Below are 55521 nucleotides of genomic sequence, written 5' to 3'. Positions count from 1 at the left end.
TGTCACAAGGAAGGAGGTGGTGGTCCGCAAGTCCGGCGAACACAACCGCCGGAAGATCGTCTAGGGCAGACGTCAAGCATCACCCGACGCCAACCTGTCAATCATCAGCTGAGACTCGACACTGATCACAGAGCGAACGGCTCGTAGGCCAGTGCTCGGTCTACGACCCTCTCAGCCGTTAGCTGCGGATCGAAGTCCCAGAAGATGTAGTCACTGATGTGTGGGCAGCCGAGTCCGCATTTCAGCGCTGCGATGAGCTGGTCGGCTTCCGTCTCGTCGGCGTAGTCGGTGTCCATGAGCCGTTGCACGAGCAGGATGCCTTCCTCTCGCCTCATGGTCCGCGGTGTCGTCATGCCGCCTCGCTGCCGGGCTTCTGCCCGTGTTCGAGGTAGACCGGTGCGGCTTCGTTCCGGGCCTCTGCGGCTGCGCGGATGCGTCGGGCCAGTCGCGGGATCGTACGCTCGGTGATCTGCTCCGGAGAGACAAACGCGAAGCTCTTCAGCTCCCCCGGCTGCAAGGCGATCGCTCCCAGGTCGTTCTGCGTGAGCTGACCGCCGTCGAACAGGTACAGCACCTTGTCGCCCTCGGCCTCGTTGGGGGCCCAGTCGACCGCGAGCAGGCGCCCGATGGGCGGGGTGATCCCCAGCTCCTCCTGGACCTCGCGGATGGCGGCGTGCAACGGGGACTCGCCGGTCTCGACGTACCCCCCGGGGATCTCCCAGTAGTCCTTGTAGGAGGGCTCCACCATGAGGACCCGCCCGGCGGCATCAAAGAAGGGCGCACCCGCTGCCATGCGCGGGTGCGCCATCTTCGCTTCGTGTGCGTTCGGCGCCATGCAGCCGAGGATACCCAGGTCAGACCACGCGCAGCCTGTCGGCCAGGTCCGCCAGGTTCCGGCTCGGCCGGCCGCGCTGCCCTCGCACCCAGGTAAGCACCAGTTCCCGCGCCAGGTAGTGGCTTCGCACCTGCTCCGGTGCCCAGCTTTCTGCTTCGAGGACCTTGGCGAGCGCGTCGTCCATGGGCGCTGAGGGCCCGAGCTACTTCGAGGTTGTGTCGCGTACGGCGTTCCGTGGGCAGACCCGTCGTATCGATCTGCGGGCCAAGGTCGATCGCAACCTGCATGTCGCGGTGAATGGCGACGTTCGTCGGCCCGAAGGCGGTCCAGACATGATTGCCGTCGGTGCCGAGTCGGTCGTGCCCGTTTCGCCTCGTCCAGGAACGTCCGCCCGCTGGCCGCCGAGCAACACCGTGTGGTGCCGTGGCTGCCTGCCCAGGTTCAGGCGGTCCGTGCAGCACTCCCCCAGCGCTACAGGCCCATGGTGGACGTGGGCGCCGGGTGCGGGCTCCGCCAAGGCGAGATCGTGGGACTGGCCGAGGATGCGCTCGACTTCGACGGCGGCATCATTCGGGTGGTCCGGCAGGTGAAGTTGATCAGGGGCAAGGCCATGTTCGCTCCTCCGAAGTGCAACAAGGAACGGGATGTACCTTTGCCGCCGTCGGTGGCTGAGGTCCTGCGGGCTCACATGGACGCCTTCAAGCCGGTCGAATCACCTTGCCCTGGCGCAAGCCGGACGGCCCTAAGGTGTCGGCCCGCCTCCTGTTCACGAACACCGCGAGCGGACTTGTCTGGCGCAGCAACTTCAAGATCCAGGAGTGGAAGCCCGCGATTGCGGCTGCGGGCCTGATCGCGGAGGCCGGAGCGGACGGCAAGTACGAGTCCGCTCGTGAGCACGGCGTGCACGCGCTGAGACACTTCTACGCCTCGGTGCTGCTGGACGCCGGCGAGAGCATCAAGGCCGTGAGCGAGTACCTGGGCTACTCCGACCCAGGGTTGACGCCGCGGGTGTACTCGCACCTGATGCCGAGCAGCCAGGAACGCACCCGCAAAGCTGTGGATGCCGTACTTCTCGCGGACCCGTCACGAACGGTCTAAGGGCGTCCAGGGGTCGCGGACTCGGATGTCAGCTTTGCTGATCAGGTCTACAGGATCAAACCGTCCGCTACGGTTCGCAGACGCCGAGTTACGATTACCTTCGGGGATCTCAGTGCAGAAACAGCTCATCGCAGCTTGCGCCGTCATAGTTGCCGTCCTCACGGGCTGTACGACGGGCGACTCCAGCGACAGCCGCAACAACGACGCGACACCAGCCGACGTCACGCCATCAGTCGCCAACTTCGTCGGCCGGTCTAAGGGAGACACACAAGCCGCCCTCAGCGGCTCGGGCACTACCTTCGGCTTCCAGGACGCACAGTCGAACCTCCGTAGCGATCACGCCTACGACTCCTGGATCGTGTGCAAGCAGGACGACGACACTGGACCGGTGTGGTTCACCGTGGCAGCCAGCCGGGAGGCGTGTGGGCTGCCGGCATCGTCGCCAAGCGGACCGGGTGTGAACCCGACCTCATCGTCACCTGAAGCCGTGGAAACGTCCTCCGACGAGGACTCTCGTTACGCAACCGCGGTGAAGGCACAAGTGCCGAGGTTGAAGCCCGTCTCCGACGACAACCTTGGCGTTCAGGGGCGGCTGGCGTGCACTTTGCTTGACGCTGGCGATAGCCCGAAGTCGGTGGTGGAGACCATGCAAGCTGCGTATCCGGACAACGCAGGCCGAATCATGGTCGTCGAAGCTCCTCCGGCCTTCTGCCCGCAGCACACCGCCGAGGTGAAACGAGCCCTTGACTAGCGGCCCACGGCCCAGAGACGGCCCAGTGGCCCATATACGGCCCCCTATCCAGGGGAAACGCGCTGGTAGTTGGCTTATCGCTGCCCAACTACTGCCAGCTCTCCCGGGCTAGGCATGGCTGTACCAGTGTCTCAGATCCAATCGGGTGGCCCCGCTGTGCGGGTGTGACGGTCCCGGTGCGGGCGGTGAGCTGTGAAGTTCTGCTGACGAACGGTCGGGTTTCCTGGTCGGGCCTTGTCCCGCCCCGTGGCCTGCCGTAACCACATGAGCCATGAACCTTTTCGGCCGCAACTCCTTCCAGCGGCGCGCGCAGCCGTCTCCCGCCCCCGTGACGACCGCCGCCCCGGTGGCCAGAGCCACCGCCGTACTGCCCGATCCCGAGCTGGCGGACCTCAGCGGCGAGTGGCTGATCGACCCCGCGCACAGCAGGATCGGGTTCTCCGTACGGCACGCGATGGTGACGACGGTGCGGGGGGCCTTCACGGAGTACGAGAGCCGTCTGTACTTCGACGGGCGTGACCCGGCCCGCTCCCGTGCCGACCTGGTGCTGTACACCGCCAGCGTCGACACCGGTGTCGAGCAGCGCGACGCCCACCTGCTCGGCCGCCAGTTCCTGGACTCGGCGACGTACCCGCGGATGACCTTCACGAGCACCGCCGTGCGGCTTGCCGGCGAGGGCGTCTACATCATGACCGGCGACCTCACCATCAAGGACACCGCCCGCCCCGTCGATCTGGAGCTCACCTACATCGGCCATGTGACCGACGCGTTCGGTGACGAGCGGGTCGGCTTCGACGGCACCACCACCATCAACCGCTCCGACTGGGGTCTGTCCTATGACGCCAGGCTGGCCCAGGGCGGCTCCATGGTGAGCGAGAAGGTCCGCCTCCAGTTCGACATCGCCGCCATCCGCACCACGACCTGAGGGACCGGTGGTACGCGACGGGCCCCCGTCCCTGCAGCAGGAACGGGGGCCCGTACGCCGTACGGCGCGAGACTCACGTCTTACGCGGAGCCGACGAACAGCACCATCAGGAGCCAGACCACAGGGGCCGTCGGCAAGAGGGAGTCCAGGCGGTCCATGATGCCGCCGTGACCGGGGAGCAGGGCGCCCATGTCCTTGATCCCCAGGTCTCGCTTGATCATGGACTCGCCGAGGTCGCCCAGCGTGGCGCTGGCCGCGACCGAGAGGCCCAGCAGCAGGCCCTGCCACCAGCTGCCGTGGTCGATCAGGAACTGCATGCACAGCGCGCCCGCCACCATCGCGAACAGCACCGCGCCGAGCAGGCCCTCGCGCGTCTTGCCGGGGCTGATGCGCGGGGCCAGCTTGTGCCGGCCGAACCGCCAGCCCACCGCGTACGCGCCGGTGTCGCTGACGACGGTGAGGAGGAGGAACGTCAGGACACGCCACGGCCCGTCGTTCGCCGTCAGCATCATGGCGACGAACGTGGCCAGGAACGGCACGTAGAAGGCGGCGAAGACGCCCGCCGTGACGTCCTTGAGATAGCCCTCCGGCGACTCCGTCATGCGCCAGACCAGGGTCGCCAGGGCCGTGAGGGCCATGGCGACCCACGCACCCTCGGCGCCGCGGACGTACCCGGCGACGACCATCGCCGCACCGCCGACCGCGAGCGGCACCAGCGGCGCCTTGATGCCCTTGCGCTCCCGCAGCCTGCTGGTCAGCTCCCACAGGCCGACGACCACGGCGACCGCGATGACGCCGACGAACGCGGGCTTCCAGACGAACAGGGAGGCGACGATGACCACCCCGAGCCCGACGCCGACCCCTATGGCCGCGCTCAGGTCACGGCCCGCGCTCTTCTTCTGCGGCGCTGGCGCCGGCTGGTGGGCCTCGGGCATGGGCTCCGGATTCTGGTTCTCGGCCGGGACTGTCCGGGTAGGCGCGGGCTCGGAGCGGAACTCGTCCTGGAACAGGGAGCCGCTCACCCGAGCGGCCCCCCGGTCGTCGGCTCCGCCCTGGGCGGATTCGTCGGGCACGATGGGCATGGGGCGAGTGTGCTGCGCCTCAGGCGCATCGTACGCGGGACCCGCCGGGGCGGCCCCCTGGACAGGCCCACCCTCGGTGGGCCCCCAGTAGCGGGCCTGCCCCGCCGGTGGCGGCGCCCCCCAGGAAGAGTCGCTCATCAGACTTCGAGCAGCTCCGCTTCCTTGTGCTTGAGGAGCTCGTCGACCTGGGCGACGTACTTCGCCGTGGTGTCGTCCAGCTCCTTCTCCGCACGGCGGCCCTCGTCCTCGCCGACCTCGCCGTCCTTGATCAGCTTGTCGATGGCGTCCTTGGCCTTGCGGCGCACCGAGCGGATCGAGACCTTCGCGTCCTCGCCCTTGCCCTTGGCGACCTTGATGTACTCGCGGCGGCGCTCCTCGGTCAGCTCGGGGAACACCACCCGGATGATGTTGCCGTCGTTGCTGGGGTTGACGCCCAGGTCGGAGTCCCGGATCGCCTGCTCGATGTTGCGCAGCGCGCTCTTGTCGAACGGCGTCACGACCGCCATGCGCGGCTCCGGCACGGAGAACGAGGCCAGCTGGTTGATCGGCGTCGGGGCACCGTAGTAGTCGGCCACGATCTTGTTGAACATCGCCGGGTGCGCACGGCCGGTGCGGATCGCGGCGAAGTCCTCCTTGGCGACCACGACGGCCTTCTCCATCTTCTCCTCGGCCTCGAGGAGGGTCTCTTCGATCACCACTTGCTCCTGCGTGTCTTGAGTAAGGCCCGGCTGCGGTTCCTGAAGTCGGTCGGCGGCCGGCTGCGTCGCGTCTTCTTCCTGCACGGTTCCCGACCGGCAGGACATTGTCCATCCCCCGGCCGAGGTCCGGCCCCTTTACGGGGCCGCGCACCACCGGCCGGGTTGATCCGGGGTCAGTCCCGGCTGCCCTGTTCACCCACCAGGGTGCCGATCTTCTCACCCTTGACGGCGCGGGCGATATTGCCCTCCGCGAGAAGCTCGAAGACGAGGATCGGGAGCTTGTTGTCGCGGCACAGCGTGACGGCGGTGGCGTCGGCGACCTTGAGGTCGCGGGTGATGACCTCGCCGTAGCCGAGGGCGTCGAACTTGACGGCGTCCGGGTTGGTCTTGGGGTCGGAGTCGTAGACCCCGTCCACGCCGTTCTTGCCCATGAGCAGCGCCTCGGCGTCGATCTCCAGGGCGCGCTGGGCGGCGGTGGTGTCCGTGGAGAAGTACGGCATGCCCATACCGGCGCCGAAGATGACCACGCGGCCCTTCTCCAGGTGGCGCACGGCGCGCAGCGGGATGTACGGCTCGGCGACCTGGCCCATGGTGATGGCGGTCTGCACCCGGCTGTCGATGCCCTCCTTCTCCAGGAAGTCCTGGAGGGCGAGGCAGTTCATCACGGTGCCGAGCATGCCCATGTAGTCGGAGCGGGCGCGGTCCATGCCGCGCTGCTGGAGTTCGGCGCCGCGGAAGAAGTTGCCGCCGCCGATGACGACCGCGATCTCGGCGCCGTCCCGAACGACGGCCGCGATCTCGCGGGCGATCTTGTGCACCACGTCCGGGTCCACGCCCAGGCCCCCGCCACCGGAGAAGGCCTCTCCGGACAGCTTCAGCAGATACCGGCCGCGTACTTTGCCGTCGTCGCTCTTCTGGGCCTTGGTGGTCATGGGGATCCCGCCTCTTTCACGTGTTGCACATACGAAGAAGACCATTGCCGGTGGGGTCGCTTTTCGCTCCCATGCGCGGCAATGGCCTCCTCGTCAGATCTGCTGCCGTCCGCCCCACGCCGGGGTGTGGCGGTGTGCGCGGACGACTGCTTACGACCCTATCGGGATTCCTCCCGGGATTGTTCCCGGAATGTCTCCGTGGGTCGTGCGTCGATCGCGGTACGGACTCAGATGCCGACCTTGATGCGCGAGAAGCGCTTCAGGGTGACACCGGCCTCGTCCAGCACCTTCTGGACCGACTTCTTGTTGTCGAGCGCGTACGGCTGGCCGAGCAGCGTGGCGTCCTTGAAGAAGCCGTTGAGACGACCCTCGACGATCTTGGCGATCGCGGCCTCGGGCTTGCCCTCGGCGCGGGTGGTCTCCTCGGCGATACGACGCTCGGACTCGACGACGTCGGCCGGCACCTCGTCCTTGGAGAGGTACTTCGGCGCGAAGGCGGCGATGTGCTGGGCGACGCCCTTGGCGACCTCGGTGTTCGGCTTGTCCAGCTCGACCAGGACACCGATCTGCGGGGGCAGGTCGGGCATGGTGCGGTGCATGTAGGCGAGCACGAAACCGTCGGAGAACTGCGCGAAGCGGTCCAGGACGATCTTCTCGCCGAGGTTGGCGTTGGCCTCGTCCACGAACGCCTGGACGGTCTTGCCGGCCTCGATCTCGGAGGCGAGCAGGGCCTCCAGGTCGGCCGGGGAGGTCTTGGCGACGTGCTCGGCGATGGCGTGGGCCACGGCCTGGAACTTCTCGCCCTTGGCGACGAAGTCCGTCTCGCACTTCAGCTCGACGAGGACGCCGGAGGAGTTGTCGTCGGCGATGATGGAGACCACGGCGCCGTTCTCGGCGGAGCGGCCCTCGCGCTTGGCGACGCCCTTCTGGCCCTTGATGCGCAGCGCCTCGACGGCCTTCTCGACGTTGCCCTCGGCCTCGTCCAGCGCCTTCTTGCAGTCCATCATGCCGGCGCCGGTGAGCTCACGGAGCTTCTTGACGTCGGCGGCGGTGTAGTTCGCCATGAGTCTGTGAGTCTTTCTCGAAGTCTGGGAGATCTTGGGATCCGCACGGTTCGCGATCCACATGTAGTCGCGGACCGCGTACGTCGTACCGACCTACGGGTGAACAGCGGGGGCGGACTTTTTGTCACCGCCCCCGCCGTCGAACGCTGACGGACCGGCGTCAGGCCTGCTCGCCCTCGGCGGCCTGCTCGCCCTCGGCCGGAGCGGCCTCGGCAACCGGAGCGGCCTCGGCGGCCGGAGCCTCGGCGGCCGGAGCCTCCGCAGCCGGAGCAGCCTCGGCGGCCGGCGCCTCGTCCTTCTTCTCACCCTCGAGCAGGTCGCGCTCCCACTCGGCGAGCGGCTCGCCCGCGGCCTTCTCGCCCTTGTCACCGGTGGCGACACGGGAGCGGGAGATGAGGCCCTCGGCGACCGCGTCGGCGATCACGCGGGTGAGCAGGGTGACGGAGCGGATCGCGTCGTCGTTGCCCGGGATCTTGTAGTCGACCTCGTCGGGGTCGCAGTTGGTGTCGAGGATCGCGACGACCGGGATGTTCAGCTTCCGGGCCTCACCAACGGCGATGTGCTCCTTCTTGGTGTCCACGATCCAGACGGCGCTCGGCACCTTCTGCATCTCGCGGATACCACCGAGGGTCTTCTCCAGCTTGGCCTTCTCGCGCGAGAGCACGAGAAGCTCCTTCTTGGTCAGACCGGACGCGGCGACGTCCTCGAAGTCGATCTGCTCGAGCTCCTTCAGGCGCTGCAGACGCTTGTAGACGGTCGAGAAGTTGGTGAGCATGCCGCCCAGCCAGCGCTGGTTGACGTAGGGCATGCCGACGCGGGTGGCCTGCTCGGCGATGGCCTCCTGCGCCTGCTTCTTGGTGCCGACGAACATGACCGTGCCGCCGTGGGCGACGGTCTCCTTGACGAACTCGTAGGCGCGGTCGATGTACGACAGCGACTGGAGCAGGTCGATGATGTAGATGCCGTTGCGCTCGGTGAAGATGAAGCGCTTCATCTTCGGGTTCCAGCGACGGGTCTGGTGACCGAAGTGGACGCCGCTCTCCAGCAGCTCCCGCATCGTGACGACGGCCATGGCCGTTTCTCCTTGTTGTTCTCGGTTATGCCGCGTCCGCCGGACGGCGGCCGCGCCTGACGCCCGCGATGCGCCTTGCCACGAAGGACCGAGGGGCGCTGACCGGGACCGTTGCCGGCCGCCGTGTCGGGGCGTGCGAAGTCGACCCGGTGACCCGGATCGCCAGAAGAAGTGTACGGGACCGCCGGGGCACCGGGTGACGCCGTTGTCCACAACCGGGCAGTGGTCCACAGACTCCGGCCATGACCGGTGGGATGCGGGACGGTTGTCGCATGCGACGAGCGATGCGATACGTGTCTGTGTGGGCGGTCCTGTTGCTGGGCCTGCCGGTGGCCGTGCTCACCCCGCTGGCCTGGGCGGCTCCCCCTCCCCCGGCGCCCGCCCCGCCCCCTGCGTCCCCGGTCCCGGCGGTCGCGCGCAGCTGGCCGGTGGGCGTGCACCCGTTGGTGTTACGCGGCTGGGAGCCCCCGGCGACGGTGTACGGCCCCGGCCACCGCGGCGTGGACCTGTCGGCGCCGGCCGGTTCTCCGGTACGCGCGGTCGCCCCGGGCCGGGTGTCCTTCGCAGGCCGGGTGGCGGGGAGCGGGGTGGTCTCGGTCGATCTGACGGGCACGGATCTTCGTACGACGTACGAACCGGTGAGTCCCTCGGTACGGAGAGGGGACGAGGTGAGGGCCGGGGAGGTGGTGGGCACGGTGGAGCCGACGGGCTCCCACTGCGCCGCCGCCTGCGTGCACTGGGGCCTGCGCCGGGGGAAGACCTATCTGAACCCGCTGTCCTTGCTGCCGCCCTGGCTGCTGCACCGCGGGCCACCGAGACTCCTGCCGGTGCTGGGGGTACCACTGCCGGGGTAGCCGAGCCGTTGTCCGGCTGCGGCCCGGTGGGGGCTGATCGCGCAGTTCCCCGCGCCCCTTCGGGGGCGCTTGTGCTGCTGCGCCCGCCCGGCGACAGCCGGGGTCAGCCCTTCACACCCCGCAGCACCATCGCCACTGCCGCATCCGTCACCACAGAGGGATCCTCGGCGGCACCGAGCTCGATGCGCCGCACCGCCGCATCCACGACCCCCTGCAGCAACATCGCCGCCAGCCGAGGCTGTGCATGCCCCATCTCGCCGAGCGCCTCGGCGATCATCGCGACCAGCCCCCCGTGCGCCGCCCGGATCTTCTCCCGCGCCCCGGCATCCAGCTCACTCGCGGAGATGGCGACGACCGCCCGGTGCCGCCGGTCCCCGACCAACGCCAGCTGCTGCCGTACATACGCCTCGACCTTGCCCTCGGCGGACTCGGCCCGCTGCATCGCGGCAGCCACCTCGGCCGCCCACAACGGAAAGTCGACCTGGCACAGCTCCTCGACCACGGCCGCCCGCGACCGGAAGTACTCGTACACGGATGACCGCGCCAACCCCGTCCGCTCGGCCAGCGCGGGAAAGGTCAGCGCTTCGGTCCCGCCCTCGGACAGCAGGGACCGAGCCGCGTCCAGCAGGGCGGCTCGCTGCATCGACCGGTGCTCGGCCACGGAGGCCGCTCGAATCCTTGGCACGTCAACCACTTTACGGACGACCCCACCCGAACGGGAGCCTCAACGCCCGAAGCTCGCCAGCTTGGCCCGCAGCTGCAGCACCGACTTGGTATGGATCTGACTGACCCGGCTCTCGGTGACTCCGAGCACATTGCCGATCTCGGCGAGGGTGAGCCCCTCGTAGTAGTACAGCGTGACCACGGTCTTCTCCCGCTCGGGCAGCGTGTTGATCGCCCGCGCGAGAAACCTCCGCAGTTCCCGGTCCTCGGCCACCTCGACCGGATTGTCCGCGGCGGTGTCCTCAAGCGTGTCCATGAGGCTGAGCCGGTCCCCGCCCTCGCTGCCGACGTGCAGCAGCTCCTCCAGCGCGACCACGTTGGCCAGCGACAGCTGGCTGAACACGGCATGCAGCTCATCGACCTCCATGCCCAGTTCCGCGGCGACCTCGCCCTCGCTCGGGGTGCGCCGCAGCCGGGCCTCCAGGGTGGCGTAGGCCCGCTCCACGTTCCGCGCCTTCTGCCGCACCGACCGCGGGATCCAGTCCAGCGCCCGCAGCTCGTCGATCATCGCGCCCCGGATCCGGGTGATCGCGTACGTCTCGAACTTGATCTCCCGGTCGATGTCGAACTTCTCGATCGCGTCGATCAGCCCGAAGACACCCGAGGAGACGAAGTCGGCCTGCTCCACATTGGGCGGCAGTCCGACGCTCACGCGTCCCGCGACGTATTTCACGAGCGGCGAGTAGTGCAGGATCAACTGCTCCCGCAGCCGTTCGTCCCCCGTCGCCTTGTACGACCGCCACAGCTCGTCGAGCGTCGAGGGAGCGGGCGGCCGCACGCTGCCACCGTCGCGGGCGGCTGGGGGGATCGCCGCCCGGTCGGACCCGGAGGTGTGCTGGGGCATTCGTCGCCTTGTGCCGTTCTGCCGTGAAGTGCTGTGAAGTGCTGTGAAGTGGGAGAGGGTGGGATTGGCTGGGGGTGAGGTGGGCTGCCAGGGTGAGCTGTCGGTCTGGTGTCGAGTTGGCGGGATCTGGGTGCCGCCTTCGTGAGCGTAGCGTGACTGAGCTGTCGCGGTGTGCGAACAACGAGGCACCACCCGCGCGCGGGGCGCTCCCGCCGGTCTCGCGCGCGCCTGGCGCAGCTCGCTCTGTGTGACCGGCCGGAGCGCCAACTCCGGGAAACTTCAAGGGCGTCGGGAGTTCCCCCGGACGGCCGAACACGCTCGGTCAGCACGGACCGTGACCCGCGCGGACCGACATCACCGCCTGGCGTGTCAACTTCCAGCCGTCGCCGTGTCGTTCGACGTAACCAAGTGCTCGGAGTTCGTACAACCTCGCGATCGCCTCGTCCCGCGTGGTCGGCGTGCCGAGCGCGATCTCCTCGACGGTGGCCGCGCGGTTGCCGGGCAGGGCGGCGAGGACGGCCCGCACGGCGGGGTCCAGCAGGTCACGCGGGAGAATGGGGCCCCGGCGGGCCGGTGCCAGTTCGCCCATGTCACCCACGAGTTCCACGACTTCCGCGGCATCGGTGACCAGGGTGGCCTCTCCGCGCAGCAGTTCGTGCACGCCGGCGGAGAGTGCGCTGGTGACGGGGCCGGGCACGCCCATGGTGAACCGTCCGAGGCGCGCCGCGGCCCGCGCGGTGGCCAGCGAGCCGCTGCGGGCGGCGGCCTCCACGACCACGGTGCCTCTGGTCAGCGCGGCGATGACGCGGTTGCGCAGGATGAACCGGCTCGGCGTCGGATGATCCCCCGGCGGCAACTCGCCGAGCACCAGACCCTGTTCCGCGATCCGGCCGATCAGGGCGGCGTGGCCGCGGGGGTAGGGCCGGTCGACGCCACAGGCCAGGACGGCGGCGGTGGCTCCGCGGGCGGCGAGGGCGCCCCGGTGGGCGGCGCCGTCGATGCCGTACGCGCCGCCCGAGATCACGACCCAGCCGCGCTCGGCGAGCCCTGCGGCGAGGGTGGCGGCCATATGGGTGCCGTACTCGGTGCAGGCGCGTGCCCCCACCACGGCCACCGATCTGAGCGCCCACATCCGCAGACTGGGCCGGCCGCGCACCCACAGCCCGATGGGCCGGGCATCCCCGAGATCGTCGAGCTGCCGGGGCCACTCCGTGTCGTGGGGCCCCACGAACCGCGCCCCGGCGGCCCGCGCCACCGCGAGATCCCGCTCCGGCTCGGCCCGCCGGGCCCGCGCGACCAGGGCGGCCCACCGCACGTCACTCACCCCCGGCAAGGCCCGCATCCCCGCCCGCAGCCGCCGTACCACCTCCCCCACTCCGAACTCCCGGACCCACCGCCCGCCCGCCTCATCCCCCGGCTCCACGACCCGGCTGAGGAAGACCCGCCCGAGCAGCTCGGCTCCCGGGCCCTCGTCCGTGGTCATGTCAGTGCCCCGATGGCCATCGGCACCCCTCGGGGGACTCCGGTGCGCAGTTGCAGGGCCAGGGCGACGTCGGTCGCGTCCGGACGGTCGTGCCCGACGAGGTCGGCGACGGTCCAGGCGACGCGCAGGACACGGTCGATGCCGCGGGCGGTCAGCACGCCCCGTTCGAGGTTGCGCTCGGCCTCGTCCATCGCACCGGCGACGGGGTGGTAGCGGCTGCGCAGTTCCCGCCCCGGCACCTCGCTGTTGGTGCGCCACGGGGTTCCGGCCAGACGGGCCGCCGTACGCTCGCGGGCCTGCCGCACCCGCTCGGCGACGGTCGCCGTGGACTCGCCCCGGGCGTCGGGTTCGGTGAGCTGGGCGCGCGTGACGGGGTCGACCTCGACCCGCAGGTCCACCCGGTCCAGCAGGGGACCGGAGAGCCGGGACTGGTAGCGGCGGATCGCCGACGGCGGGCACTCGCACAGGGAGTCGCGTTGCGAGAAGCGTCCGCAGGGGCAGGGGTTGGCCGCCAGCACCATGAGAAAGCGTGCCGGGAACCGGACGACGCCCGCGCTGCGTGCGATCACCACGTGCCCGGACTCCAGCGGCTGCCGCAGGGCGTCGAGGGTCTGGCTGTGGAACTCGGGCGCCTCGTCCAGGAACAGCACGCCACGGTGGGCGAGGGAGACCGCACCGGGCCGGGCGATGCCGGGGCCTCCGCCGACGAGTGACTGCATCGTGGCCGAGTGGTGCGGGGCACAGTAGGGAGCGACGTCGATGAGCGGCTTGCCCGGCGGCAGCAGCCCGGCCACCGAGTGCACCGCCGTGACCTCCAGTGACTCCCCCCTGGTGAGCCGGGGAAGGACCGCGGGCAGCCGCTCGGCGAGCATGGTCTTGCCCGCGCCGGGCGGCCCCTCCAGGAACAGGTGGTGTCCGCCGGCGGCGGCCACTTCCACGGCCGTGCGGGCCGAGGTCTGGCCGACGACGTCCGCCAGGTCGTGATCATGGTCGTGCTGAGCGGCGCCGACGCTGTGCATGCCGGTGGCCGCACCCGTGCCGGGCATGCGCAGCCCGGCCAGCAGGGGGTCGGGGCGCCCCTGCTCGTCCGGTTCCTCGTCGGGGACGGGCTCGTCGGTGAGGACCGCGACGAGCTGCCGCAGACTGCGGACGCCGAGCACCGAGACTCCGGGGACCAGCGAGGCCTCGGCGGCTGCGCACTCGGGCACGACCACTTGTTCGTAGCCCGCGTCGGCCGCGGCGAGGACGGCCGGCAGGATGCCGCGGACCGGGCGGACCCGGCCGTCCAGGCCCAGCTCCCCGATCATGACGATGTCCGCGAGGACGCGCGGATCGATCCGTTCGGCGGCGCCGAGCACCGCGCAGGCGACGGCGAGATCGAAGCCGGAACCGGCTTTGGGCACCGACGCGGGACTGAGTCCGACGGTGAGCTTCTTCTGCGGCCACTCGCCGCCCGAGTTCACCACCGCCGCCCTGACCCGGTCGCGGCTTTCCGTCAGGCTCTTGTCCGGGAGGCCGACCAGGGTGAAGGCGGCGACGCCGGGTTCCAGGTCGGCCTGGACCTCGACGACGACTCCGTCGACGCCGACCAGGGCCACGGAGCAGGTGCGGGCGAATCCCATTCAGGCCACCCCCCGCGCGTGCTCGACGGACGGGGCGCCCCGTTGCGGCAGCAGGACGCCGATCAGGTCGATGCGGACACCGCCCGGCGGGGCTCCTCCGTGGGCCTGGATCCAGTGTTCGGCCAGCTCGCGCAGCCTGGCCCCCTTCTCAGGGGTCACTGCGGCCATCGGGTGTTCATAGCCGCCGCCCCTGCGGGTCTTGACCTCGCAGACGACCAGGACATCTCCGTCCCTGGCCACGATGTCGATCTCGCCGGACCTGCCGGAACGCCAGTTGCGCCGCAGGACCGTCATTCCGCCCTCGGCCAGCCGCCGGGCGGCCAGGTCCTCGCCGTACTTGCCGAGTCCGTTGCGTGCCTTGCTCATGTCGGCACCACCTCCGGCGCCAACGGTCACGCATCCCACCGAAAGATGTTGATCTTGGTGGACTACCCGGCGGTTGTGGAAAACTCCGTCACCTGCGCGAGCAAGGCGGATCACCCGCCCGGCAGCTCCAGGTCGCTCTTGTTCAGCTCCTCGATGTTCACGTCCTTGAACGTGAGGACCCGGACCTGCTTCACGAAGCGGGCCGGCCGGTACATGTCCCAGACCCAGGCATCGGCCATCGACACCTCGAAGAACACCTCGCCCTGGACCGAGTGCACCTGCATCTCGTAGTCGTTGGTGAGATAGAAGCGCCGCTCGGTCTCGATCACGTATTTGAACAGACCGACGACATCTCGGTACTCCCGGTAGAGCTTCAGCTCCATCTCGGTCTCGTACTTCTCGAGGTCCTCGGCGCTCATGGCATGTTCCCCTTCAGCCGTGCGATCCCCCCATTGTGCGCCAGTCCGACGGGCCCTCAGACGATTTCCGGGTCGAGGGTCACAGGTCTGGCCGGGGGACCCTCGTCGAGCAGCGTGCGCAGCAGCTCGGCGAGTCTGGTCGGATACACCGTCTCATGTGCCCGGGTCAGTTCCTGGCACGTCCACCAGCGTGCTCCGGCGACACTGCGCCGCTCCAGTTCCGTGAGCCCCTGCGCCGCGGTGGCCGTCTGCGTCGTACGGGCCAGGTAGTACCACTCGTCCTGGTCCCAGCGGCGGCCCGCGAACGGGAAGGAGCATCTGCGCCGCCACAGCACCGGGCCGAGGTCGACGTCGGTGATGCCGGTCTCCTCGGCGAGTTCCCTGAGCGCGGCCTCCTCGTGCGTCTCGGCGCCCTCCAGACCGCCACCAGGGGTGAACCACCAGTCGTCGGCCTTGTCGTCCGGCTCATGGCCGTGGAGGAGGAGGATGCGGTCCTGGGGGTCCAGCAGGACCACTCGGGCCACCTTGCGCAGGTTGCCCTCGCAGGCGTCCTCGCCCGTCCGCGTGGGCTCAGCGGACACCGGCCGTCTCCGGGCGGGCGGCACGGGCACGGGAGCGGCTCATGCGCCCCGCGATCGGGCCGTAGGCACCGCCGACCAGGACCAGGACGGCGCCGGCGACGATCAGCAGCTCGATGGTGCCGAGCGGGCCGGGCTTCGAGAGGGCACCGAGCGCCCCGAAACCGGTGGGGCGCTTGAGCGGGCCCTTCCAGGGCCATACGACGGCGTCCACCCGGGCGGTCACGGCGTCCCGGGAGACCGTGCCCTTGGCGGCGTCGGTGAGGTGGGCCGTGGAGTCCAGGGAGCCCTGGCGCTCGTCGCCGAGGAGGAACAGGCGGCCCTGGGGGACGGTCACCGTCGGGATGTTCTTGGTCTCGGCGAGGCTGCCCTTGGGCAGATAGGGCTCGTCGATCTGCTTGCCGTTGACGGTCAGCTTGCCGTCGGTGCAGCAGGAGACGGTGTCGCCGCCGACCGCGACCACGCGCTTGACCACCTTGGAGCCCGCGATCCAGTTCTTGTCCTCGAAGACGACGACGTCACCGCGCTTGACCTCGCTGCCGTCGACCTTCTGCGCCAGCACCCGGTCGCCTGCGTCGATCGTGGGGGTCATAGAGCTGGTGGGCACGGTGTACGGCCGGTAACTCACCGCTGCCCAGCCGAACCCGCCGAGGAACAGCACCAGCCCCAGCGCCACGGCGACTCCGGACAAGCGCTGTCCGAGCCCCTGCCTGCTCTCACCAGTCATGGACCCGGACCCTACCCGGCGGTACCCGGGCTTGCCCACCCACCCGGGTGACTTCGGCGGGCGGGCCGTTCGCCGGGGCGTCCGGTCCGGCCGCTCAGTCGCGCCCGGCCTTCACCGCCCTGCGGCGCCGCCACACCGCCAGCGGCAGCACCGCCGCGATCGCCACGCCCTGCGGGGCCACCGTCAGGGCGGCGGACGCCGAGGTGTCCTGCCCGATGCCGGGCTGGTCGAAGGTGTCCGGGATCGGCAGGGTGCCCCAGCGGTTGATCGGCCAGGCCTTGACGATCGCGCGGCCCACGACCTTGCCGACGGGAACCATGCCGTGGTTCTTGTCGGACTGGTTGTAGCGGGAGTCCTTGGAGTTCTGGCGGTGGTCGCCCATCACCCAGATGTAGCCCTTGGGGACCTTCACCTTGAACTGGCCACCGATCTGGTCGTCGGTGCACGGCGTGTTGCCGGCGTAGACGTACGGCTCGTTCAGCGCCTTGCCGTTGACCAGCAGCGGGCCGGTGCCCTTGCACTGGACGGTGTCGCCGCCGACGCCGACCACGCGCTTGATGAGGTCCTTCTCGTTGGCGGACGGCATCAGGCCGATCCAGCTGAGGACCCTCTGCACCGGGTTCGGGGTCGGCGTCGGCTCGCCCGCCAGCCAGTCGTCCGGGTCGTGGAAGACGACGACCTCGCCGCGCTCGGGCTCGGAGCCGAACCAGGGGGTGAGCTTGTCGACCAGGACGCGGTCACCCACCTGCAGGGTGTTCTGCATCGAGGCGGACGGGATCGAGAACGCCTGCACCAGGAACGTCTTGATCAGCAGTGCCAGGACCAGCGCGATGACGACGAGGATCGGCAGCTCCTTCCAGAAGGAGCGCGGCTGCTTCTTCGGCCGGCCGGCCGCCCCGTCCGCACCCGAGCCCTCGGTGCTGGGCCGCTGCCCGTGCTCCGGCGTGCCCTCGCCGCCCGCCGGTTCATTCTCTGAGGTCATGGCGCCGTCCGGTGCGGGGGCGTTCGCTTCCACGGGGTGCCCGCGGTGCTCCTCGCCGTCGTGCCCCGACCGTGCGCCAACCGCCACATCCCCCACGCCAACTCCTTACTCTGTGCCGCCGCCTGCCCCACATACGACGCAGGCCCACTACTCCCATAACGAGCGGGAGTTCCGCAGGGGTCGGGAGTTGGGTCATTCCGTTCGGATTCTCGGAGGCAACCCTATGCGACACCCGGGGACCGGCGGTCGCCCCCGACACGGAGTCGGTGACGCTTGCGAAGGTTTTAGGTTCCCGCAACCGCGTCCAGTGTCCGATCGGCCAGCCGATGACGACGGCCCGGCCGACGACGGAGTCCTCGGACACCGTGCCCCCGTAGGGGGTGTTCTGGTGGGCGCGGGAGTCGGCGGAGTCCTCCCGGTGGTCGCCCATCACCCACAGCCGGCCCTTGGGCACGGTGATGTCGAAGGGGGTGGCGGCGGGCGAGGTGCCCGGGTAGAGATAGTCCCCTTCCGTGAGCGGCACGCCGTTGACGGTGACCCGGCCTTGCGCGTCACAGCACTTGACGTGGTCGCCGCCGACCCCGATGACCCGCTTGATCAGGTCTTTCTCGTTGTCGGAGGGCAGCAGGCCGATGAAGGTGAGGCCTTCCTTGAGCTGCTTGACGACGACCGGGTCGTGCTTCTTGGCCGTGTGCTCGTCGGCCAGCCAGCCGCCCGGGTCGTGGAAGACGACGACGTCCCCGCGCTGCGGCTCGGAGCCGAACCACGGGGTGAACTTGTCGACCAGGACGCGGTCGCCGATCCGGATCGTCTGCTCCATCGAGCCGGACGGGATCACGAACGCCTGGACGAGGAAGGTCTTCAGGACCAGCGCTATCAGGACGGCCACGCCGACCAGCAGAGGGATCTCCCGAACAGCTGAACGCCGGCGCTTGCGTTTGACCTTGCGCTGGAGTTTCCGCCGCTCCGCGCGCGTACGGCCGCCGCCGGGCGCGGAGGCGCGACGCGACCCGGTGGGCAGCAGATCGTCGGCGGGGCTGCTGGGTACCCCGCGCCGCTTGCCGCGGTTACCCATGCGCGCCCTCCGGCGAGGCGGCGGGCACGCGCGCGTAGGCGGACGGCCGCGTCAGGTGCGCCCAGTGGGCGTACGGCCACAGGATCCAGTCGGCGCGGCCGATGACGTCGCCGACCGGGATCATGCCGCCGCCGGGCGAGCCGAGATGGTCCCGGGAGTCGCTGGAGTCGCTGCGGTGGTCGCCGAGGACGAACAGGCGGCCGGCGGGCACGGCGACGTCGAAGGGCACACCGGAGGCGTTGTCCCCCGGGTAGAGGAACGCCGACTCGTCGACCGCGCGGCCGTTCACCTCGATCCTTCCCTTCTTGTCGCAGCAGACGACATGGTCTCCCCCCACCCCGACAACGCGTTTGACGTAGTCCGCGTCCCCGAAATACCCGGTGCCGTCGAAGACGATCACATCACCGCGGCGCGGCTGGGCACCGAAACGGTACGCCAACTTATTTACGAGAACGCGGTCCCCGATCCTCAAACCCTGTTCCATGGATCCACTCGGAATCTGGAACGGTTGCACCACGAAAGCGTTGAGGACCAGCAAAAACGCCAGACAGGCGAAGAGGGTGAGGGTGATCCGGCCGCCCGGCAGCCAGTCGGCGATCCGTGCCACCAACGCGAAACGCGACCGTTCCTCCGGACCCGGGGAATCCGGGTGGGAGGAGCGGTCGCGTTCCGTCGGCTGTGCTTCGGTGTCCATCGGAGCCAGATGCTATCCGGCTCCGCTGTGAGCCCCGTGAGGGCCGTGACACCGGGGAAGCGCTCAGCTCTCGCGCTTCTCCTTGATCTTCGCGGCCTTGCCGCGCAGCTCACGGAGGTAGTACAGCTTGGCGCGGCGCACGTCACCACGGGTGACCAGCTCGATCTTCTCGACGATCGGGGTGTGCACCGGGAAGGTGCGCTCGACGCCGACGGAGAACGAGACCTTGCGGACCGTGAAGGTCTCGCGGACACCGGAGCCCTGGCGACGGATCACAACGCCCTTGAACTGCTGCACACGGGAGCGGTTGCCCTCGATGACGCGGACGTGGACGTTGACGGTGTCACCCGGACGGAAGGCCGGGATGTCGCTGCGCAGCGACGCGGCGTCGACGGAGTCGAGCAGGTGAGACATTTCGTCTGCTTTCTTCGCTGATGCCACAGGTCATCAACGGAAACTAGGTGTACGGGAAGTCTGCCGTGCGGGTCGGGACGGGCGTCGTGTCCCCCTGTGGCAGGGGCGCACGCCGGACGGACGCACAACAGCGGTCTATTCTTCCACGCCCTCGGCCCGGCGCCAAAATCGGCCGTACGGCTCCCCGTCCGGGTCGGGCTCCCAGCCCAGGATGGAGAGCATCTCGCGGTCCTTCTTGTCGAAGGCCTTCGGGTCGCAGCGCTCGATCAGATCGGGCCGGTTGGCGGTCGTACGCCGCAGCCCCTCGTCGCGGCGCCAGCGGGCGATCTTCCCGTGGTGGCCGCTGAGCAGCACGTCCGGGATGTCCCGGCCGCGCCAGACGGGCGGCTTGGTGTAGACGGGGCCTTCCAGGAGGCTCGCCATCGCCCCGGGCGCGAAGGAGTCGTCGCGGTGGGACTCGGCGTTGCCGAGGACGCCGGGCAGCAGCCGGGCGACGGCCTCCGTGACCACGAGGACGGCCGCCTCTCCGCCGGCGAGCACATAGTCGCCGATGGAGACCTCGTAGACGGGCATCCGGGTCGCGTACTCGTCCATCACGCGCCGGTCGATGCCCTCGTAGCGGGCCGGCGTGAAGATCAGCCAGGGGCGCTCGGAGAGTTCGACGGCCAGTTCCTGGGTGAAGGGGCGGCCGCTGGGGGTGGGGACGATCAGCGCGGGGGCCTGGGCGCCGGAGTCGTAGCCGTCGGCGAGGACCGTGTCCAGGGCGTCGCCCCAGGGATCGGTCTTCATGACCATGCCGGGGCCGCCGCCGTACGGGGTGTCGTCCACCGTGTTGTGGCGGTCGTACGTCCAGTTCCGCAGGTCGTGCACGTGGACGTTCAGCTGCCCACGCGCGCGTGCCTTGCCGACGAGGGAGACGTTCAGGGGTTCCAGGTACTCGGGGAAGATCGTGACGACGTCGAGGCGCATTACGGCTCTTCTCCGGAGTCTTCCCGGGCGGACGCGATCTCGGCGCGGTCGTCGATCAGGCCCGGCGGAGGCGCGATGACCGCCTTCTGCTCCTCCAGGTCGATCTCGGTGACGATCTCCTCCACGAAGGGGATCATGACCTCGGTCCCGTCCGGGCGTTCCACGATGAACAGGTCCTGCGAGGGCAGGTGCGAGATCTCCGTGATCCGGCCGACCTCCACGCCGTCCTCGGTGACCACGTCGAGATCCATGAGCTGGTGGTCGTAGTACTCGTCCTCGCCCTCGGGCAGCTCCTCCGGGTCGACCTCGGCGATCAGGAGGGTGTTGCGCAGGGCCTCGGCCGCGTTGCGGTCGGCGACGCCCTCGAAGCGCAGGAGGAGGCGGCCGCTGTGGACGCGGCCCGTCTCGATGGTCAGCGGTCCCGCGGAGGCGGGATCCGTGGCGAGTACGGCGCCGGGCGCGAGCCTGAGTTCCGGCTCGTCGGTACGTACCTCGACGGTGACCTCGCCCTTGATGCCATGGGCACGGCCGATCCGTGCGACTACCAGCTGCACGTGTCCAATTCTCCTGTCATCTCCTGCCGGCGTCCTGCTCATACGACTGCGGGCCGGGGACGGCCAGTGGCCCTCCCCGGCCCGAGCCGGTTGCGATGAAGCGTCAGCGGACGTGATCCACGTCGACCAGGTCGACGCGGACACCGCGACCGCCGATGGCGCCCACGACGGTGCGCAAGGCGCGCGCGGTGCGGCCGTTGCGGCCGATCACCTTGCCGAGGTCGTCCGGGTGGACCCGGACCTCGAGCACGCGCCCGCGACGCAGGTCGCGCGAGGCGACCTGCACATCGTCAGGGTTGTCGACGATGCCCTTCACGAGGTGCTCAAGCGCCTCTTCGAGCATGCTGCTCAGGCCTCGGTCGACTCGGACTCGGCAGCGGCCTCGTCCTTCTTCTCAGCCTTCTTCTTCTGGGTGATCGCCTCACCCTTGCCCTCGTCGTCACCGCCGAGAGCCTCGAACGACGGACGGGCCGGCTTGGGCTCGGCGACGAGCAGCGGCGCGGGAGCCGGCTCGCCCTTGAACTTCTGCCAGTCGCCGGTCTTCTTCAGGATGGCGAGAACGGGCTCGGTCGGCTGTGCGCCGACACCCAGCCAGTACGCCACACGCTCGGCGTCCACCTCGATGACCGACGGGTTGTAGGTCGGGTGGTACTTGCCGATCTCCTCGATGGCCCGGCCGTCACGGCGGGTACGGGAGTCGGCGACGACGATGCGGTAGTGAGGCGAACGGATCTTGCCCAGACGCTTCAGCTTGATCTTGACTGCCACGGGAGTGGGTTCTCCTGGATTTGACGTGGTTGGGCACGCGAGCTGCCGCGTGGGGTTGCGGTACCCGAATGCCCGATGGACGCGTCAGCCGGAGGAGAGAGGGGTCCTGTGCGGCTGTCGAGTACAGCTAGCCATTGTGCCATACCCTGCGGGTCGCTTTCGGCCGAGGGTGGGTGAGGTGTGCTGGGGCATGGCTGGGACGCACCCGGCGTGGAGGTGAGGTCACGTCGGGTGCGCTGCCCGGTGTGGTGAAGTGCCGGCCCGTCGTCGTCCGCAGCCCCGGCACCCACGAGATGCCGGTACTTCCGCGGCCCGCGATCACGCCGCTCCCGCGACCTCCGGGATTCTGAACGGCTTGCCGCAGCCGCCGCAGACGATGGGGGCCTGGGCCAGGACCGAGGGGACCACCCGGACGTTGCGGCCGCAGTCGCAGACCGCCTTGACGCGGACGCCGCCGCCGGAGGAGCCGTGCCGGGCAGCCGGGCCGCGGAAGCTGCGGGTGGTGTCCGACGAGGTGGCGGCCGTATGCGCCTTCAGCGCGCGCTGCAGCCGCTCCATGGTCGGGCGGTAGCGACGCTTGGCCTCGGGATTGAGCGTGACCAGCGAGAAGCCACTGCTCGGGTGCGGCTCCTCGGGGTGGTCGAGGCCCATTTCCTCGGCGATCGCGAGGAAACGGCGGTTGTGGTAGCGGCCGGCGCGGGAGGTGTCGCGGATCCCACGGGCGGCGGCGATGCCGTGGACTGCCTCATGGAGCAGTCGTTCGAAGGAGAGTGCGTGACCGCACGCGGACGACGACTCCCCGATCAGGGACTCTGGCGCGGCGAGGTCCGGCAGCTCGGGGTGGTACCGCTGAATGTCGGCCCACGCCTGCGCCAGCTCTGCGGCGAGAACAGGTGGTGTCTGTGTCGTGCTCACGTAATGACAACGAGCGGGAGCTCGAATGTGTTCCTATTCCGGGTCATCTCAAATAATTTGCACGTACCCGTCAGTTGCCGCTGATGCGTCCGGACGAGGGCGGGTGCGCTGATCTGCGGAGAAGCCACACAGCTCATACCAAGCTGGTGCGTAGTCCACCGTACGACCCGGCATGTACGGCCCGGTGCAGCTGTGGTCGGCGGTCGCGCAAGAGACGTTTCGGCCGCTCTCCCCGCGATGCCTCACCTCGGTCAGCGTCTGTGGCGGCCGAGACGTTACCGCTCGCCGTCCGGCCCCGGCACCGGCCGGTACCCCGGAAGCGGACACCGTACGGCCTGCCGGATGACCGGGACGTGAAATCTCGCCACACCCGCGTCCGGAGCCCAAGCCGGGCCCTACGACCCCTGGACGGGGCCGCGAGCCGGGAGTTACCTGGCATACGTGGGAAGTGCGCGCGCACGGCGCGGGGGCCACGCAACCGGGCACAGCGGCGAACTGTCGGCGGATTGGGGCGCTTACCTATGACACCTACGCTCGTGCGGCAGCACGCGTTGCACGCGGATTCCGCACCCCGCGTGGACCTGTGCGCACGCGCGCGTGACTGGTCCGAGATCCAGGAGCGGATGCTGGTGCCGCTCTACGAAGCCGTCTACGAACGACTCGAAGTGGGCCCCGCCACCCGGCTGCTGGGCCTGCGCTGCGGTTCCGGGCTCGCACTGCTGCTGGCGGCGGGCAGAGGTGCCACGGTCACCGGGGTCGACACCTCCTCCCCCGAGCGGCTCGCCCTCGCCCGCGAACGGCTGCTGCCGGACGCCCCGCGCGGCGGCAGCGGCGGCGCAGCCGCGTACGGCGGAAGAAGCCGCCCACGCGCGCGTGCCGAGGCCCGGCTCGTCGACGGCTCGCCCCGTGACGCGGCCGGCGCTCAGACGACCGCGTACGGCCTGCTGACCGTCTTCGAGCCGATCGGCTGCCTCGCCGGCGACTCCGAGGGGCTCGGCGAGCTGCTCGCGGACGCGCTGCCGCTGGCCGCGCACGGGGCCGCCGTGGTGCTGACCGGCTGGGGCCCGCCGGAGCGCTGCGCCACCTCCTCGGTGCTGCGGGTGGCGACGAAACTGGCCGACCCCCTGCGCAGCGCGCGCAGCTGGCGGCCCGCCCGGCGGGACGACCTGGAGGAGGTCGCCCAGCGGGCGGGGCTGAAGCCCGACGGCTCGGGGCGGGTGGCCTGCCCGTTCGGTTACGCCGATGCCGACAGCGCCGTACGCGGGCTGCTGTCGACCGGCCTGTTCGACGCGGCGACCGCGGCGACCGACGCCAAACAGGTCGACAAGGAGCTGGCGGAGGCTCTGCACCCGCACCGGCGCGCGGACGGGACCGTGTGGATGCCGAACGTCTTCCGCTACCTCGTCGCCCGGGTCCCCTAGACCTCGTCGAGGTCCTTGGTCAGGCGCGTGATGCCGGCGATCCGGTACGCGTCCGCCTCCTCCAGCGTCTCGTTGGCCAGCAGCGCCTGGGCGAGGGCGTCCAGCTGGCCGCGGTGGTCGCGGAGTTTGCGGCAGGCCTCCTCATAGCACTCGTCGACGATGCGGCGCATCTCGGTGTCGATCACGTCGAGGGTCTGCGGTGCGGCGGCGAGGCCGTAGGCCTGCTGGGCGTCGACCGGGAGCGCGGAGAGGCGGCCGACCTCCTGGCTCATGCCCCAGCGGGACACCATCCCGCGCGCGATGTTGGTGACCTGTTCCAGGTCGCTCTCGGAACCGGTGGTGATCACGTCGTAGACGACCTGCTCGGCCGCCATGCCGCCGAGGGCGCCGATGATCCGGCCGCGCAGATACTCCTCGGTGTACGCGTACCTGTCGGCGTCCGGCGTGGAGAGGGTGACACCGAGGGCACGGCCGCGCGGCACGATGGTGATCTTCCGGACCGGGTCGGCGCCCGGCTGGAGCATGCCGAGCAGGGCGTGTCCGCTCTCGTGGTAGGCGGTGCGCCGGCGCTCCTCCTCGGGCATCACCAGCGGGCGTTCCGCGCCGAGCTGGACCTTCTCCAGGGCGTCGGAGAGGTCGGACTGGGTCACGTGCGCCTGTTTCCGCTTCACCGCGAGCAGTGCGGCCTCGTTGGCGAGGTTGGCCAGATCGGCGCCGGTCATGCCCGGGGTCGTACGGGCGACCCGGGCGAGGTCGACGTTCTCGGCGAGCGGGATGCCGCGGGTGTGGATCTCCAGGATCGCCTCACGGCCGCCGCGGTCCGGGGGCGAGACCTGGACCACCCGGTCGAAGCGGCCGGGGCGGGTCAGCGCCGGGTCGAGGATGTCGGCGCGGTTGGTGGCCGCGATGACGATGACGCCCTCCGAGCCGGAGAAGCCGTCCATCTCGGTGAGGATCTGGTTCAGGGTCTGCTCGCGCTCGTCGTGCCCGCCCATCGACGCGCCGCCGCCGCGGGCCCGCCCGATGGTGTCGATCTCGTCGATGAAGATGATCGACGGGGCGACCTTGCGGGCCTCCGCGAACAGCTCCCGCACGCGCGAGGCGCCCACGCCCACGATCATCTCGATGAACTCGGACGCGGACGCGGAGAAGAACGGCACACCCGCCTCGCCGGCCACCGCGCGCGCGAGCAGCGTCTTGCCGGTGCCGGGCGGCCCGGCGAGCAGCACCCCGCGGGGCATCTTGGCGCCCATACGCCGGTAGGCGTCGGGGTTCTTCAGGAAGTCGACGACGTCGTTCAGCTCGCCCTCGACCTCGTCGATGCCCGCCACGTCCTCGAAGGTGGTGCGCTTCTCACCCGGCACCAGCTCGACCGGCTTCGGCGGTGCCTTGCGGCCCAGCATGCCGCCCGCGCCGCCGAGGCCCGCTCTCATCCGCCGCGCGATGAAGATCCACAGGGCGACGATGATCAGCATCGGCGCCAGCGAGATCAGCAGGTTGGACAGGAAGCTGCGGTGCTGGACGACCGGCTCGGCGGTGACCGTCACCTTGTGCTTGGTCAGGTTCGCCCAGAGGTCGTCGTGCGCGAAGGACGGGCGCTCGGTGTTGAACTTGGTGTAGTTCCCGCCGCCTTCGGGCTTCTTCTGCTGTTGGCGCAGCTGGCCCTGGATCGAGTCGCCCTTGGCGTAGATCTTGGCGACGTTGCCGTCGTTGACCTGCTTGCTGAACTCGGTGTACGAGATCGTCGGCTCGTTGGCCTGGTCGAAGTAGGACAACACCAGGTTGGCGATCAGGTACACGACCAGCGCGGTGACGACCAGCCGCCACCAGCCGCCGCGCATCCGGCGCCCGCCGGGCTGCTGCTGCGGCGGCTCGTCGGGGGCGCCCTCGGTACGCCAGGGCTGGTCGGGCGACTTGCGTGGCGGCGCGGGGTTGGTCATATGCGGACGGTACGACAATGACCAACCCCTGGCACGCGCAGGGTGGAACCAGGGGCGAACTCAGCCCATGAACTTCTTGAACTCGTCCGGCAGCTCGAAGTCCTGGCCGCCCTGCTGCGGTACCCCGAAGGCGTTCCCGCCCTGTGCGGCGGCCTCGCGGCGCTGGGCCTCCTCCAGCTCCTGCTGCTTGCGCTTCATCGGGTTGCCGGAGCGCTGCTTGCCCTTGGTCTTCTTCTGCTGCTTCTTCTGCCGGCCGGGGCCGCCGCCCATGCCCGGGAGCCCCGGCATGCCCGGCATACCGCCGCCCTGTGCCATGCGGGACATCATCTTGCGGGCGTCGAAGAACCGCTCGACCAGGTTCTTCACCGCGCTGACCTCGACACCGGAACCCTTGGCGATACGGGCGCGGCGGGAGCCGTTGATGATCGTCGGGTCCTGCCGCTCGGCCGGGGTCATCGACTTGATGATCGCGGCGGTGCGGTCGACGTCCCGCTCGTCGATGTTCTGGATCTGGTCCTTGATCTGGCCCATGCCGGGCAGCATCCCGAGGAGCTTCGAGATGGAGCCCATCTTCCGGACCTGTTCCATCTGGGACAGGAAGTCGTCCAGGGTGAAGTCCTGGCCCTTCTTGGACGCCAGCTTGGAGGCCATCTTGGCGGCCTCTTCCTGGCTGAAGGTCTTCTCCGCCTGCTCGATCAGGGTGAGCAGGTCACCCAGGTCGAGGATGCGGGAGGCCATCCGGTCCGGGTGGAAGGCGTCGAAGTCGTCCAGCTTCTCGCCGTTCGACGCGAACATGATCGGCTTGCCGGTGATCTGCCGGATCGACAGGGCGGCACCACCGCGGGCGTCACCGTCGAGCTTGGAGAGGACCACGCCGTCGAAGCCGACGCCGTCGCGGAAGGCCTCGGCGGTGTTGACGGCGTCCTGACCGATCATCGCGTCGACGACGAACAGGATCTCGTCCGGGGAGACCGCGTCGCGGATGTCCGCGGCCTGCTGCATCATCTCCTGGTCGATACCCAGGCGGCCGGCGGTGTCCACGATCACGATGTCGTGGACCTTGGACTTCGCGAAGTCGACGGAGTCCTTGGCGACCTTGACCGGGTCGCCGACGCCGTTGCCCGGCTCCGGCGCGTACACGGCCACGCCCGCGCGCTCGGCGACGACGCTCAGCTGGTTGACGGCGTTCGGGCGCTGGAGGTCGGCGGCGACCAGCAGCGGGGAGTGGCCCTGCTCCTTCAGCCAGCGGCCGAGCTTGCCCGCGAGCGTGGTCTTACCGGCACCCTGCAGACCCGCCAGCATGATCACGGTGGGCGGCTGCTTGGCGAAGCGCAGCCGCCGGGTCTCACCGCCGAGGATGGTGACGAGCTCGTCGTTGACGATCTTCAGGACCTGCTGGGCGGGATTCAGCGCCCGGGAGACCTCGGCGCCGAGTGCGCGCTCCTTGACGTTCTTGATGAACGTGCGGACGACAGGGAGGGCGACGTCGGCTTCGAGGAGCGCGATGCGGATCTCGCGTGCGGTGGCGTCGATGTCCGCCTCGCTCAGACGCCCCTTGCCGCGCAGATTCTTGAAGGTCGCTGAGAGGCGATCGGAGAGAGTATCGAACACGGCGGCGTCGGTCCTCGGAGTCGGGGGCAGTCTGAGCGTCTTCCAGGGTATCTGGCCCCGCAACCTCTTCGTCCTCGCCCGCCCGCTCGAGTGGGCGGGCGAGGACGACCGGGCCGCGGGGTCAGGCCCGCAACGTCTCCTCCAGCGTCCTCGCCGTCGACGCCGCGTCCTCCGCCGGCAGTGGCGCGCCGGTGCCGGTGGTGACGTAGAACGCATCGACGGCGTTGGAGCCCAGGGTGCTCACGTGCATGCTCCGCACCCGCACCCCCGCCTTCTCCAACGCCATGCCGATGCGGTGCAGCAGACCCGGGGCGTCCTGGGCGCGGACCTCGATGACCGTGGCGTGGTGGGAGGCGGCCGGGGCCACCGTCACACGGGGCGGTGGGGCGGTCCAGCCGCGCCGACGGGGGTAGGCGGCGTCCCGTTCGGCGAGGCGGCCGGCGATGTCCAGGGTGCCGTCCAGGGCGCGGACGAGGTCGGCGCGCAGCCGGGTGGCCTGCGGCAGGGAGCCGTACTCGGCGGCCACCCGCCAGTTGAGCAGCAGGACGGAGCCGTCTTCGACGTCGTCGGGCAGCCGCAGGGCGCGGAGTTCCGCCGTACGGACCGTGAGGCGGTGGACCGCGAGGACGCCGGCGACCGCCGGGAGCACGGCGGGCTGGTCGGGTACGGCGATGAGCAGCTCGACGCCGAGGGGTTCGCCGGAGCCGCCCTCCTCCGCGACCGGTTCCGGCTGGGCCCGCAGCGCGAGCACCGGGCCTCTCGTGCGGTACGCCTCGATCGCCAGCCGCTCGTGTTCGGCCGTGGGCGCGGCGGGCTCGGGCTCCTCGGGGACGTCCCCGGCGAGCACGGCGGAGACACGGCGGACCAGGTCGGTGACGAGGGACCCACGCCAGGAGGACCAGGCCGCCGGTCCGGTGGCGAGGGCGTCGGCCTCCGTCAGCGCGTGCAGCAGCTCCAAGGTGCTCTGGGTGCCGACCGCCTCGGCGACCGAGCGGACCGTGGCCGGGTCGTCCAGGTCGCGTCGGGTGGCCGTCTCGATGAGCAGCAGGTGGTGACGGACCAGCAGGGACAGCACGGCCACGTCCGCGCGGTCGAAGCCGATCCGCGCGGCCACGTCCTTGGCGATGATCTCGCCCGCCACGGAGTGGTCGCCGGGCCAGCCCTTGCCGATGTCGTGCAGCAGGGCGGCGACCAGGAGCAGGTCGGGCCGGCTGACGCGGCGGGTCAGTTCCGAGGCACGGACAGCCGTCTCGATCAGGTGCCGGTCGACTGTCCAGATGTGGACGGCATTGCGCTGCGGGCGGAAGCGGACCCGCTCCCAGTCCGGCAGCAGGCGGCTGATCAGGCCTTCCGCCTCCAGTGCCTCCCAGACGTCCACCGTCGGGCGTCCGGAGCCGAGCAGCGTCACCAGCTGTTCCCGGGCCTCGGCGGGCCAGGGCGTGGGCAGGGGGCGCGCGGTGGCGGCCATGCGCCGTACGGCGTACAGGGAGAGCGGGAGGCCGGCCTGCGCGGCGGCGGCCGCGGCGCGCAGGGGGAGCACGGGGTCGCGCTCCGGGCGTGCGGCGCGGGCGAGCACCACCTCGCCGTCCTGCTCCACCACGCCCTCCGCGAGTGGCGAGCGCTCGGCGACGGGCTTGCCGCCGCCCAGCATGGCGCGCAGGCGCGGGCGGACGGCGCGCGACCGCAACACGCGCCCCACCTCGCGCCAGGTGACGTCACTGGCGTACGAGATGACCCCGGCGGCCTCGTAGACCTGCCGCAGCAGCGTGTCCGCGTCCAGCAGCCCCAGCTCGGCCGCCACCTGGTCCTGCTCCTGCAGCGCGAGCCGGTCGGTCGCGCGCCCCGTGGCCAGATGCAGCGCGTCGCGTACGTCGAGCAGGCGCCGGCGGGCGTCCGCGAGGCCCTCGCGCGGGGCGTCGGCGAGCCAGGAGGCGGCGACGGCGCGCAGGGCGGTGGCGTCCCGCAGGCCGCCGCGGGCCTCCTTGAGGTCGGGCTCCAGCAGGTACCGCAGCTCGCCCTGGCGTTCGGCGCGCTCGGCGCAGAGTTCCCGGAGTTCGGGGAGGCGTTTGGGGGCCTGGTTGCGCCAGTCGGCGAGAACAGTCGTACGGAGCCCCGCGGTGAGGCCGACGTCACCGGCGAGATGGCGGGCGTCCAGGAGGCCGAGCTGGACTTTCACATCCTCCGTAGCCGTCTTGCGGGCCTCCGCGGGGGTGCGCACGGAGTGGTCGAGGGCGAGGCCGAGGTCCCAGACGGGATACCAGAGGCGGTCGGCCAGCGCGGCGACCGCGCTGGGGTCGGAGCCGTCGTGCAGCAGCAGGAGGTCGAGGTCGCTGCGCGGGGACAGCTCGCCGCGGCCGTAGCCGCCGACGGCGACGAGAGAGACCCCGTGCACCCCTTGCGCCGCCGGGGTGAAGAGCCCCGCGAGCCAGTCGTCCGTCAGCTCCGCGAGGGCGGCACGGCGCGGCGGCCCGGACCGCGCCCCCTCGGTGAGGAGGCGCAGCCGGGCCGCCGCGTAACCGCTGGGTCCTGAGCCCTCTGCTTCCGTGCGCACGTCCGTTCCCGTCACCCAGCGACTCCCGTTCTCACCTGTGGTCAGAGCGCGTCCGGACCGCGCTCGCCGGTGCGGACCCGTACGGCCGTCTCGACCGGCACGGACCAGACCTTGCCGTCACCGATCTTGCCGGTGCGGGCCGCCTTCACGATGACCTCGACCAGCTGCTCGGCGTCGTCGTCCTCGGCCAGCACCTCGATGCGGATCTTGGGGACGAGGTCGACGGTGTACTCGGCACCGCGGTAGACCTCGGTGTGGCCCCGCTGCCGACCGTAACCGCTGGCCTCGGTAACCGTCAGGCCGTGGACGCCGAAGGCCTGAAGTGCCTCCTTGATCTCGTCCAGCCGGTGGGGCTTGACGACGGCGGTGATGAGCTTCATGCGTCCACCTTCTTGGTCTGCGCGGCGGCCAGGGCCGGGGCGTGGGCGAGGGAGCCGATGACACCGCCGCCGGCGCCGCTGAAGTCGTAGGCGGTCTCGGCGTGCTCGGCCTGGTCGATGCCGGAGATCTCCTCGTCCTCGGTGACCCGCATGCCGATTGTCTTGTCCAGCAGGAAGGCGAGGACCGCGGAGACGACCAGGGAGTAGGCGAGGACCGCGCCGACACCGGCGCACTGCTTCCACAGCTGGGTCCAGGTGTGGTCGCCGTAGAAGACGCCGGTCGCGGTGGACTGGCCCTTGCCGGTGGCGAAGAAGCCGATGAGCAGGGAGCCGAGGATGCCGCCGACCATGTGGACGCCGACGACGTCGAGGGAGTCGTCGTAGCCGAACCTGAACTTCAGGCCCACGGCCGCGGCGCAGGCGACACCGGCGATGGCGCCGACGGCGATCGCGCCGAGCGGGGAGATCGCACCGCCGGACGGGGTGATCGCGACCAGACCGGCGACCGCGCCGGAGGCGGCACCGAGGGTGGTGAACGCGCCGTGCCGGATCTTCTCGTAGGCGAGCCAGGCCAGCATGGCGGCACCGGTGGCGACCTGCGTGTTGACGAACATCAGCGCGCCGACGCCGTCGTCGTTGCCGAGCCAGGAGCCCGCGTTGAAGCCGAACCAGCCGAACCACAGCAGCCCTGCGCCGAGCATGACCAGCGGGAGGCTGTGCGGGCGCATCGGGTCCTTCTTGAAGCCGACGCGCTTGCCGATGACGAGGATGACACCGAGGGCCGCCGCACCCGCGTTGATGTGGACCGCCGTACCACCCGCGAAGTCGATCACACCGAGCTTGTAGGCCCAGCCGTCGGAGCCCCAGACCCAGTGGGCGACCGGGACGTAGACGATCGTGGCCCACAGGGCGATGAACAGCGACCAGGCCGAGAACTTCACCCGGTCCGCGAGGGCGCCGCTTATCAGGGCCGGGGTGATGATGGCGAACATCATCTGGAAGACCATGAAGACGAAGACCGGGATGGTGTAGCCGGGCCACAGGTCCGTCAGCCCGATCCTGCTGAGGCCGAACCAGTCGGAGTTCCAGCCGATGAGGCTGTTGTGCTCGCCGAAGGCGAGGGAGAAGCCGTAGAGCACCCACAGGACGGTGACGATGCCCATGCTGATGAAGCTCATCATCAGCATGTTGAGGGTGCTCTTGACGCGGACCATGCCTCCGTAGAAGAAGGCCAGGCCCGGGGTCATGACCAGCACCAGGGCGGAACAGATGAGCATGAAGCCTGTGTTCGCGGCGGACAGCTTGGGTGCCTCCGCGGCAAGCAGGATGGCTGGGGCCATCGGCGTCTCCTCGTCGGTTGGTACGGCCCCGTGCGGGCGGTGCCTGAGCGGTCCGGCGGGTCGGGGGGTGTGGGCCGGTTATGCGCCATGAGACTGGCGCAGCGCGGTTTCGGTGGAAGCCCCTCGTTGTTTCGCCGGGGTGACAAGGGCGCCCTGCTTGTTACGCCTGGATGAACCGCGGGACTCCGGGCTCGCCGATCGTTATCGTGGCGCAACCTCCTCCGGAGGGTCCCTCCGGAGACAGGCCGGCCGCGGCGGCCCTCTCCGATGACCTGGCGTGGGGGAGCCGAGTCGGGCAGTTCGGGAGGACCGGCCGCGGCCGGGGCACGGTGCCGGAGGTGTCAGACCGCTTCGGCGGTCTCCGGCAGTTCGACGGCGAGCTGGTCGGTGAGGTCGACGACGGCGGCGAGATCGCCGTAGTCGCGTACGGCCGTGTCGACCGTCTTTCGAATACGAGTGTTCACACGCTCGGAGCGGACCTTCTTGGCGACGTTCATGGCTTTGGAGGCATAGGCGGTGCTCTGTTCGGGCTCGCGCCGGAGCAGATGCACGGTGGCCATGCCGATCAGGTTGAGCGCGTACGACCGCTGGTGCTCACTGTCCCTGGCGAACAGTTCCACCGCGCGCTGCATGAGCGGCTCGGCCAGGGAGGCGTAGGCGGGGCTGCGTCCGGCGACGTAGGCGAGGTCGCGGAAGGAGTGGGAGTTCTCGCCGTACAGCTCGGCCTCGGAGAAGAAGCGGATCCAGTCGGGGTCCGGCTCGTCCCACTCGTCGGCCTCGGCGAAGGTGTCCTGGGCCATGCGGACCGCGCGCTTGGTCTTGCCGGGCTGGCCCATGTTGGCGTAGGCGCGGGCCTCCATCGCATACAGCATGGACTGGGTGCGCGGGCTCGCGCAGTCGCGGCTGCCGTACTGGGCGAGGTGGATCAGCTCCAGCGCGTCGTCCGGCCGGCCGAGATGGATCATCTGGCGGCTCATGCTGGAGAGGATGTACGAGCCGAGCGGCTTGTCACCGGCCTCCTTGGCCGCGTGCAGGGCGAGGACGAAGTACTTCTGCGCGGTGGGCTGGAGCCCGACGTCGTACGACATCCAGCCGGCCAGTTCGGCGAGCTCCGCGGCGACCTTGAAGAGCTTGCGGGCGGTGGCCTCCGGCTGGGGTTCCTGGAGCAGGTCGGTGACCTCGTGCAGCTGGCCGACGACCGCCTTGCGGCGCAGGCCGCCGCCGCACTGGGCGTCCCACTGGCGGAACATCCGCGTGGTGGACTCCAGCAGGTCCAGCTCGGGCTTGGAGAGCCGGCCGGGCCTGCGGGAGTCGAGGACCGGCTCGGGCTCGGCGAGGACCGGGGAGGCGGGGCTCGGGACGAGCCAGCGCTGCATGGGCTCGATGAGGGTCGGGCCGGCGGACAGCGCCAGGGAGGTGCCGAGGAAGCCGCGCCGGGCCAGCATCAGGTCGCTGCGCGAGAACTCGCTGAGCAGGGCGACCGTCTGGGGGGCGGTCCAGGGCAGGTCGACGCCGGACGCGGAGGGTGACTGGCGGGCGGCGCGCAGGCCGAGGTCCTCGATGGAGACCACACAGCCGAAGCGCTCGGAGAACAGCTCCGAGAGGATGCGCGGGATCGGCTCGCGCGGATTCTCCCCGTCCAGCCAGCGGCGTACGCGCGAGGTGTCCGTGGAGATGTGGTTGGCGCCCAGCTGGCGGGCCCTGCGGTTCACCTGGCGGGCCAGCTCGCCCTTGGACCAGCCGCTGCGCACGAACCACGAGCCGAGCAGCTCGTTGGGACGCTTGTCAGCGTTCGCCCCGCTACCGCCGTTGCCACTCACTGGAACGCCCCCATTCCTGTTGCGATCCCCGGTCGCCCCGGTAGGCAGACCGCCGCGCGCCAAGCCCTATCAGAATGCCGGTAAATACGGCTTCCCGTCCGGAGGTTCTCACCCTTCGAACGGGCTGACGACTCGCCTCCGGCATACCCATGGGTGCATATGCCTCCCGGACTCGCACACTCACAGTAATCCTACGATCACCCGCTCAGCCACGGGGATCCCGGAAACGCCACCATTCGCCACCCCTTCGAATGAACTCGCGGACGCTCGCACACGATTCACTTGACATAGGACGGCCGGAAGTGGGCGGAGTGAAGCACGCAGGAGCGCATAGCCCTCCGTGCGCCACCCCGTCGCGCTTCAAGGCGCCGCCTTGGCCTGGCGTCGGGACGGGAAGGCGGAGCCGTAGCGTTACGTTCCGCTTCCGTCTCGTTCCGTGTCGTAACCACCGGCGCGCAGGACCCGTTGGAGGGGGCATGGGCTTCACGATCGGCGGCATTCGCGAGATCCGCTCCGGCACGCGCCGGCGCGGCCGTTCGTCGGAGTGCACCACCGTCGCCGAGTTCACCGGACTGTGGGGCTGGGACGTGGTGCCGGGCGCGCGGGCCGCGGCGGGCGTCTGTTCGTGCGGGCACGCCGACTGCCCGGCGCCCGGCGCGCATCCGCTGGACTTCGCACCGCAGGTGCCGGCCGGGGCCACGCTGGACGAGGTGAGCAAGGCCTGGTCCGAGTTCCCGGGCGCCGCGGTGATGCTGCCGGTGGGCCGGGCGTTCGACACCATCGAGGTCTCCGAGGCCGCCGGCCGCCGCGCCCTGGTCCGCCTGGAGCGCATGGGCCTGCCCCTCGGTCCGGTGACCGCGACCCCGGACGGCCGTGCCCACTTCTTCGTCGCGCCGGGCGCCGCCGCCGAGCTCCCCCTGCTGCTCTACCGCATGGGCTGGGACGACCCCTCGGCCCTGGACCTGCGCGGCCTCGGCCCCGGTACGTATCTCACGGCGCCGCCCTCCGACCGGGGCGGGCTGGGCCCGGTGCGCTGGCTGCGCCCACCCGCGCTGGACTCGGCGACACGGCCTCCGGCGGCGCGGTTGCTGCTGGGGACGCTGGCGTATGTGGCGCATCGGTCGCGCACACAGGCGTAACCCGTGCCGGTAGGACGAAGCGCCCGTCCCCGACTGTGCGGGGCGGGCGCTTCCTGTCAGCTGCCGAATTCGGTAACCGGTCAGTCACCGATCAGCGCGTCCACGAACGCCTCCGGCTCGAACGGCGCCAGATCGTCCGCGCCCTCGCCGAGTCCGACCAGCTTGACCGGCACGCCCAGCTCGCGCTGGACCGCGACGACGATGCCGCCCTTGGCCGTACCGTCCAGCTTCGTCAGGACGATGCCGGTGATGTCCACGACCTCGGCGAAGACACGGGCCTGCACCAGGCCGTTCTGCCCGGTGGTGGCGTCCAGCACGAGCAGCACCTCGTCGAGCGGCGCGTGCTTCTCCACGACCCGCTTGACCTTGCCCAGCTCGTCCATCAGACCGGTCTTGGTGTGCAGGCGGCCGGCGGTGTCGATGAGGACGACGTCGACCCCCATCTCCTTGCCTTCCTTGACCGCGTCGAAGGCGACGGAGGCGGGGTCGCCGGCCTCGGGCCCGCGCACGGTGTGGGCGCCGACCCGCTCGCCCCAGGTCTGCAGCTGGTCGGCGGCGGCGGCGCGGAAGGTGTCGGCGGCGCCGAGCACGACCGTGCGGCCGTCGGCGACGAGCACGCGGGCGAGCTTGCCGGTGGTGGTGGTCTTACCGGTGCCGTTGACGCCGACGACCATCACGATGCCGGGCTTGCGGTCCTCGGGCTCGGTCCTGACCGTGCGGTCGAGGTCGGTGCCGACCAGCTTCAGCAGCTCCTCGCGCAGCAGGCCGCGCAGCTCCTGAGGGGTGCGGGTGCCGAGGACCTTCACGCGCTCGCGCAGGCCCTCGACCAGCTCCTGGGTGGGCTGCACGCCGACGTCGGCGGTGAGCAGCGTGTCCTCGATCTCCTCCCAGGTCTCGTCGTCCAGGTGCTCGCGCGAGAGCAGCGTGAGCAGGCCCTTGCCGAGGGCGTTCTGGGAGCGGGACAGGCGGGCGCGCAGCCGGACCAGCCGGCCCGCGGTGGGCTCCGGGATCTCGATCTCGGGAGCCTCGACGACAGGAGGTTCCTCTACGACGACCGGTGCCGGGCCGGGAAGATCCACCTCCTCGATCGTCCGGCGCGGTTCGTCGCGCGGCGTCTCGGCCTCGTCGCCGACATGCGGCTCGGCCGGGGGCGCGGTGATGTCGGGCGTCTTCGGGGGCGGCGGAGGCAGCGGCTTCCGGCGCCGGCTGCCCACGACCAGCCCACCGAGCGCGACGAGCACGACCACGGCGATGACTACAGCAAGGATGACGGTTTCCATAACTCGTCCAGTATCAGCCATGGGCTACGACGCGAGGCTGTTTGTGGCTTCCTCCGAGAGACAAACGCCACTTAAAGCGAGGAGTCGGAGCAAAGTACGATGGTGGCGACTCTGTTGACGCGCGTAGAGTCCCGATCGTCACTGTCCCCCCACGTCTGGCCCCTTTTTCATGAGCAAAACCGTCGAGACCGAAGGCGCTCTCGAGACCCGTGGTATCGAGCAGGTCCCGGATCACGAGCGCACCGCGAAGACCCGTGAGCTGTTCCCCACCTGGGTCGGCGCCAACATCAGCGTGCTGCTGCTGACCATGGGCGCGAGCCTCGTCGTGGCGTACCACCTGAACATCTGGCAGGCACTCGTCGTCGCGGTGGCCGCGCCGGTCGTGTCGTACGGCCTGGTCGGGCTGATCGGCATCGCCGGCAAGCGGGGCGGGGCGCCCGGCATGGCGCTGTCGCGCGCGGTCTTCGGGCAGCGCGGCAATCTGCTGCCCGGGTCGCTGATCTGGGTCGCCCGCTGGGGCTGGGAGACGATCAACGCGGTGACCGGCGCCTACGCCATGCTCACCATCCTGGACATCCTGTTCGGCCTCAAGGCGAACAGTGTGCTGGACATGGTGACGCTGCTGGTGTTCGTCGTCGCGACCTTCGCGATCTCCGGGCTCGGCATCAACGCCGTGCAGAAGTGCAACAAGTACGCGACCTATTTCTTCGGCGTCTTCTCGGTGCTGGTCCTGGTCTACCTGGCCGTCAACACCGACTGGCCGAAGGTCGTGCACCACGGCGGGGGCTCGACGGCCGCGGTGATCACCGGCGTCGGCATGATCGCGGCGGGCGGCGTCAGCTGGATCCCGACCGCGCCCGACTTCACCCGCTACCTGCCGCGCACGGCGTCCTCGAAGGCGATCGTCGGCACGGCGGTCGGCGGTGCCGGCATCGTCGTTCTGCCCATGGTCCTCATGGGCGCGGTGATGGCGGTCTCCACGCCGGACCTGGCCTCGGCCACCGACCCGGTGTCCTTCCTCGGCGAGATCCTGCCGACGTGGATCGCGGTGCCGTACCTGTTCATCGCGCTGATCGGCATGCTGCTGATCAACTCGATGTCGATGTACTCGGCGGGCTTCACCGCGCAGACCCTGGGCTTCAAGGTGCCGCGGCACTGGGCGGTCTCCGTGAACGCGGTGATCTCGCTGATCTTCGGCGGGGTGCTGATGCTGGTGGCGACGAGCTTCATGGGCTCGTTCATCGCCTTCCTGTCGCTGCTGGCCGTCGCCTTCTCCGCCTGGGTCGGCGTCTTCGGCGCGGACATGCTGCGGCGCACGGAGTACGACGGCACGGCCATGGCCGACACGACCCGTGCCAGCGCCTACTGGTACCGGGGCGGCTTCTCCCCCGCGGCCGTGGCCGCCTGGGCGATCGGTCTGGTCTCGGGCCTGATGTTCACGACCTCGGACTGGTTCACCGGCCCGCTCGCGAAGAACAACGTCATCGGCGAGTACGGCCTCGGCTGGGTCGCCACGATCGTGATCTCGGGCGCGCTGTACCTGGCGCTGCCGAAGCCGGTGGTGACAAAGCCGGCGGAGGTCGCCGAGCCGGCGGACGAGCCCGCGGCCGTCACCGTCTGACGGATCTCGAACCGGCCGGACACCATGGCCATCTGACGCTACGTCAGCTACCGTCCCCCTCCACCGCACCGCACGCACCGGAGGGGGACTTCCCATGCCCGTCACGGTCGTCCGTTTCAATCTCGTCGCTCCCGGCGCCGCCCCCGCCGCCCTCTCCGCCCGCTACCGGGCCGCCCTGGAGATGGCCGCGTACGCGGACGAGCACGGGATCAGCACCGTGCAGACCGAGGAGCACCACGGCGCCGCCGACAACTGGCTGCCGTCGCCGTTCGCCTTCGCGGGCGCGGTGTTCGGGGCGACCCGGAACATCGCGGTGACGGTGTCGGCGGTGATCGGCCCGCTGTACGAGCCCCTGCGGCTGGCCGAGGAGATCGCCGTACTGGACCTGCTGAGCGGCGGGCGGCTGGTGACGGTGGCCGGGATCGGCTACCGGCCCGAGGAGTACGCCCTGTTCGACGTCGACTGGACGCGCCGGGGCCGGCTCCAGGACGAGCTGCTGGAGACCCTGCTGAAGGCGTGGACCGGCGAGGAGTTCGCGTACCGGGGCCGTACCGTACGACTCACCCCGCGCCCGTTCACCGACCCGCACCCCCTGCTCCTGGTCGGCGGCTCCTCGCAGGCCGCCGCCCGCCGGGCCGCCCGGCTCGGCCTGCCGTTCTTCCCCAGCGCGTATCTGCCGGAGCTGGAGGCGTACTACAAGGAGAAACTCACCGAGTACGGCACCGAGGGCTGGGTCCTGATGCCGGCCGCCGAGACTCCCCTGCTGCACATCGCCGAGGACCCGGACCGGGCGTGGGCGCACTACGGCGAGCACGTCCTGCACGAGGCCCGGACGTACGCCTCCTGGCAGTCGGGCCGGATCCGCTCGGCGGTGAGATCGGCGGCCACGACGGTGGAGGAGCTGCGGGCGGAGGGCGTGTACCGCATCCTCACGCCGGAGCAGTGCCTGACGCTGGGCGCCGACAGCCTGGTCCTGCATCCGCTGGTGGGCGGGATGCCGGTGGAGGAGGGCTGGCGCAGCCTGCGGTTGTTCGCGGAGCGGGTGCTGCCGGGGCTGGGCGGCTGAGGCGCCGGGCGGCTTGGTCGAGCGGCGAACGAATCCGCCGGTCGTCCCTCCGGACACAGTCCGCCGCCCCCGGACCGGGCAGTGGCCGGTGCGGGGGCGGCGGGGGGTGCGAGGAGAGGGGCAGCGGGGTCTTGGGCCCCTGCTCCTCGGTCTCGGGGGCTGCCCGTACGGGTCAGCCCATCTCCTCCAGCGACTTGCCCTTCGTCTCCTTGACGAACTTCAGGACGAACGGGATGGAGAGCGCGGCGCAGACCGTGTAGATCACGTAGGTGCCGGAGAGGTTCCAGTCGGCCAGCGACGGGAAGCTCGCGGTGATGGCCCAGTTGGCGATCCACTGCGCGGAGGCGGCCACGCCCAGGGCGGCGGCGCGGATCTTGTTCGGGAACATCTCGCCGAGGAAGACCCAGACCACCACGCCCCAGGACAGGGCGAAGAAGAGGACGAAGATGTGCGCGGCGATCAGGGCGGTCCAGCCCTGGGTGCTCGGGAGCCTGCCGTCGACCAGGTGGTAGCTGAACGCCCAGGCCTCCAGCGCGAGACCGACGACCATGCCGACCGAGCCGATGAGGGCGAGCGGCTTGCGGCCGACCCGGTCCACGAAGATCATCGCGATCACGGTGCCGATGATGTTGATGATCGACGTCGTGAAGGAGTAGAAGAACGAGTCCGTCGGGTCGACACCGACCGACTGCCACAGCGTCGAGGAGTAGTAGAACGCGACGTTGATGCCGACGAACTGCTGGAAGACCGACAGGCCGATGCCGATCCAGACGATCGGCTTGAAGAAGAAGCCACCGCCGAGCAGGTCCTTGAAGGCGGACTTGTGCTCGCTCTTCATCGCGTGCTCGATCTCGGCGACGCGGGCGTCCAGGTCGGTGTCCTTGCCCTCGACCTCGGCCAGGATCTCCTTGGCGCGCTCACGCTTGCCGACGGAGAGCAGGAAGCGCGGGGACTCGGGGATCGCGAAGGAGAGCATGCCGTAGAGAACGGCCGGGACGACCATGACGCCGAGCATGACCTGCCAGGCCTCCAGGCCCATCAGGTGACCGCGCTGGTTGCCGCCGGCGGCGTTCAGCAGGCCCCAGTTGACCAGCTGCGAGACGGCGATGCCGACGACGATCGCGGCCTGCTGGAAGGAGCCGAGCCGGCCGCGGTAGGCGGGCGGGGCGACCTCGGCGATGTAGGCCGGGCCGATCACGGAGGCCATGCCGATGGCGAAGCCGCCGACGATGCGCCACAGGGCGAGGTCCCACAGCGCGAAGGGCAGCGCGGAGCCGACGGCGCTGATGGTGAAGAGGACCGCGGCGATCTGCATACAGCGGATACGGCCGATACGGTCGGCTATGCGGCCCGCGGTGGCGGCGCCGACGGCACAGCCGATCAGGGCGACCGCGATGACCTGGGCGAGGGCTGCGGAACCGATGTCGTACTTGGTGCGGATGGCCTCGACCGCGCCGTTGATCACGGAGCTGTCGTAGCCGAAGAGGAAACCGCCCATGGCGGCGGCCGCCGCGATGAAGATGACGTGCCCGAGATGTTCGGGATGAGCCGTCCTGGCTCGTGACTGAGGTGCCTGCGCTGTGCTGGTCACGTGAATCTCCTCGGGCCGCGGCAACGCTGCCGGGGTGGGGGTCGAGCCCTTACAGGTGAGACCTGAAGGTAAAAGCAACGTTGCAGAGACTATGCCTTCAAGTTTCGAAGTCAATAGGTCAAACGCTGTGAGTTTTCAGATACAGCCCACCCCTCGGTGTTCACTTCTTGAACACCGAGTCAGTTGATCTTGAATAGCCGCGCTAACGGAGGCGCTGGGAGATGACCTTCGAGACGCCGTCGCCCTGCATGGACACGCCGTAGAGCGCGTCGGCGACCTCCATCGTGCGCTTCTGGTGCGTGATCACGATCAGCTGCGAGGCCTCCTGCAGCTCCTGCATGATCCGGATCAGCCGCTGGAGGTTGGTGTCGTCCAGCGCCGCCTCGACCTCGTCCATGACGTAGAACGGGCTCGGGCGTGCCTTGAAGATCGACACCAGCAGGGCCACGGCCGTCAGCGAGCGCTCACCACCCGACAGCAGGGAGAGCCGCTTGACCTTCTTGCCCGGCGGGCGCGCCTCGACGTCCACGCCCGTGGTGAGCATGTTGTCGGGGTCGGTGAGCACGAGCCGTCCCTCGCCGCCCGGGAAGAGCCGGCTGAAGACGCCCTCGAACTCGCGGGCCGTGTCCCGGTAGGCCTCGGTGAAGACCTGCTCGACGCGTTCGTCGACCTCCCTCACCACCTGCAGCAGATCGGCGCGGGTCTTCTTCAGGTCCTCCAGCTGCTCGCTGAGGAACTGGTGCCGCTCCTCCAGCGCCGCGAACTCCTCCAGCGCCAGCGGGTTGACCTTGCCCAGCTGCTGGTACGCACGCTCGGCGGCCTTGAGCCGCTTCTCCTGCTCGGCGCGCACGAAGGGGCGCGGCTGGTTGCGCGGGTCCTCCGGGTCCTCGGGCAGCTGCTCGCCGTCGGCGGGGGGCGAGGGCGGCACGGGCTGGCGCGGACCGTACTCCGCCACCAGTCCCGCCGGCTCGACACCCAGTTCCTCCAGCGCCTTGGTCTCCAGCTGCTCGATCCGCAGCCGCTTCTCGGCGCCGAGTACCTCGCCGCGGTGCACTGAATCGGTCAACTTGTCGAGTTCGGACTTGAGTTCGCGTCCGGCGGTGCGCGCGGCGGTCAGCTCCTGCTCGCGCTGTGCCTTGGCGGCCTCGGCGGCGGTGCGTTCCCGTTCGGCGCGGGCGAGGGACACCTCGATGTGCGCGAGGAGCTGCCGGGTGCCGGAGGCGACGGCCCCGGCGACCGCGGCCTCGTGCCGCAGCCGGGCCCGGCGCTGCTCGGCACGCACGCGTGCCTCGCGTTCCGCGCGGGCCGCCCGGTCGAGGGAGTCCGCCCGTCCGGCGAGGCCCTTGACCCGTTCCTCGTGGGTACGGACCTGGAGGCGGGCCTCCATCTCGGTCTGGCGGGCGTTGGCGCCGTCGGCGGCGAGCCGGTCCCGGACGGAGGTGTCCGGCTCCTCCTCGACCGGCATCTCCTCGGCGACGGCCAGCCGCTCGGCCAGTTCCTCGGCCTCCTGTACGGCCTTGTCGAGGGCCTCCTGTGCGCGGGCGGCGGCGGCCGCGGACCGCTCGGCCTCTCCCGCGGCCCCGCGCGCCTGTCCGGCGAGCCGGCCCAGCTGCTGGGCCACCGCCGACTTCTCCCGGTCGGCGGCCCGGCGCCGCTCTCCGAGCTCTTCCACCAGGGCGGCGGCGTGCCTGCGGCGCTCGGCCGCCGTGTGCTGTGCCCCGGCGAGTTGCTCGCAGCGGACCGCCAGCTCGGCGAGCTCGGCCGCGGCCTCGTCCACGGAGGCCTGTACCTCCAGCAGGCTGGGGGCGCCGGCCGAGCCGCCCTGCGCGAAGTGGGCACCGAGGAGGTCGCCTTCGGCGGTGACGGCGGTGAGTTCCGGGTGCGCGTGGACGAGGTCTTCGGCGTCTTCGAGGGTGCCGACGACGACGATTCCCTGCAGGAGGCGGCGGACGGCGGGGAGGAGTTCGGCGGGGCCGCGCACGAAACGCTCTGCGGGTTCGGCCGTGCCGGGCAGTCGTTCGTCTGCGGGTTCGTGGGGGCTGGGCAGTCGTTCGTCTGCGGGCTCGTGGGGGCTGGGCAGTCGTTCGGCTGCGGGCTCGTGGGGGCTGGGCGCGCGGTTCCCCGCGCCCCTTCGGGGCGCTGCAGCCGGCGCCTCTTCCTCCGGGGCCCCCGCCAGGAGCAAGGCTGCCCGGCCGCCGTCCTGTTTGCGCAGCAGCCGGATCGCCTCGGCTGCCGCCGCCGGACTCGTCACGGCGATCGCGTCCGCCGCCGCGCCGAAGGCTGCCGCCAGCGGTACTTCGTAGCCCGGCGTGACCGTCAGCAGTTCCGCTGCCGGGCCGAGGACTCCGGCGAGGCGGTCCCTGGCTCCCAGCAGTGTTCCGGTGCCGTCTTTTCGTCTGAGGCCCAGGGCCAGGGCCTCCTGCCGGGCCTGGGTGGCGGCGCGGGCGCGTTCCGCCGCGGTGGACGCCTCCCGGGCCGCGCTCAGGGCGGACTCGGCCTCCGCCAGCTGCCGCTTGGCCGCGTCGTGCTGTTCGGCCAGGTCCGCGTCGTCCGCGTCCAGGCCGTCGACCTCCGCCTTGAGCGCCTCGTACTCCTCCTGGGCCCGGACGGCACGTTCCTGCGCCTCGTCGCGGGCCGTGGCCAGGCGGTCGATCTCGGCCTGGGCCGAGGCCGCGCGGGAGCGGGCCGCGTTGACCTGGCCGGTCAGGCGGGCCAGGCCCTCGCGGCGGTCGGCGATGGCGCGGGCGACGTCCTTCAGGCGGCGTTCCTCGACGGCGAGCTCCCGCTCCAGCTCGGCACGGTGCGCGACGGTGTCGTCGAGAGCGCGCTGGGCCGCCTCCAGGGCCGCCTCCAGCTCGGCCTCCTGCTCGCGGATGCGAGCGGCCTCGCGCTCCAGGTCCTCGGGGTCGCGGCCGCGCCGCTCCTCCGGTGGCGCGGAGGTGGCGCTCTTCACCCGTGCGTCGGCCAGCGAGACGGTGCCGCGGACGCGTTCGGCCAGCTGGGAGAGCTCGTACCAGGTCTGCTGGGCGCGCTGCAGGCGCGGCGTGAGCTGCCGTACCTCGTCCTCCAGCAGGCCCTCGCGGTGCAGGGCCTTCTTCAGCTCCTGCTCGGCCGTCTCCTTGCGCTCCTTCAGGGCCGCCTCGTCGGCGATCTCGGCCTTGAGGGCTTCGCGCAGTCGTACGAGGTCGTCGGCGAGCAGGCGCAGGCGGGCGTCGCGCAGGTCCGCCTGGATGACGGCGGCCCGGCGGGCCACCGCCGCCTGGCGGCCGAGCGGCTTGAGCTGGCGGCGCAGTTCGTCCGTGAGGTCCTGTACGCGCGCGAGGTTGGCCTGCATCGCGTCCAGCTTGCGCAGCGCCTTCTCCTTGCGCTTGCGGTGCTTCAGGACGCCCGCGGCTTCCTCGATGAAGGCGCGGCGGCCCATCGGGTCCGCGTGCAGGACGGAGTCGAGCTGGCCCTGGCCGACGATGACGTGCATCTCGCGGCCGATGCCGGAGTCGGAGAGGAGTTCCTGGATGTCGAGGAGGCGGCAGGTGTCGCCGTTGATCTGATACTCGCTGCCGCCGTTGCGGAACATGATCCGCGTGATGGTGACCTCGGCGTACTCGATGGGCAGCGCGCCGTCGGAGTTGTCGATGGTCAGGGACACCTCGGCGCGGCCCAGCGGCGGACGGCCGGTGGTGCCGGCGAAGATGACGTCCTCCATCTTGCCGCCGCGCAGCGACTTGGCGCCCTGTTCGCCCATGACCCAGCTGAGCGCGTCCACGACGTTGGACTTGCCCGAGCCGTTCGGTCCGACGACGCACGTGATGCCCGGTTCGAACCGGAGCGTGGTCGCCGAGGCGAACGACTTGAACCCGCGGAGGGTCAGGGCCTTGAGGTGCACGCCGCTGGACTCTACCGGGCGCCGCTATCTCACTCCATGAACCTTCGCAACCGCGCGGTTTCGCCATTGAACATGCAGGGCACACCGTACGTTAAAGACAGTGAAAGGATGCGCGGGGCAAGAAAGAAGGGACGCCGAAGCGTCCCTTGCAGCTCTGACGGCCGGGTTACGGTCGCCTGATCAACTGAGCGGGTTGATACGGCGGCCCGATCGCTGCGACTGCTGTTGTGGAGCTGATGCAGTGATCAGGTGAGCGCAGGCTCCGCCTGGTGTGCGTCGATGCTCTCCATGATCCTGTCCTGAGAGGCGGCAGCCGACAGCGCTTCGTTCTCCGCCTGAATCCGTACGAGCTCGGACTCCAGGTCCTGGACGCGCTGCTGCAGCCGTCGCATCTCGGCGAGGAGTCGAGGGTCGGAGCCGCCGACGTAACCGAGAAGCGCCTTTGCCATGATGGATGGTCCTCCACACTGAGTGACCGACCGATGCGGTGTGGGTCGTGAGGGATTCGCACCCGCGGTGCTTGGCACATCCGGGTGTTGCTCTGCTGTTGCTCCATGCCAAACAGCTAAGGTGCGCGGGGCTTTCAGCGTCTCACCAAAAAGTTTGACGGTCAACACGATCACGCCCTGTATTGGGGGGCAAACCGGGCGTGCGGCCGGGAAAGCGGCGGCGCTGCGACTCATCCGGGGCCCTCAGGGCGTGACGATCAGATGTACCAGCCGGAGCCTCCCATGTCGGGCCGTTCTTGGCAACCACCAGGTCGTTTCCGCTCTGCGCGGGCGCTCCGAGAGCTCGCCGCGCGCCCGTCCGCGCGCCTCCACAGCACCGGCTCAGCGGATGGCGAAGCCGTCGTAGCCGCCGCGGGGTGTGTCCCAGATCTCGGTGACTCCGTCCACCCTCCCGGGCGTGTCGTCCCCCTGCAGCCAGTCCAGCAGCCCCTCGCAGCCCTCGCGGCCCCCCTCCGCGACCACCTGCACCCGACCGTCGGCCAAATTGAGAGCAAATCCACTCAGGCCGCCGATCTCCAGCGCCTTGGCCCGCGTGAACCAGCGGAAACCCACACCTTGCACGTGCCCACGCACCCAGGCGACCAGTCGTACTTCCTCGCTCATGGGTGCAACCTAACCGGCCGGTGTCGGTCGGGACACGTCGCGCCCCGGCGCCATGGGGTACCGTCCGGACCCAATGCATCTCATATGAAACTCACTCGATCGAGTGAGTCGGGTTGGCCAGAGGGAGTCACTCGCCAGCGAGTCACTCGCCCGCGCAGGCGCCGGTCGACCGCGAGGACGAGGAGAGGGCAAGGACATGGGACGCCACCGACGCATCGCCGCCGGCCGCGCCGCCACGGGCCGCGCCACGGGGGTCATACGTACGGAGCGCTCCGGCGCCGGTAACGGCGGCCCGCGGGACTCGTACGCGGGTGCGGCACCCAGGGGCATCGCGCCGTATCTGAACCCGGAGGCCTACGCCGAGGCGACCGCCAAGGCCCACGCCTATCTGTTCGCGGCGGACGGCGAGGGCCCTGCGGCCGGCGGCGGCTTCACGCCGGGCAGCGACCCCTCGCACGACCGCCGGCGCCGCAGGAAGGCCCGGAAGCCGGTGCGCGCGGGCCTGCTCGGGGTGTCCGCGGCCGTCGCCCTCGGTACGGCCGCGGTGGCCACGGGCGTGATGCCCGGGCTGCAGAACTACAGACTCGGCGGCGCCACGGACACCACGGGCGGCGAGCGGGTGCAGGCGGTGGTCACGCCGAGCAACACGGCCGCCGAGCAGGGCGGCACCTCGGGCAGCGCCGACAGCCGCGGGGGCGGCGCGGGCACCGGCCGTCACGCGGCACGCCCGGAGTCCCCGAGCCCGTCGGCCTCCGCGTCGGCGTCGCGCTCGGTCTCCCCCACGCCCACCCCGTCGAAGCCGGCGCCCGAGCAGCCGACACCGGCGCCCACCCCGTCGAAGCCGAAGGGCACGAGCAGCCCGTCACGTACGGCGTCCAAGACCCCCGAGACGCCCAAGACCCCTGAGACGTCCAAGACCCCGAAGGCGCCCAAGGTGCCCGCGGCGAGTTCCGCACCGGCGACGGTGTCGGCGCGGGCCGCCGCCGAGGCGGAGGTGCTCAGGCTGGTCAACCAGGAGCGGGCGAAGGTCGGGTGCAGCCCGCTGGCGGCGAACTCCTCGCTGACCAGGCTGGCCGAGACGTTCAGCGACGACATGGCGGCGCGGGACTTCTTCGACCACACCGACCCGAACGGCAAGACGCCCTGGGACAGGGCGGCGGCGGCCGGTGTCACCGACCTCGGCGGCGAGAACATCGCCCGCGGCCAGGCCGACGCGGCGGCCGTGATGAAGGCCTGGATGAACAGCCCCGGCCACCGCGCCAACATCCTGAACTGCGACTTCAAGACCCTGGGCGTCGGCGTCCACTTCGGCCCGGGCGGCCCTTGGTGGACGCAGGACTTCGGCTATTGAGATAGCCGCAGGTCAGACAGCTAAGCACCCTCCTGGGCCGTGTCCGGGCCGTCCCCCGTGGGTTCATCGTCGGCGAAGACGCGATCCACGGCGGCCCGGGTCCGGGTCCCGCTCGACGGCATCAGGTGCGTGTACGTCCGCAGCGTGAAGCCAGGGTCATGGTGGCCCAGGTACTCGCTGAGAGCCTTGATGCTCTCCCCCGCGTCCAGGAGCACCGAGGCGTAGAAATGCCTCAGCGCGTGCATGCCGTTGTCCCGCCCGGTCTCGACGCCCGCAGCCCGAAGTGCCGGCCGCCATACGCGGTCGTTGAAGCGGTTCCGGTCCAGGGGCAGCCCCATGGTGCCGGTGAAAATCAGCGATGCCGTGACGGGAGGACCGTCGAGGGTCTTCCACGGCAGCGTGATCCTCGCGGCAGGGTGGCGCTTGAGGTGACTGGCCAGCGCGAAGGCGACGGACTCAGCCAGAGGAACCTCACGCTCCTTGCCGCCCTTCGGCGGGGCGAACACCGGCCGAGACAGCCGCAGTAGCTTGACCTGACGCACGACGTGCACCACCCCCCCGAGGAAGTCCACGTCTTCCACGGCCAGGCCGAAGGCCTCACCTTGACGCAGGCCGCACCCGGCCGCGACGTTGACGAGGACCTGATAGCGGTCCGGCAGTGCTGAGCGCACGGCCATGATTCGTTCGGCAGGCCACGGCTTGACCTTGCGAGGCTCCAGGCGCGGTGCCCGCACGGACCGAGCGCTGCACGGGTTGGCCCGGATGATCCGGTCCTCGACGGCAGCGGTGAAGACCGTGGAGACGTGGGCGAAGATGCCGCGCCGGTATCCGGCGGATAGCCCACGGTCCTCCAGGGTCCGCAGCCAGAGCCGAAGGTGCGACGGGGTGAACGACGCCAACGGTCGCGTGCCCAGATACGGGATCGCGTGCAGCCGCAGACGACTTTCCACAGACTCGCGGGTCAGCGGGTCCGTGATCTGCGTGGCCATCCACGCTGTGGCGTACTGCTCGAACGTCACCTTGCCAGCTTCAGGATCGAGGTAGTCGCCGCGCGACATGTCGGCCTCGATGTTGGCCAGCCACTGTTCCGCCTTGCGCTTCTGCTTGTCCGGGAAGCTCTTGGACTTCTCGGACCCGTCCGGGCCGACGTAACGAGCCCGGTAGCGAAGGCCGACTCCGTGGCGTTCGGTCTTCACCTTGCGAGGCTTGCCGTCCGACCCGGCCTCCGTCTTGTACCAACGGTCTTGGATGTGCCCGGCCATCAGGCGGCCCTTTCCATCAGGGACTCGACCCAGGCGCGCACGTCTTCCGGGTCGAAGCGGAGATGCCGGCCGACGCGGAAGCCACGGGGGCCGGTGCCCTTGCGCCGCCACTGGTAGACGGTCTCAACCGGCACGCCGAGCAGGTCAGCAACGTCGATCGGCGTCAGGTAGCGGGAAGGCAGCGGGCGCTTCATGCGCACACCTCCCAATCGTCCAGGTCGGCCAGCGCTTCACGTGCTGTCTCCCGGTTCAGCCGGATGTCTCGGGCGATCGAGGCGGCGAGCCAGGATTCGCCGGGGGTGTGTCCCTGTCCGGCGTAGGTCCAGTGGGCGAGCACGAGCGTGGAACTCTCCGTGTCGTCGAGGTCTTCGGAGAGCCCGCGTTCGCGGCGTTCCTGCCGGGCGCGGTAGTCGGCCCGGACCTGGCGGAGGGCGCCGAGGGTGGTGGAGTAGCGGCGGGACTTGGTCGAGAAGTGCCCGCGGAAGCCGAGCATGTGAGCCCATCGGGCCAGCAGCCGTTCCGGGTAGGCGTCGTCCAGGTCCCAGCAGGCTTCGATGAGGCGCCGGGTGTGGGCGGGCAGCGGCAGCTTGTCGAGTTCGGTCAGCTCCCCGATCCGGTGGTCGACCGTGCCGGTGGTCTCGGCGGCCTTGGTGGCGTACTTGGCCACGTAGGAGGCAACCGCCTGTTCGGTCAGTTCCTCCTGGCCCAGGGCGCCGATGGGCTGCACGTCGACCTGGGACCCCCAGCGCAGAGTGCGCGCCGGGTGGTCACAGGAGGCGGGGACCGGGACAGAGACGCGAACGGCGGCGGCCTTGATGGCGTCGTCCAGGAGGCGGACCGTGGCCCATGCCGGCGGGGCAATGTCCGGTCCGTCCGGGCCGTCGAGCCGCACCACGGCGTGGAAGTGCACGGAGCCGCGCTTCTGGAACTCGGCGACCTTGCCGAACGAGACCCGGCACACTTCCCGTAAGGCCGTCTGCGTCAGGCCCGCACGAGCGGCGATCTCACGGCGGAGGTAGATGGTGAAGCGCCGCCAGAGGTCCCCGGCGTAGTTGTTCCACAGCACCGCGCCCGCGTAGTCGTAGCGCTCAGGGTCGAGCGCCGTGCCCAGGGCGGGGTCGCCGTCGGCGTGCTCGGCGCCGCAGCGGCAGCGGCCGGAGTCGGGCCGGTTGTGCACGGGGCCGAAGGACGGAGCGGTCAGGGTGGCGAAGACGCGAGGGTGATCCCGGACCGTGGCGGGCACGTCCTTTCGTTCGTCGCCGGTGATCCCTGCCCGGATCAGGTGGTAGGTGTCCCCGGCGTAGGTCCAGGCGCAGGCCGGGCAGCGGGAGGCGCGCCGGTTGCCGCAGGCGACCCGGAGCATGCCGCCCGGCTCCTGCTCGGTGCTGTAGGAGTAGAGGACGTCCCCGGTCTTGGCATCGCGGGTGACTGTCTGGCCCTGGAGGCGGATCGGGTGGGCGCAGCCACCCGTGCGGCGGATCTGTTCCTGCCAGCGGTCGAAGCCGGGCGAGTTCGCCACCCGGAGCAGGTCGGCGAGGGTGATCGGGTCGGTGCCCAGGGAGGCCGCAGCACCGGCCACGGCCTCAGGGGGGACGGGGAAGACCGTCACGCAGCCACCTCCACGGTGGCCACGGGCGCGGCGACGGGAAGCGCCCTCACCGACGTGCCGAAGGTGGGATCGGCCGGGCAGATCCGGTCACCGTCGTGCGTGAGCACACTCAGTCCGTCCACCGACACACGTGCCCACCCGGGCGCGTGAGCACGGCACCCCGGGCAGCTGGTCGGACGATCCAGCAGGTCCAGGCAGGAGGGGAAGAGGCTCATACCGTCACCTGCCCGGACCGCATGGAACCGGTGGGGTTGTGGCCCGGGCAGTTGCGCGCCGTTCGTGTGGTCGGGTCATCCGGGTCGAGGCATTCGGCGATCCAGCCGGAACCGTCGCAGCGGCAGGCACCCTCCACCTGCGGGCGGTCCGCTCGATCCTTGGCGGCCTGCGTCATGCGGCAAGGCCCCCAGACCGTGAAGGCGGAGGCGAGCCGTTCGGCCCGGTCCCAGCGCCGCCCGTTGGGGAACCGGCGCTGGTGAGCCTGGTCCTGTTCCTGCGTGGTCAGATCGGCCAGCCAGAGCAGCCGGTAGCCGTAGGCGTAGGCGGCCGAGCGGTGCACTTCGGCAAGGCCGAGCCGGGCAACGCCCTGGAGGATCCAGGCGATGACCGCCGTATAGCTCTTGCCGGTCGACTTGTACGCGGTCGGCATGTCCGAGGCGTACAGCGCTACGGCCCGCTCCTGGTTAGACAGGTTCGCGATGACCGAGACAGCCGCGCTGGCTTCTAAGGCAACCGGGGATGCGGCAGGCGAAGCGATGAGCGTCGCAGGCATGATGGAGGCTCCCTTCGTGGGACGAAGGAGGGCGGCGGCTTGCTTGGCGGTAGGGCGCCGCCCCCCGGAGTACGGCCGTTGGCCGCATGACATAGCGTGCTATATAGCAGACTAGATCACAAGAGGTAGTGCGACATAGGCTGTGCTATGTCGCCATCGTCGGTACTCTCGGCGCATGACGGTTGAAGCCCACGACCCCAGGCCCAAGAAGGTGCAGATCGCCGACGCTCTGCGTGAAGAGATCGCAGGGTTGCCAACGGGGCACCGGCTCGCCTCGCTGCGCGAACTGGCCGACCGGTTCAAGGTCACCACGGTGACGGCTGGCAACGCGCTCAAGACCCTCGCGGATGAAGGCGTGATCGTCTCGGTTCCGAATCGGGGGTACTTCGTGCAGTCCCCGCCGAGTGCTGGCGAAGCCGGGCAGGATGCCGGCGGGCCGGTTAACCGAGATGAGATCAACGCTATCCACTCCGAGATTCAGCAACTTGCTGCCCGAGTGGCCGAGTTGGAGAAGCGCGCTCAGTCCCCGAGCAGTGCCTGACTGGTGATCCACCATGCGTGGCGAGCCGTGCAGGCACTAGGGACAGGCGTGGTGTCATCGGGGGACAGCCTGGGTGCCAACCCCCTGTCACCCCCCGTGTCACCAGCTCTCTAAATGCCAGACTCGAAGGCAAGCACCCGACGGGAGGGCAGCAGATGAGTGACGAACGGCCAGCATGGGCGCGACGGCTTTCCTCGGAGCGCGAAGCCCGACAGTGGTCGCAGGCGGAAGTGGTAGCCGCGCTTCGGGCGCACGCACCCAAGCCTCTGCCGGAAGGCCCCAGCATGGTGCGGCAGTGGAAGCGCTGGGAGTCCGGCGAGGTCATGCCGAGCGACTTCTACCAACCGATCATCGCCGCCACCTTCGGCACCGTCACCCACGCGATCTTCCCGGTAGCCGGGCAACGGGACGGAAACGCAGAGATCGTTGCCGTCAGCGGCATGGAGACGCTGGACATCATCAGCAGGCTGCAGGCATCTGACGTCGACAACGCCACGCTAGAGGCGCTACGGATTACGACGGATCGACTGTGCTCCGAGTACCCGTACCTTCCAGGCGCTCAGCTCGCCGCCGAGGGCAGGCAGTGGCTCAAGCGAGTCGCCGGACTCCAGTCGCAGCGGCTCACGTTGGCTCAGCACCGTGAGGTTCTCACCCTGTCCGGGTGGCTCGCCCTCCTGATCGGATGCGTCGAGTACGACATGGGCGACCGGGCAGCAGCCGAGAGCACGCGGAAGGCGGCTCTGTCTTTAGCTCATGAGTCCGGTAATACAGAGATCGCCGGTTGGGCGCACGAGATGCGTGCTTGGTTCGCACTGACCACGGGCGACTACCGGGGAATCCTCGCTGCCTCACAGGCCGGTACGGAGGCTGCTCCCTCGCATGGCGTAGCCGTACAGCTTGCTGCCCAGGAGGCGAAGGGATGGGCGCGGCTGGGTGACCGGCGACAGACCGAGGTGGCCCTCGACCGTGGGCGAAAGCTTCTCGAAGGGATGCCCTATCCCGAGAACCTCGATCACCACTTCGTAGTGGACCCGGCGAAGTTCGACTTCTATGCCATGGACTGCTACCGGCTGCTCGGAGAGGACCGGTTCGCCGAGAACCTTGCCCATGAGGTGATTCGGGCAGGCACCGACTTCGACGGATCCGAGCGATCACCGATGCGCATGGCGGAGGCGAGGATCACCCTTGGTGTGGTCGCGGCGAGGCAGGGCGACCTGGACCAGGCGGTGAACTACGGCGAGTGGGCCTTGAAGGGCGACCGGCAGTCCCTGCCGTCCCTGCTCATGGTCAGCCGCGAGCTTGCAGCCATCGTCAATCGGGACTTTGCAGCCGAACCGACTGGCCGTGAGTACCTCGATCACCTGACCGCGCTCAGCCGCGCCAGCTAGGGCCGTTACAGGTTTCTCTACCTCATCAAGCCCCGGCTGCGCTCCGCTCCGCCGGGCGCGCTTCCCGGCTCCGCTGCGGGCGCCGCTCCTGCCTTCGGCCCGCTCCGCCCGCGCTGCGCCGACGCGCGCCCTGGTGAGGATTGGCCGGCGGCATGAGGTCAGAACACGTCGTGGCTGGGGCGGTCGGCTCCACGGCTTTAGGCAGCCACTTTGGGGGGAGCCTCGAAGATCATGGCCCCAACGTCGTGCTTTAACGGGCAGGTCCACAGACTGCCCGACGCGCCGAAAGCTTACGGGGCCATGATCACTCCCCCCAAAGCAGCTCCAGCCCAAAGCCGCTCCGCCGACCTCGTATGCAGCCTCTGGCGTACTTTGCCATTGAGGCCACAAGCGACTGGAAGCCCCGCTAACCTCCCGTGAATGGCCACGACAAATGGGTGGGGGAACCCTTCCCCGCCACCGATGTTGATCCAGTGTCCTCGCTGCGACGGGCACACGCTCAGCACGCAGCAAGGGGTCTATCACCTGGGGCCGGAGGAAGGTGAAGATTTCGAGCCCCTGATCTACACACTCGTCTCGTGCGATAAGTGCCGGACTCCTCAGCTCCTCATGCAGATGTCGGAGATAGAGGCTGGTGGGGGCTGGGGCTGGACCGAGCCTGTCCGTGAATGGCCGAGCAGCGCCTCAGGACCACTGAGCCCTAGCATTCCCGCGCCGATAGCCCGCGAGCTGCGCGAAGCTCGTGCTTGCTTCAGCGCCAAGCTTTACACCGCAACGGCCGTGATGGTTCGACGCACTCTTGAGGGCATGTGTGTCGATCAGGGAACGAGTAAAAAGGTGCTCTTCGCTGCACTGGGCGAGCTGCGTGACGCGAACAAGATCGAAGGGCGTCTCTTCGACTGGGCACAGGCACTACGGGTCCTCGGCAACCAGGGAGCCCACTTCAGCAAGGAAGCAGTAGGCCGGGAGGACGCCAAGGACGCTCTCGAACTTGCTGAAGCACTACTCGACTACATCTACGTCTTCACTGCCAAGTACGAGGAGTTTCAGCAGCGCCGCGCGAAGGCTGCGGAAGCCGCCCCTTCCAGCAAAGCATGAGCGTGCGGGCCGTCTCGGGGCCGTCGGAGGGTGCTCAACGACGACCAACGCTGACAACCAACGACAGCTAAGTCGCAGGTCGCAGCGTTGATCGATTGCACGCCCCCAGGTCAGAGACCCGGCCCTTCACTTCTTCGGCTACTGAGCCGCCCGCAGGTCACATCCCGAGGATCAGCCGACGCAGCCCGGGACGGGGGATGCCGGCCTTCCAGCCGGGCAGCAAGGCCGAGGTGACGGAGAAGGCGCTAACCTCTAGTTAGTGCAACCTGGTGGTTAGCGCTGCGCGCGCGTACTCTTGGCGCCATGACCGCCACCACCCAGGACCACGACGACCGGGCGTACGAAGACCTGGCCTACAACGTCTTCGCCAAGGCCTGCCCGTCCCGCGGCACGCTGGAGCACGTCACGGGCCGCTGGGGCGGACTGGCCCTCGGCGCGCTGTACGAGGGCTCGCTGCGCTTCAACGAGCTGCGCCGCCGCGTGGACGGGGTGAGCGAGAAGATGCTGTCCCAGACCCTGCAGGCGCTGGAGCGCGACGGCCTGGTGCACCGCGAGGCCCAGCCGACGAACCCGCCGCGCGTGGACTACGAACTGACTCCCCTGGGCCGCCAGGTCGCCGAGCGCCTGCTGGCGCTCATCCACTGCGTGGAGGGCGCCATGGACGACGTCCTCGCGGCCCGTGCGCGTTACGACGGGACCCGCGGCGCCCTCTGACACCTCGGGCAGAAGTAGCTGGACCGGTTCATCCACGGGCGGCGGCGGATCGGCGTACCGCACCGCTTGCAGGGCTCGCCCTCGCGGCCGTACGCGTCCAGGGACCGGTCGAAGTAGCCCGACTCGCCGTTGACGTTGACGTACAGGCTGTCGAAGCTGGTGCCGCCGACAGACAGGGCCGCGTTCATCACGTCCCGGACGTGGCCGAGGAGTTCTGTCGTGACGGGGCGGGTGAAGTTCGCGGTCGGGCGCTCGTAGTGGATGCGGGCGCGCCACAGCGCCTCGTCCGCGTAGATGTTGCCGACGCCGCTGATCAGCGACTGGTCCAGCAGGGCACGCTTGATGGTGGTCCGCTTGCGGCGCAGCGCCCGGTGGAAGGCCTCGTCGTCGAACAGCTCGTCGAGGGGGTCGCGGGCGATGTGCGCGATGACGTCGGGCAGGCCGTCCGGGGTGTTGTCGTGCAGCGACAGCCCGCCGAAGGTGCGCTGGTCGACGAAGCGGAGTTCGGTGCCGAGGGAGTCGGCGAACCGGACGCGGATACGCAGGTGCTTCTCGTCCGGCGTCTCGTGCGGCTGCACCAGCAGCTGGCCGCTCATGCCGAGGTGGGCCAGGACGGACTGGTTGGTCTCCTCCAGCGGCAGCCACAGGTACTTGCCGCGGCGGCTGGGGGTGCCGATGTGGTGGCCCTTGAGGCGGTGCGCGAAGTCGTCGGCGCCCGCGATGTGCCGGCGTACGGCACGCGGGTGCAGCACCTCGACCTCGGCGACGGTGCGGTGGGCGACCCAGCGCGCGAGGCCGCGCCGGACGACCTCGACCTCGGGCAACTCGGGCATGGGACCCCCGTACGAAGCGGTGGACGAGCTGAGCGCCCGCCCCGCCGTGAAGGGCGGGGCGGGCGCTCGGTACTGCTGTGGGTCAGGCGGGAGCGGACGACGACTCGTCGTCCTTGACGGCTTCCTTGGCCGCCTCGTCGGCCCGCTGGGCCTCCTTGGCCGCCTTGGCGCGCTCGTCCGCGGCGGCCTTGATGGCCCGCCAGGCGGACTCGGCGGCCTGCTGCTCCGCCTCCTTCTTGCTGCGGCCGGTGCCGGTGCCGTACGAGACGCCTCCGACGCGGGCAGCAGCAGTGAAGGTCTTCTCGTGGTCGGGGCCGGTCTCCGTGACCATGTACTCGGGCACGCCGAGTCCTTCGGTCGCGGTCAGCTCCTGGAGACTGGTCTTCCAGTCCAGGCCGGCTCCGAGGTTCGAGGACTTCTCGATCAGCGGGTCGAAGAGCCGGTGCACCAGCTCGGACGCCGCATCGAGGCCCTGATCGAGATAGACCGCACCGATCACCGCTTCCAGGGTGTCGGCGAGGATGGACGCCTTGTCCCGGCCGCCCGTGCCCTCTTCACCGCGGCCGAGCCGGATGAAGGAGCCCAGGTCGAGGCCACGGCCGACCTCCGCCAGCGCACGTGAGTTGACCACCGCGGCCCGCAGCTTGGCCAGCTGGCCTTCGGGCAGGTCGGGGTGGGTGCGGTACAGCGTGTCCGTGACGACGAGACCGAGGACGGAGTCACCGAGGAACTCCAGCCGCTCGTTCGTCGGCAGACC

54 protein-coding genes and 1 pseudogene (1 of these 55 only partly in view) are annotated in these 55521 nt (G+C 70.1%); 13 read left to right on the top strand and 42 right to left on the bottom strand.

What is annotated here, in order from left to right; all coding sequences use genetic code 11:
• Positions 1–125: 125 nt before the first annotated feature.
• Genes ABZ624_RS21910 through ABZ624_RS21900 form a run of 3 tightly spaced genes read right to left on the bottom strand, consistent with a single transcriptional unit; the run spans position 126 to position 1019 of the window.
• The gene (locus ABZ624_RS21910; protein ID WP_360091253.1) at positions 126–335 is read right to left on the bottom strand and encodes an e9imm peptide; all 210 of its coding nucleotides are present in this window, start codon (positions 333–335) and stop codon (positions 126–128) included.
• A 14-nt stretch (positions 336–349) separates the two neighbouring features.
• A complete protein-coding gene (locus ABZ624_RS21905; protein ID WP_360091250.1) occupies positions 350–835 on the bottom strand; it encodes an NUDIX hydrolase in 486 nt (161 codons plus the stop codon).
• 19 nt (positions 836–854) lie between these two features.
• Positions 855–1019: a hypothetical protein gene (locus ABZ624_RS21900; RefSeq protein ID WP_360091247.1), complete on the bottom strand. Its 165-nt coding sequence runs from the start codon at positions 1017–1019 to the stop codon at positions 855–857.
• Positions 1020–1208: 189 nt separating this feature from the next.
• On the opposite strand from ABZ624_RS21900, the pseudogene ABZ624_RS21895 reads away from it, so the two are divergent.
• The 3 genes and pseudogenes from ABZ624_RS21895 to ABZ624_RS21885 all read left to right on the top strand — a co-directional run.
• Positions 1209–1933 (top strand): annotated as a pseudogene (locus ABZ624_RS21895) (site-specific integrase); the annotation flags it as partial.
• A gap of 112 nt (positions 1934–2045) precedes the next feature.
• Positions 2046–2684, top strand: coding sequence for a DUF732 domain-containing protein (locus tag ABZ624_RS21890; protein ID WP_360091244.1), 639 nt, complete (start codon positions 2046–2048; stop codon positions 2682–2684).
• A gap of 271 nt (positions 2685–2955) precedes the next feature.
• Complete coding sequence (locus ABZ624_RS21885) at positions 2956–3609, top strand: YceI family protein (RefSeq protein WP_360091241.1); 654 nt, start codon at positions 2956–2958, stop codon at positions 3607–3609.
• A gap of 80 nt (positions 3610–3689) precedes the next feature.
• Here the strand turns inward: ABZ624_RS21885 and ABZ624_RS21880 are convergent, their stop codons facing one another.
• The 5 genes from ABZ624_RS21880 to rpsB all read right to left on the bottom strand — a co-directional run bounded on the left by ABZ624_RS21880 (position 3690) and on the right by rpsB (position 8457).
• A complete protein-coding gene (locus tag ABZ624_RS21880) occupies positions 3690–4829 on the bottom strand; it encodes a phosphatidate cytidylyltransferase (protein ID WP_360091238.1) in 1140 nt (379 codons plus the stop codon).
• Positions 4829–5386 (bottom strand): ribosome recycling factor, encoded by a 558-nt coding sequence (frr, locus tag ABZ624_RS21875; protein WP_014675285.1) that lies wholly within the window; start codon positions 5384–5386, stop codon positions 4829–4831. Before frr ends, ABZ624_RS21880 begins: the two co-directional genes overlap by 1 nt.
• 176 nt (positions 5387–5562) lie before the next feature.
• Positions 5563–6321: a UMP kinase gene (gene pyrH / locus ABZ624_RS21870; protein ID WP_360091235.1), complete on the bottom strand. Its 759-nt coding sequence runs from the start codon at positions 6319–6321 to the stop codon at positions 5563–5565.
• A 227-nt stretch (positions 6322–6548) separates the two neighbouring features.
• Entirely contained in the window at positions 6549–7385 is an 837-nt protein-coding gene (gene tsf / locus ABZ624_RS21865) for a translation elongation factor Ts (protein ID WP_360091232.1), read from the bottom strand.
• Positions 7386–7545: 160 nt separating this feature from the next.
• Positions 7546–8457, bottom strand: coding sequence for a 30S ribosomal protein S2 (rpsB, locus tag ABZ624_RS21860; RefSeq protein ID WP_360091229.1), 912 nt, complete (start codon positions 8455–8457; stop codon positions 7546–7548).
• Between the two features lie 284 nt (positions 8458–8741).
• Between rpsB and ABZ624_RS21855 the strand changes: the two genes are divergently transcribed.
• The gene (locus ABZ624_RS21855) at positions 8742–9311 is read left to right on the top strand and encodes a M23 family metallopeptidase (RefSeq protein ID WP_360091226.1); all 570 of its coding nucleotides are present in this window, start codon (positions 8742–8744) and stop codon (positions 9309–9311) included.
• Between the two features lie 103 nt (positions 9312–9414).
• Here ABZ624_RS21855 and ABZ624_RS21850 read toward each other — a convergent pair whose 3' ends face one another.
• The 17 genes from ABZ624_RS21850 to ABZ624_RS21770 form a co-directional block, all read right to left on the bottom strand.
• Complete coding sequence (locus ABZ624_RS21850) at positions 9415–9972, bottom strand: helix-turn-helix domain-containing protein (protein ID WP_360091277.1); 558 nt, start codon at positions 9970–9972, stop codon at positions 9415–9417.
• 63 nt (positions 9973–10035) lie between these two features.
• On the bottom strand, positions 10036–10878 hold the full coding sequence (gene whiG / locus ABZ624_RS21845; RefSeq protein ID WP_360091223.1) for an RNA polymerase sigma factor WhiG: 843 nt from the start codon (positions 10876–10878) through the stop codon (positions 10036–10038).
• A 322-nt stretch (positions 10879–11200) separates the two neighbouring features.
• Positions 11201–12361, bottom strand: a complete 1161-nt coding sequence (gene dprA, locus ABZ624_RS21840; protein WP_360091220.1) for a DNA-processing protein DprA — start codon at positions 12359–12361, stop codon at positions 11201–11203.
• A complete protein-coding gene (locus ABZ624_RS21835) occupies positions 12358–13983 on the bottom strand; it encodes a YifB family Mg chelatase-like AAA ATPase (protein WP_360091217.1) in 1626 nt (541 codons plus the stop codon). The genes dprA and ABZ624_RS21835 overlap by 4 nt, the downstream gene beginning before the upstream one ends.
• Positions 13984–14349, bottom strand: coding sequence for a YraN family protein (locus tag ABZ624_RS21830; RefSeq protein ID WP_360091214.1), 366 nt, complete (start codon positions 14347–14349; stop codon positions 13984–13986). It lies immediately after the preceding gene.
• A 110-nt stretch (positions 14350–14459) separates the two neighbouring features.
• Positions 14460–14768, bottom strand: coding sequence for a DUF2469 domain-containing protein (locus ABZ624_RS21825; RefSeq protein WP_003965949.1), 309 nt, complete (start codon positions 14766–14768; stop codon positions 14460–14462).
• A 56-nt stretch (positions 14769–14824) separates the two neighbouring features.
• Positions 14825–15349, bottom strand: a complete 525-nt coding sequence (locus tag ABZ624_RS21820) for an NUDIX hydrolase (RefSeq protein WP_360091211.1) — start codon at positions 15347–15349, stop codon at positions 14825–14827.
• Complete coding sequence (lepB, locus tag ABZ624_RS21815) at positions 15339–16073, bottom strand: signal peptidase I (RefSeq protein WP_360091208.1); 735 nt, start codon at positions 16071–16073, stop codon at positions 15339–15341. The genes ABZ624_RS21820 and lepB (ABZ624_RS21815) overlap by 11 nt, the downstream gene beginning before the upstream one ends.
• A 94-nt stretch (positions 16074–16167) precedes the next feature.
• Complete coding sequence (gene lepB, locus ABZ624_RS21810; RefSeq protein ID WP_360091205.1) at positions 16168–17151, bottom strand: signal peptidase I; 984 nt, start codon at positions 17149–17151, stop codon at positions 16168–16170.
• Complete coding sequence (gene lepB / locus ABZ624_RS21805) at positions 17039–18130, bottom strand: signal peptidase I (protein WP_360091202.1); 1092 nt, start codon at positions 18128–18130, stop codon at positions 17039–17041. The genes lepB (ABZ624_RS21810) and lepB (ABZ624_RS21805) overlap by 113 nt, the downstream gene beginning before the upstream one ends.
• Positions 18123–18824, bottom strand: coding sequence for a signal peptidase I (gene lepB / locus ABZ624_RS21800; protein ID WP_360091199.1), 702 nt, complete (start codon positions 18822–18824; stop codon positions 18123–18125). Before lepB (ABZ624_RS21800) ends, lepB (ABZ624_RS21805) begins: the two co-directional genes overlap by 8 nt.
• A 63-nt stretch (positions 18825–18887) precedes the next feature.
• Positions 18888–19238, bottom strand: a complete 351-nt coding sequence (gene rplS / locus ABZ624_RS21795) for a 50S ribosomal protein L19 (RefSeq protein WP_059252839.1) — start codon at positions 19236–19238, stop codon at positions 18888–18890.
• A 135-nt stretch (positions 19239–19373) separates the two neighbouring features.
• Positions 19374–20207, bottom strand: a complete 834-nt coding sequence (trmD, locus tag ABZ624_RS21790) for a tRNA (guanosine(37)-N1)-methyltransferase TrmD (protein WP_360091196.1) — start codon at positions 20205–20207, stop codon at positions 19374–19376.
• Positions 20207–20761, bottom strand: a complete 555-nt coding sequence (gene rimM / locus ABZ624_RS21785) for a ribosome maturation factor RimM (RefSeq protein ID WP_360091193.1) — start codon at positions 20759–20761, stop codon at positions 20207–20209. The genes trmD and rimM overlap by 1 nt, the downstream gene beginning before the upstream one ends.
• Positions 20762–20864: 103 nt before the next feature.
• Positions 20865–21104 (bottom strand): RNA-binding protein, encoded by a 240-nt coding sequence (locus tag ABZ624_RS21780; protein ID WP_005479813.1) that lies wholly within the window; start codon positions 21102–21104, stop codon positions 20865–20867.
• 5 nt (positions 21105–21109) lie between these two features.
• Positions 21110–21529 carry a 30S ribosomal protein S16 gene (gene rpsP, locus ABZ624_RS21775; RefSeq protein ID WP_030785131.1) on the bottom strand — a complete coding sequence of 140 codons (420 nt, stop codon included), beginning with the start codon at positions 21527–21529 and terminating at the stop codon, positions 21110–21112.
• A 318-nt stretch (positions 21530–21847) separates the two neighbouring features.
• On the bottom strand, positions 21848–22444 hold the full coding sequence (locus tag ABZ624_RS21770) for a hypothetical protein (RefSeq protein ID WP_360091190.1): 597 nt from the start codon (positions 22442–22444) through the stop codon (positions 21848–21850).
• Positions 22445–22965: 521 nt separating this feature from the next.
• Here ABZ624_RS21770 and ABZ624_RS21765 point away from each other — a divergent pair.
• On the top strand, positions 22966–23865 hold the full coding sequence (locus tag ABZ624_RS21765; protein ID WP_360091187.1) for an SAM-dependent methyltransferase: 900 nt from the start codon (positions 22966–22968) through the stop codon (positions 23863–23865).
• Here ABZ624_RS21765 and ftsH read toward each other — a convergent pair.
• The 6 genes from ftsH to ABZ624_RS21735 all read right to left on the bottom strand — a co-directional run bounded on the left by ftsH (position 23862) and on the right by ABZ624_RS21735 (position 33507).
• The gene (gene ftsH, locus ABZ624_RS21760) at positions 23862–25805 is read right to left on the bottom strand and encodes an ATP-dependent zinc metalloprotease FtsH (RefSeq protein WP_360091184.1); all 1944 of its coding nucleotides are present in this window, start codon (positions 25803–25805) and stop codon (positions 23862–23864) included. The genes ABZ624_RS21765 and ftsH overlap by 4 nt on opposite strands.
• Before the next feature lie 60 nt (positions 25806–25865).
• The gene (gene ffh, locus ABZ624_RS21755) at positions 25866–27416 is read right to left on the bottom strand and encodes a signal recognition particle protein (protein ID WP_360091181.1); all 1551 of its coding nucleotides are present in this window, start codon (positions 27414–27416) and stop codon (positions 25866–25868) included.
• Between the two features lie 121 nt (positions 27417–27537).
• A complete protein-coding gene (locus ABZ624_RS21750; RefSeq protein ID WP_360091177.1) occupies positions 27538–29982 on the bottom strand; it encodes a [protein-PII] uridylyltransferase in 2445 nt (814 codons plus the stop codon).
• 26 nt (positions 29983–30008) lie between these two features.
• Positions 30009–30347, bottom strand: a complete 339-nt coding sequence (locus ABZ624_RS21745; protein ID WP_031167312.1) for a P-II family nitrogen regulator — start codon at positions 30345–30347, stop codon at positions 30009–30011.
• A complete protein-coding gene (locus ABZ624_RS21740) occupies positions 30344–31687 on the bottom strand; it encodes an ammonium transporter (protein WP_360091174.1) in 1344 nt (447 codons plus the stop codon). Before ABZ624_RS21740 ends, ABZ624_RS21745 begins: the two co-directional genes overlap by 4 nt.
• 341 nt (positions 31688–32028) lie before the next feature.
• On the bottom strand, positions 32029–33507 hold the full coding sequence (locus ABZ624_RS21735; protein ID WP_360091171.1) for a hypothetical protein: 1479 nt from the start codon (positions 33505–33507) through the stop codon (positions 32029–32031).
• A gap of 476 nt (positions 33508–33983) precedes the next feature.
• Between ABZ624_RS21735 and ABZ624_RS21730 the strand changes: the two genes are divergently transcribed.
• A complete protein-coding gene (locus ABZ624_RS21730; protein ID WP_360091168.1) occupies positions 33984–34646 on the top strand; it encodes a bifunctional DNA primase/polymerase in 663 nt (220 codons plus the stop codon).
• An 80-nt stretch (positions 34647–34726) separates the two neighbouring features.
• Here the strand turns inward: ABZ624_RS21730 and ftsY are convergent, their stop codons facing one another.
• Positions 34727–35926 carry a signal recognition particle-docking protein FtsY gene (gene ftsY, locus ABZ624_RS21725; protein ID WP_360091165.1) on the bottom strand — a complete coding sequence of 400 codons (1200 nt, stop codon included), beginning with the start codon at positions 35924–35926 and terminating at the stop codon, positions 34727–34729.
• A 169-nt stretch (positions 35927–36095) separates the two neighbouring features.
• On the opposite strand from ftsY, the gene ABZ624_RS21720 reads away from it, so the two are divergent.
• Both ABZ624_RS21720 and ABZ624_RS21715 read left to right on the top strand, forming a co-directional pair.
• Positions 36096–37547, top strand: a complete 1452-nt coding sequence (locus ABZ624_RS21720) for a cytosine permease (protein ID WP_360091162.1) — start codon at positions 36096–36098, stop codon at positions 37545–37547.
• Between the two features lie 94 nt (positions 37548–37641).
• Positions 37642–38613, top strand: coding sequence for an LLM class flavin-dependent oxidoreductase (locus tag ABZ624_RS21715; protein WP_360091159.1), 972 nt, complete (start codon positions 37642–37644; stop codon positions 38611–38613).
• Positions 38614–38785: 172 nt separating this feature from the next.
• On the opposite strand, the gene ABZ624_RS21710 is transcribed toward ABZ624_RS21715, so the two are convergent.
• From ABZ624_RS21710 to ABZ624_RS21695, 4 genes are all read right to left on the bottom strand, one after another.
• The gene (locus ABZ624_RS21710) at positions 38786–40204 is read right to left on the bottom strand and encodes a sugar porter family MFS transporter (protein WP_360091156.1); all 1419 of its coding nucleotides are present in this window, start codon (positions 40202–40204) and stop codon (positions 38786–38788) included.
• Between the two features lie 202 nt (positions 40205–40406).
• Positions 40407–44087, bottom strand: coding sequence for an AAA family ATPase (locus tag ABZ624_RS21705; protein WP_360091153.1), 3681 nt, complete (start codon positions 44085–44087; stop codon positions 40407–40409).
• A gap of 245 nt (positions 44088–44332) precedes the next feature.
• Positions 44333–44536 (bottom strand): hypothetical protein, encoded by a 204-nt coding sequence (locus tag ABZ624_RS21700; protein ID WP_031167290.1) that lies wholly within the window; start codon positions 44534–44536, stop codon positions 44333–44335.
• Positions 44537–44917: 381 nt separating this feature from the next.
• On the bottom strand, positions 44918–45199 hold the full coding sequence (locus ABZ624_RS21695; protein WP_360091150.1) for an acylphosphatase: 282 nt from the start codon (positions 45197–45199) through the stop codon (positions 44918–44920).
• Positions 45200–45395: 196 nt separating this feature from the next.
• Between ABZ624_RS21695 and ABZ624_RS21690 the strand changes: the two genes are divergently transcribed.
• Positions 45396–46550, top strand: coding sequence for a CAP domain-containing protein (locus ABZ624_RS21690; RefSeq protein ID WP_360091147.1), 1155 nt, complete (start codon positions 45396–45398; stop codon positions 46548–46550).
• Between the two features lie 20 nt (positions 46551–46570).
• Here ABZ624_RS21690 and ABZ624_RS21685 read toward each other — a convergent pair whose 3' ends face one another.
• From ABZ624_RS21685 to ABZ624_RS21670, 4 genes are all read right to left on the bottom strand, one after another.
• Positions 46571–47812 carry a site-specific integrase gene (locus ABZ624_RS21685; RefSeq protein ID WP_360091144.1) on the bottom strand — a complete coding sequence of 414 codons (1242 nt, stop codon included), beginning with the start codon at positions 47810–47812 and terminating at the stop codon, positions 46571–46573.
• Positions 47812–48006, bottom strand: a complete 195-nt coding sequence (locus ABZ624_RS21680) for a helix-turn-helix domain-containing protein (protein ID WP_360091141.1) — start codon at positions 48004–48006, stop codon at positions 47812–47814. Before ABZ624_RS21680 ends, ABZ624_RS21685 begins: the two co-directional genes overlap by 1 nt.
• Positions 48003–49391 (bottom strand): replication initiator protein RepSA, encoded by a 1389-nt coding sequence (gene repSA / locus ABZ624_RS21675; RefSeq protein WP_360091274.1) that lies wholly within the window; start codon positions 49389–49391, stop codon positions 48003–48005. The genes ABZ624_RS21680 and repSA overlap by 4 nt, the downstream gene beginning before the upstream one ends.
• A gap of 241 nt (positions 49392–49632) precedes the next feature.
• Complete coding sequence (locus ABZ624_RS21670; RefSeq protein WP_360091138.1) at positions 49633–50190, bottom strand: hypothetical protein; 558 nt, start codon at positions 50188–50190, stop codon at positions 49633–49635.
• A 175-nt stretch (positions 50191–50365) separates the two neighbouring features.
• Between ABZ624_RS21670 and ABZ624_RS21665 the strand changes: the two genes are divergently transcribed.
• The 4 genes from ABZ624_RS21665 to ABZ624_RS21650 all read left to right on the top strand — a co-directional run bounded on the left by ABZ624_RS21665 (position 50366) and on the right by ABZ624_RS21650 (position 53931).
• On the top strand, positions 50366–50731 hold the full coding sequence (locus ABZ624_RS21665) for a winged helix-turn-helix domain-containing protein (RefSeq protein ID WP_360091135.1): 366 nt from the start codon (positions 50366–50368) through the stop codon (positions 50729–50731).
• A gap of 155 nt (positions 50732–50886) precedes the next feature.
• A complete protein-coding gene (locus tag ABZ624_RS21660; RefSeq protein WP_360091132.1) occupies positions 50887–52119 on the top strand; it encodes an XRE family transcriptional regulator in 1233 nt (410 codons plus the stop codon).
• A 615-nt stretch (positions 52120–52734) separates the two neighbouring features.
• Entirely contained in the window at positions 52735–53217 is a 483-nt protein-coding gene (locus tag ABZ624_RS21655; RefSeq protein WP_360091129.1) for a DUF4145 domain-containing protein, read from the top strand.
• 303 nt (positions 53218–53520) lie between these two features.
• Positions 53521–53931: a helix-turn-helix domain-containing protein gene (locus ABZ624_RS21650; protein ID WP_360091126.1), complete on the top strand. Its 411-nt coding sequence runs from the start codon at positions 53521–53523 to the stop codon at positions 53929–53931.
• On the opposite strand, the gene mutM is transcribed toward ABZ624_RS21650, so the two are convergent.
• Together mutM and rnc are read right to left on the bottom strand one after the other, a co-directional pair.
• Complete coding sequence (mutM, locus tag ABZ624_RS21645; protein WP_360091123.1) at positions 53904–54764, bottom strand: bifunctional DNA-formamidopyrimidine glycosylase/DNA-(apurinic or apyrimidinic site) lyase; 861 nt, start codon at positions 54762–54764, stop codon at positions 53904–53906. The two genes, ABZ624_RS21650 and mutM, sit on opposite strands and share 28 nt — an antisense overlap.
• Before the next feature lie 82 nt (positions 54765–54846).
• Positions 54847–55521, bottom strand: partial view of a ribonuclease III gene (gene rnc, locus ABZ624_RS21640; RefSeq protein ID WP_360091120.1) — the 3' portion only. Its footprint extends 183 nt past the window's final position; 675 of the gene's 858 nt are visible here — the last part of the coding sequence; its start codon lies off the right edge, out of view; the stop codon is at positions 54847–54849.

The organism is Streptomyces sp. NPDC007205, assembly GCF_040634095.1.
Lineage (GTDB): Bacteria > Actinomycetota > Actinomycetes > Streptomycetales > Streptomycetaceae > Streptomyces.
This window is presented reverse-complemented; position numbering and strand designations above follow the sequence as displayed.

What these genes read in the sequence shown, in the direction of transcription:
- ABZ624_RS21765 (WP_360091187.1), top strand. Translation starts at nt 22,966, where the DNA reads ATGACACCTACGCTCGTGCGGCAGCACGCGTTGCACGCGGATTCCGCA.
- ABZ624_RS21660 (WP_360091132.1), top strand. Translation starts at nt 50,887, where the DNA reads ATGAGTGACGAACGGCCAGCATGGGCGCGACGGCTTTCCTCGGAGCGC.
- ABZ624_RS21830 (WP_360091214.1), bottom strand. Translation starts at nt 14,349, where the DNA reads ATGAGCAAGGCACGCAACGGACTCGGCAAGTACGGCGAGGACCTGGCC.
- lepB (WP_360091199.1), bottom strand. Translation starts at nt 18,824, where the DNA reads ATGGACACCGAAGCACAGCCGACGGAACGCGACCGCTCCTCCCACCCG.
- ABZ624_RS21855 (WP_360091226.1), top strand. Translation starts at nt 8,742, where the DNA reads ATGCGATACGTGTCTGTGTGGGCGGTCCTGTTGCTGGGCCTGCCGGTG.
- ABZ624_RS21880 (WP_360091238.1), bottom strand. Translation starts at nt 4,829, where the DNA reads ATGAGCGACTCTTCCTGGGGGGCGCCGCCACCGGCGGGGCAGGCCCGC.
- ABZ624_RS21655 (WP_360091129.1), top strand. Translation starts at nt 52,735, where the DNA reads ATGTCGGAGATAGAGGCTGGTGGGGGCTGGGGCTGGACCGAGCCTGTC.
- ABZ624_RS21690 (WP_360091147.1), top strand. Translation starts at nt 45,396, where the DNA reads ATGGGACGCCACCGACGCATCGCCGCCGGCCGCGCCGCCACGGGCCGC.
- ABZ624_RS21715 (WP_360091159.1), top strand. Translation starts at nt 37,642, where the DNA reads ATGCCCGTCACGGTCGTCCGTTTCAATCTCGTCGCTCCCGGCGCCGCC.
- ftsH (WP_360091184.1), bottom strand. Translation starts at nt 25,805, where the DNA reads ATGACCAACCCCGCGCCGCCACGCAAGTCGCCCGACCAGCCCTGGCGT.
- trmD (WP_360091196.1), bottom strand. Translation starts at nt 20,207, where the DNA reads ATGCGCCTCGACGTCGTCACGATCTTCCCCGAGTACCTGGAACCCCTG.
- ABZ624_RS21910 (WP_360091253.1), bottom strand. Translation starts at nt 335, where the DNA reads ATGAGGCGAGAGGAAGGCATCCTGCTCGTGCAACGGCTCATGGACACC.
- ABZ624_RS21670 (WP_360091138.1), bottom strand. Translation starts at nt 50,190, where the DNA reads ATGCCTGCGACGCTCATCGCTTCGCCTGCCGCATCCCCGGTTGCCTTA.
- ABZ624_RS21740 (WP_360091174.1), bottom strand. Translation starts at nt 31,687, where the DNA reads ATGGCCCCAGCCATCCTGCTTGCCGCGGAGGCACCCAAGCTGTCCGCC.
- ABZ624_RS21905 (WP_360091250.1), bottom strand. Translation starts at nt 835, where the DNA reads ATGGCGCCGAACGCACACGAAGCGAAGATGGCGCACCCGCGCATGGCA.
- rplS (WP_059252839.1), bottom strand. Translation starts at nt 19,238, where the DNA reads ATGTCTCACCTGCTCGACTCCGTCGACGCCGCGTCGCTGCGCAGCGAC.
- lepB (WP_360091202.1), bottom strand. Translation starts at nt 18,130, where the DNA reads ATGGGTAACCGCGGCAAGCGGCGCGGGGTACCCAGCAGCCCCGCCGAC.
- ABZ624_RS21665 (WP_360091135.1), top strand. Translation starts at nt 50,366, where the DNA reads ATGACGGTTGAAGCCCACGACCCCAGGCCCAAGAAGGTGCAGATCGCC.
- ABZ624_RS21835 (WP_360091217.1), bottom strand. Translation starts at nt 13,983, where the DNA reads ATGGGATTCGCCCGCACCTGCTCCGTGGCCCTGGTCGGCGTCGACGGA.
- dprA (WP_360091220.1), bottom strand. Translation starts at nt 12,361, where the DNA reads ATGACCACGGACGAGGGCCCGGGAGCCGAGCTGCTCGGGCGGGTCTTC.
- whiG (WP_360091223.1), bottom strand. Translation starts at nt 10,878, where the DNA reads ATGCCCCAGCACACCTCCGGGTCCGACCGGGCGGCGATCCCCCCAGCC.
- ABZ624_RS21900 (WP_360091247.1), bottom strand. Translation starts at nt 1,019, where the DNA reads ATGGACGACGCGCTCGCCAAGGTCCTCGAAGCAGAAAGCTGGGCACCG.
- rpsB (WP_360091229.1), bottom strand. Translation starts at nt 8,457, where the DNA reads ATGGCCGTCGTCACGATGCGGGAGCTGCTGGAGAGCGGCGTCCACTTC.
- ABZ624_RS21700 (WP_031167290.1), bottom strand. Translation starts at nt 44,536, where the DNA reads ATGGCAAAGGCGCTTCTCGGTTACGTCGGCGGCTCCGACCCTCGACTC.
- ABZ624_RS21685 (WP_360091144.1), bottom strand. Translation starts at nt 47,812, where the DNA reads ATGGCCGGGCACATCCAAGACCGTTGGTACAAGACGGAGGCCGGGTCG.
- ABZ624_RS21650 (WP_360091126.1), top strand. Translation starts at nt 53,521, where the DNA reads ATGACCGCCACCACCCAGGACCACGACGACCGGGCGTACGAAGACCTG.
- lepB (WP_360091208.1), bottom strand. Translation starts at nt 16,073, where the DNA reads ATGACTGGTGAGAGCAGGCAGGGGCTCGGACAGCGCTTGTCCGGAGTC.
- ABZ624_RS21780 (WP_005479813.1), bottom strand. Translation starts at nt 21,104, where the DNA reads ATGCTCGAAGAGGCGCTTGAGCACCTCGTGAAGGGCATCGTCGACAAC.
- ABZ624_RS21885 (WP_360091241.1), top strand. Translation starts at nt 2,956, where the DNA reads ATGAACCTTTTCGGCCGCAACTCCTTCCAGCGGCGCGCGCAGCCGTCT.
- ABZ624_RS21745 (WP_031167312.1), bottom strand. Translation starts at nt 30,347, where the DNA reads ATGAAGCTCATCACCGCCGTCGTCAAGCCCCACCGGCTGGACGAGATC.
- pyrH (WP_360091235.1), bottom strand. Translation starts at nt 6,321, where the DNA reads ATGACCACCAAGGCCCAGAAGAGCGACGACGGCAAAGTACGCGGCCGG.
- ABZ624_RS21720 (WP_360091162.1), top strand. Translation starts at nt 36,096, where the DNA reads ATGAGCAAAACCGTCGAGACCGAAGGCGCTCTCGAGACCCGTGGTATC.
- ABZ624_RS21730 (WP_360091168.1), top strand. Translation starts at nt 33,984, where the DNA reads ATGGGCTTCACGATCGGCGGCATTCGCGAGATCCGCTCCGGCACGCGC.
- ABZ624_RS21825 (WP_003965949.1), bottom strand. Translation starts at nt 14,768, where the DNA reads ATGAGCGCCGAGGACCTCGAGAAGTACGAGACCGAGATGGAGCTGAAG.
- ABZ624_RS21680 (WP_360091141.1), bottom strand. Translation starts at nt 48,006, where the DNA reads ATGAAGCGCCCGCTGCCTTCCCGCTACCTGACGCCGATCGACGTTGCT.
- ftsY (WP_360091165.1), bottom strand. Translation starts at nt 35,926, where the DNA reads ATGGAAACCGTCATCCTTGCTGTAGTCATCGCCGTGGTCGTGCTCGTC.
- mutM (WP_360091123.1), bottom strand. Translation starts at nt 54,764, where the DNA reads ATGCCCGAGTTGCCCGAGGTCGAGGTCGTCCGGCGCGGCCTCGCGCGC.
- tsf (WP_360091232.1), bottom strand. Translation starts at nt 7,385, where the DNA reads ATGGCGAACTACACCGCCGCCGACGTCAAGAAGCTCCGTGAGCTCACC.
- ABZ624_RS21695 (WP_360091150.1), bottom strand. Translation starts at nt 45,199, where the DNA reads ATGAGCGAGGAAGTACGACTGGTCGCCTGGGTGCGTGGGCACGTGCAA.